Below are 42,692 nucleotides of genomic sequence, written 5' to 3'. Positions count from 1 at the left end.
TCAGTTAATATTAATGTAACATGGGTTAATGCTGCCCCTACTGCTAATGCAGGCCCTGATCAGACTAAAGCAGAAGGTCTTGTTGTTACACTTAATGGTTCAGGTTCTTCTGACCCGGATGGTAGCATCCTTACATACCTCTGGACACAGACCGGCGGTACGGCTGTTACACTTAGCAGCGCTACAACAGTTCAGCCCTCCTTTACGGCCCCCAATGTCGGTGAGGCAGGCGCAACACTTACATTCAGCCTTAAGGTGACAGACCCCCAGGGTCTAAATAGCACCGATACAATTGCTATCAATGTAACAAATATAAATGCTGCTCCGACTGCTAATGCAGGCGCTGACCAGACAAAGGCTGAAGGAGAGACGGTTACCCTTAACGGCTCAGGTTCATCTGATCCGGATGGCAGCACTCTTAGATACCTCTGGACACAGACCGGCGGCGCTGCGGTAGGACTTAGCAGCTCTACAGCAATTCAGCCCACTTTTGTTGTCCCTGATGTAGCACAAGCCAGTGCAACACTTACATTCAGCCTTACAGTAACCGATCCGCAGGGTTTACAGGGTACAGATACGGTTGTTATTAATGTAAAATATACAAATGCTGCCCCTATTGCCAATGCCGGCCCGGATCAGAATATGGAGGAAGGCGAGGTAGTTATCCTTAACGGTTTAAACTCTATTGATCCGGATGGCACAATAGCCTCATATGAATGGAAACAGACAAGCGGAACCATAGTTACACTGAGTGGATCTACTGTGGCGCAGCCCACCTTTACGGCCCCATATGTCAATCCCGAAGGTGAAACATTAATCTTTGAATTGACAGTAACCGATTCTCAGGGTCTCAAAAGCACAGACTCATGTATAATCAATATAGTATGGGTAAATGATCCACCAACAGCAGATGCAGGTGATGATCAGAATATTAATGAAGGTCAGCAGGTAACCCTTCAAGGCATAGATTCCATTGACCCGGATGGTACAATAGCATCTTATCAGTGGAAACAGACAAGCGGACCTATAGTTACTCTGAGCAACTCTGCAGCGGCACAGCCGACCTTTATGGCACCATATGTTAACCCTGAAGGTGAATCTCTTACATTTGAATTGACAGTAACCGATTCAGAAGGTTTAAAGAGCTCTGATTCAGTTATTATCAATGTATTATGGGTAAATGACCCACCTGTGGCCAACGCAGGAAAAGATCAAAATGTCACCTCAGGGAAATTAGTAACCCTTAACGGCTCAGGCTCTGTTGATCATGACGGGTATATAGTATCCTATATATGGACCCAGTTAAGTGGTACGCCTGTAACACTTAAAAACCCGGCAACAGTAAAACCGACCTTTACAGCAAAAACAAACCTGATAAGCGAGACACTGGTATTTCAGCTCGTAGTAACTGATAATGGCGGCTTGAAATCCTCAAGTGAATGCACTGTAAAGGTAACCAGATCAACCCGCACTATAAGAAGCATGTGGAACCTTGTCACTCTCTGGAAATCCACACAAACGACAACGGTTCACAGCACCCTTTCATCAATAATGGATAATATTATCAGTATATGGTCATACGACAATGGATCATGGAAGGTGTATGACCCATCAAAACCAGAGACCATCAGTACACTCAATGAGCTTGCCCCTGGAAAGGCTGTATGGATGAATATGAGTCAGGATGCTGAGCTGACCATCTCCTATGATGTAGCTGCTGACCCGGTTAGTCTGACACCCGGATGGAACCTTGTAGGATATAATTCACCAGTATCAAGGAATGTATCTGATGCTATATCCACCATCTCAAGGAATGTAAAGAGCGTGTGGACATATGAAGATGGAAAATGGAGGGTTTTTGACCCCCAGAATCCTGGGCTCAGCGATCTTAATGTCATGGAGCCGGGATTTGGTTACTGGGTTAAGGTAGATAAACAATGTTCATGGACATACTGATATAAAAAAACACTGATTATTCTGTCCATCCAATCATATAGCGGGGGTTTAAAATGCCCCCGCATTCTTTTTTAGTAATCAATAAACATAAATAAACCCTGCACCAATACGGATATCCGGTAGAGTTTGATACAATTAAAATCACCAATTTTTCCAGAAAGGTTAATAAGTTAAGAGTTATTATCACCACAATTTTCTTGACACATAATGCTATCCCAAATATATTCCAATCATATTGATTAACATAAATATTTTCAGGAGGTTTTCAGATATGAATAAAAAAGAGCAATTTCTGTCCGTGTTAAATAATGAGCAGCCCATGAAATGGATGGGTTATGGGTTTGATGCATTTCCTCAGATTATGTTTCACTGTGTAATAGATCCTATTTCTATCTGGGATATTCTCCAGTTTTCAGGCGAAGCGGCTATTGATAACTGGGGTGGTACACTTCGATTTCTGCCCGGTGACCCTGGAATCATTCCCATTGTCAATAAAAACAACCAGGTAATCAAAGACATTACAAAATGGAAAGATTATGTCAAATTTCCAAAAATCCCAAAACTGGACTGGAGTGATGCCAAAAGAACAATCGATGGAATTGACAGGGATACTACAATGGTCATGGTTCCTACCTTCCGCGGGCTGTTTGAACGCACTCACTGCCTGATGGTATTTGAAGACGCGCTGATGAACATGTATGGTGAGCCTGAATCCATGTACGAATTTTTTGAAGCCTATACGGACTGGAAGCTTGAGGTAGTAAAACAGCTAATTGACAACCTTGAGCCGGATGTTATCCACTCCCATGATGACTGGGGCTCAAAGGACAACCTGTTTTTTTCACCGGATACATTTCGTGAAGTGCTTAAACCTCATTACGCCCGTCTATACAGCTATATAAAAAGCCGCGGTGTCCTTGTACAGCATCACTCAGACACCTACTGCATGGGACTCGAAAAAGATATGGTAGATATAGGCATTGATATGTGGCAGGGAGCTATGTCCACAAATGATATACAGCTAGTCAAGAAAAACACTAACAATAAAATGCTCATTATGGGCGGTATCAGGCAGCATGTAATCGACCAGGCGGATGCTACAGAAGAATTAATTCGCTCAGAAGTTCGCTGGGCGATAGATAAATTTGCCCCGGGTGGTTCATACCTCCCATGTATCCCGAGCCTTGAGACTATTAACAAGCATGTAACACCTATCGTTATAGACGAATGTAACCGTTACGGCGCCGAATGGCTTAAGAAACAGGGCTAATCCAATTAGTTTATTATTATAAAACGCCCCTCTTTACTATTTGAAAGAGGGGCGTTTTAATTTTTAAACTCTCTTCCATGCCTGTACTGATTTTTATCTCACTTTTTGCGAAGGTGAATATCTCCTTTTGGTTAGCCTTTTTAAAATGCATCCCAGGTAATAAAAAACTTTTTTGACAGGGCTCTTTATGATAGAGCTAGAATAAATTATAACCTTATTCAAACCGGAAAATCAGGTGATGCAAAACATACTCTTATTATCAAAAAACCCGGATGTATACCGGCAGCTTATGCCCTGTTTTGGGCAAGAGATTCAGATCGGCAAGGCTGAAAATGATACCCAGGCCATCTCAATGCTTCAGACAAGGCGTTATGAGTATCTGTTTATGGATATCTCCCTGTTTAGTATGTCTGAAAAGAATGGCGTCAGTTACAAGAACTATTTACAGTCATTCATGAGCCTGTACCCTGCCCTTGACATTATTATTATCACTTCAGTTGAAAGGATAAGAGAAGCGGTAAATGCGGTTAAGGAGGGTGCAAGCGATTACATACTGTTTCCGATCAAACCCGATGAAGTTAATTCTGTTTTAAAGAATATTAAAGATTCTCTTATTGCCCGGTCAGAGCCTGATTTTTTAAAAGACAGGCTGAAAGATACTGATATACAGCAGACCATGAGGACCGCAAATGCAAAGATGAAAGCGGTCTATGAAAAACTCAAGTCTGTATCCCCAACGAACAGCACAGTGCTTATTACAGGCGAGACCGGGACAGGAAAAGGGGTTATTGCAACGCTGATACACCGCTACAGCAGCAGAAAGGATGCCCAGTTTATCAGCGTCCACTGCGGGGCCATACCTGACACACTATTAGAAAGCGAACTCTTCGGCCATGAGAGGGGGGCATTCACAAGCGCAATAAAGCGTAAACTGGGCAAATTTGAGATTGCCGATAAGGGAACGATCTTTCTTGACGAGATAGGCACAATAACCCCTGCTGCACAGATCAAACTGTTACAGATCCTTCAAGACGGTATATTCCAGCGTGTTGGAGGAGAGGTTACAATCCATACGGATGCCAGGATCATTGCCGCCACAAATATGGATCTTAAAAAAATGTGCGAGGATGGCGAGTTCAGAAAGGATCTCTATTACAGGCTTAATGTCTTTCCCATAGAGGTACCCCTTTTAAAAGATCGGTCTGAAGACATACCCCATCTTGCCATGATGTTTCTTAACAAGATGAATAAGCATAACACAAAGGCTATTAAAGGCTTTTCACCTGATGTGATAGAGGCATTTATGCATTACCCCTGGCCAGGAAATATCAGGGAGCTTGAAAACCTAATAGAGAGAGCATATATACTTGAGACCGGTTCAATCCTGCAACCTGACAGTTTTCCAGTGGAAATATTTCAGTACAACCATCTGGATGTCGATAACACAAGAAAACGTACCGGAAACCTTGCAAATATCCGGAAAAAGGGCATTGAAGAGATTGAAAAAAATTACCTCATGGATCTTCTTAATGAGACTATGGGGCGTATAAATCAAGCGGCAGAAACAGCAGGGATAACGACAAGACAAATACATAAGCTGCTTACAAAATACAATATACACAAGGAAGATTATAAAGGCAGAAAATAGAATAGGGGAAGGATATTGTCAGGGCAATGCCATTGTTGGCTTTATATAATCAGTTACAAGATTTTGGCATAAATTCTGCATTTATGTCCCTAAAAAAAATAATAATATAATGCATTTTTTTCTTGATTCATGATTGATTTTACTTTATTTGATGCCTTTTTTAATAGAACACTATATCTCTCATGCATAGACGGGAAGGAGATTTCATGAAAAAAAATTCAAAAGGGGTTGATTCTTCAAAGCAGAAGAAAAAAATTATACCCCCTATACTTAATAATAAACCTGAAAAAAAGATAAGAATAAAGGAAAGAACTGACCATTTCAGGGCAAGATTCGATTCCCATCTTCTGGCAAAAAAGAGGGAACTGGAAGGGGTAATTGACTCTCTGATAAAGGAAAACGCCGAAGATTTCAGTAAGATATCCTTTGATGGAATGATAGATGAACTGGACCGCACAGACAGGGAGATGGCGGCACAGAATTATTACAGGTTTCTGGACCGCAAGAAATTTGAGCTAAAGAGGATTGAGGCACTGATTTACCGGTTAAAACATGACCAGGACTTCGGGATATGTGAAGAGTGCGAGAGACCGATCCCGGAAGCGAGATTAATGATTGTCCCTGAAGCTGTCCTTTGTGTTGCATGTCAGGAGGAGCTTGAAAAGATAGAATCAAGGGCAAATCTTGCTGCGAGTTCTAGCAAGGGTCTTCCATACAGAGACGATTATGAACCTGATGAGGAGACTGAGAACATAGATGATGCCGGTCTAGTTACAAAGGCCGGTTCCGAATCAATGTCTCTAATGGATATGGAAGAGATAGATCTGCTGGATATACCAGAGGCCCCTGAAGAGGAGAATGAAACAACTCCGTAATGTGACGACTGCATCTCATAGGACTTTTAAACCTTAACGCTCCCCATCACAGAATACGGCCCGACATAGCTTTAATGACGCATGGATCAGGATTCAACCTGTAAACCTTTTGTCAGGATTTTACGTATCTCTTCATATGGCTTATTCTGGACATGGATTACCTTGACATATTAAACCTACCCTGAGAATATAACGTCTGATAAAACAAACTCAAAACGATAATTAGAACAATAAGGAGATACCCCCTATGACGGACCTAAAATCAAAATCAGAGTATGAAAAGTACGCTATCAGGCAGCCTGATATGGCCCTTTTTCCAAAAGTAAAGGGACGTGAACCCATAATGACCTACCTGAACAACATACTTTTTCCGGGCGTGCCATATCATATAGACATGAGCTTTATTACCTCTGTACCTGAACCGCATATATTTGAACACGCAATCGATTATGACCGCATATATATCTTCTGGAGCACAGATCATAAAAATCCACAAGCGCTTGGTGCAACAATCGAGTGCTATATTGGCGGATACAGAACCGAATTCAGCAATACTACAAGCCTGTTTATTCCGAAGGGGGTAAGGCTTGGCCCTGTCAACTGGCTCAAGGTAAATCGCCCCCATATCATGATGGAGTTTATACTCGGGACTGGCGATAGCTCTGTTTTAAAAACAAGCGGTATGTTTGAACCTAAAGATGCACTCCCCCAAAAAAGAGATGATATCAACTATGAGCAGTATGTAATAAGAAGCCCGTTGAGAGAGGCCGGAGATCCCAGGCAGGGGCCATACAGGATGTATCCAACCATGACCTACATGAGTTCAAGGCAGTGTAAGGCCAACAATAACTATATAGAATTCGGATATGTCTGGGATATAGTGGAACCGCCGCTTCCAAGGATGACCCATCATAATTTTGATGAGATCGTACTCCATTTCGGGAGTGACCCTGACAACCCGACCTCACTTGGCGGGCACATGAGGTTTGATGTTGGCAGGGATAAACTTGAGTTTGATACAAACTACTGTATATGGCTTCCAAAGGGGCTGTCGCATGGCCCGCTAATATGGTATGATATAAAAAAACCATTTATTGAGATGGCCATCATGCTAAATGCCGGCACGGTTGAAGAATATGCAAAGGATGCCAATTTTGAGTTTGATGTAAAATAATTACATGGCATTAGCCACTGACCTGGTATAGTTATCGAGAAAATAGCCCAGAGATTCATACTGGGTTGAAGTAAGATCCTTGAACTGTATTCCACGCCTTCTAACTGTAACATCGGTCAGGTCCCTTGAATGATTCAGAACAATATCTGAAACAGTCCTGCAGTGTATATCATCCATCACAAATCTTCTGTCAGAGGTCATGATGGAGTATTTACCATTTTCCACAATCTGGTTTTTGATACTGTAATATTTGAATGCCATGCCCGACCTGCTTATGTCGACCATACTGTGCTTCTTTTCAGGTCTTGAAGCAGAGACAACAAAGATATCCTCTTTCATGGCAAACCTGTCATCGACCCTCCTCTCCTTTTTCTTTGCACTTAGTACCTTTTTTATGGCCTTTGCGAGGGTGGTTGTCCTGACAGGCTTTGACAGAATTTCAAATATCCCCCTGTTTTTAAGATTTTCCGGTTCAACCCTGTTATTGAAGCCAGTGCATATAATAACAGGCATATTTTCTCTTAGTTCCTGTATTCTTGCGGCCAGCATATCACCTGTTATCTTAGGCATGGTCATATCGGTTATAACGAGATCAAAGGCATCTGGGTTATCTTGAAATACCTCAATGGCCCTGCTGCTTTCAGTAAAGGCGCTCACCCTGTAACCGAGCTGCTCCATCATGATCTTCATTGTATCTGCGATCATGAATTCATCATCAACAAGAAGTATGTTCTCCTTGCCACCCTGGATGAACTCAGGATCATGTGCGGTTTCACAATCCAATATGGCGTCAATAACCGGGATATGGATGGTGAAAACAGTTCCTTTGCCAACACTGCTTTGAACCCTGATTGACCCACCGTGATTTTTGATTATACCGTGCACCACAGCTAGCCCCATGCCTGTACCCTTTCCCGGCTCCTTTGTAGTAAAATAGGGATCAAATACCCTTTTTATTATCTCCTCTGGTATACCCTGACCTGTATCTGATACTGTTATCTCTACATAACGGCCCTGCGGGAGGTCGCCTAAATCTGCACATACATCAGAGTCAAAATCCTTTAATTTAATGCCAACCTCTATTATCCCCCCAACCCCATTCATTGCATGGGATGCGTTTGTGCACAGGTTAACCATGACCTGATTGAGCTGGGTCTGATCTCCCATTACAGCAACCTTTAAAACGGCAAAGTCTCTTTTTATCTCTATATTTGATGGCAGGCTCGATCTCATCAGCCTTAGTGATTCTTCTATGCTTGAAATCAGATCAACAGGTTTTTTCACGGCGTCAGAAACCCTTGAAAAGCTTAAGAGCCTGCTGACCATCTCTTCAGCCCTTGAGCTTGCTGTAATAATATTGTTCAGAAACTGCCTGACCTGGCTCTCTTTAGGTGTTGTCCTTAGCGCCAGCTCTGTATTGCCTATAATTATACCAAGGGTATTATTGAAGTCATGCGCCATCCCACCTGCAAGCGTGCCTATAGCCTCCATTTTTTGTGACTGCCTGAGCTGAAGCTCAAGCTGATTTTTTTCTGACTGTATCAGCCTTTTCTCATCTTTTGATCTCTTGTGCCTGATTGCATTTTCAACCCTTATCATCATTTCTTCTGCATCAAAGGGTTTTCTTATATAGTCTGATGCCCCTTTCCTTATGGCCTTTATGGCTGAATCCATTGTAATGTCACCGGTCATGATGATAAAAATGGTGTCAAGATCAAGATCAGTTACTGACTCCATGATCTGGAAACCGTTCATGACAGGCATCATAACATCAAGTATTGCAAGATCAAATCTTCTCTGATGCAGGAATTCCACCGCCTCAAGGGCATCGTTGGTTACAGTAATGTCATATGCCCTTCTGCCTAAGACAGCCTTTACACTGGCAGCCACCACCGTATCATCATCTACGATCAATATCTTTGCGTCCGTATCCATAAAAATCCTCTTGAAGCATTATTAAATAAGTACTCTGTTTTTCATGCCGTCAAATCTCAATCTCTGATAAATATATAACTAGGTTACCGGCATTGTTATATTAAAGCGTGCTCCCCTTTCGTTGTTATTATCAAAGGTAATTGTCCCGCCCATCCTTTTAACTAGTTCATAGACTATCAGTAATCCCAGGCCGTCATGATCAGCCTTTGTGGTAGACTGCTTTTTAAATACACCGGCCTTAAGGTTATCCGGAATACCAGGGCCATCATCGGATACAGATATCTCTATCCTTTCTCTGCCAGCCTCTATACTGCTCGGCCTTGAATCAACGCTCTTACTTTCTGGCTTATATTGCACAGCCACGGTAATATTTCCGCCACCAGGCATGGCCTCTATAGCGTTATTAACAAGGTTGATCAAAACCTGCCTGAAGGCATCCCTGTCTATCATTATTTCAGGGATATTTTCTTCAGCCTGGACTGTTATGTTTATTTCAGGCCCGTTAACCCTGCTGTTTTTTATGAGCATGATTGTATCTGAAACGATATTCTTTATGTTCGATGTAGATTTTTCTTTTGTTTCACCAGGGGAGGAGGATGACTTGAAATCCTTTAAAAGCTTTGCGATACGGTTAAGTTCATCATCAATTATCTTTATCTCATTGCTCTCAACATTTATATCATCAAGCTTCATGTTTAGAACCTTGAGAAAATTCTTTATAGCACTGAGCGGATTATTTATTTCATGGATCAGCTTTCTAGTTTGTATAGAATCAGAGCTGTTTTTATTTCCGGATGCACCTGTCTCATTTTGGACATCATCTTCTGTTAAACAGGGCAAAATAGATTCAATAAGCCCCCTTATTCTGTGACCTTCTGCACCCTTAAAAAGACCCGGGGAATTAACCCCTGCAACAAGCACCCCTGAACAACTGCCATTTCTGATAAGAGGTACACAGTATAACCCCGCTACGTTCATGTAATTTGATACCTGGAGATCAAAAAGGCCTGGCGCTGTATTATCCACCCGGTCAAGGGAGTTGATCTCCATGCCCATGAGAAATGAGGTAACTATTATACTCTCTTTTTCATCCAGAGAAATTATAAGGTCATTTTTGAGAGAGGTATTATCAGGCACTTTCAGGTTAATGCCATAAAGTAATTTTCTATCTATATTTTGCCTGAAATATAGGATTTCATCTAGCCCTGAAAGGGTATGTATTGCCTGTCCGATAACCCTTAAACGGTCATTTTTATTTACAGTCTTCTGTATCCTCTCAGCCATGACGGCAACCAGGGAGTGAGCACCTGCATCACCTGTAGATCTCATTTCTATTGCTGAATCAGGCTGGTACACAGGCTCGCCTTTATTAAACCTGGGCTCAATACCGAGCTTCATCAGCCTGCCCTGGGCCTTAAGGTCAGCGATTGAGATAAATTCATCTATCTGATTCGGTGAAAAGCCGAACAATTCCTTTCCGGTTTCAAGATATCTCATGCGATCTCCACCATCTTTACCTTCAACCATACTGGAAAGATAGACCAGCTTTACCAGCATGTTTGCCTGTCTGACCTTATTGAGTGGATGGTGATGATAAAAAATAGCATCAGCAAGAAATGGAAACGCGCCCCAACCTTCAACCATGCGGGCGCCCACAAAACAGTGATTAATGCCAAGCGCATTCTCTTCAGACAGCACATGACCACTGAAATCAATACTGCCTGATGTAATTATCCTGCTGTAAACTACCGGAAACCTTGCTGTAAGAACATAAGCACCAAGATTATGCAGAAGCGCAGCTATATAGGCGCAATAATGGGATGGATAGCCTGTTTCATCGGCTAACAGGAGAGCGAGGTTTGCGGCCTTGATGGCTGCATACAAATTCTGATCTGTATATGGGTGAATGCCTTGAGATTTCCGGATGTTATGGCTTCGTTCTATATAGTCTTTTAACAGGCTCACAACAATGTCGCTGCCAATTAACTTTATTACACCATTAATACCGGTAATGTTACTGCCTTCTTTTAAAAATGATGAATGCGCAACATTAAGGAGGTTGTATGTGATGGCAGGACTTACTGCGATAAAGTCCCTGATCTCGTCACGAAAAACTTTGCCTGCTATTTTTTCACTGATAAGGCCGTCCAGCACCGGGGGTTCAATAGGCATGAATGATATATCGCCTGTAATGGATTCAACAGCGCCTTTTGTCTCACTGTTAAATGCTTTCCTGCGATAATATGTTGAGTTCCATTGAGTCATCCGGTGCTTCTTTATTCTATAACGAGTTAATCGATATATTTATATGAACAAATAGTTCTTTTTCGAAAAATTGCATCCGATCATGCATGGAAACAGGGCTCATTGGGCACCTGTTGTTTTTTTGTGCTATATATCAATACACCTGTCTTGTCAACAAAATATGGGGTATTTCCCTGTTTTTTATAACTATATGTAGTAGTTAGACAATAGCAATCATATAATTATGCTCTTTTATTGCATTATAATTGCATTATCTTGACATTATTTTGATATGGAAAAATAAATAAAAATTCCCTTAAACATGCGAGACAAGGGAATTTTTATTTAAACAAGTAAGAATCCGTCTGATATCTATTCGTATTTTAAGGTCGGCCCCGCAGTAAAGTGCATAATAGGCCTCTTCACATTTTTGATAATCAGGGGGCCATGCTCAATGCCCGCAGGAATGTATGAGGCAAAGCTTTCAGTAATGTTATAGGTCTTTCCGTCTATAGTAAACTCTATCTCGGCACCAAGATCATAGATATTGTCATAATTATACCCGTAGAACCCGATCATCTCACCCCAGGAATGTTTATGTGCCTCTATCTTTGTGATGCCTTTTTTAAATTCTTCACCAGGCATAATCCACATTGCCTCACTGTAGAAATCTGTTTCAGGAATAACATCAGCATCAAGGTGGACAATCCGTCTGAAAAGTTTAGTATCCATCTGCGGACGAAACGACGGGAATGTAACATTTGGTTTATCTGCCATTATAAAGTATTTAGCATGTTTTTGTTCGGACATCATGACTCCTTAATATTTATATAGCCTGAAAACAGTAACACTGCATGGCTGACATTATGAATAACTCTGACCAGGGCCAACCGTATAATGAAATACAGGTGACTCAATGGCGCTCAATACCTTTAAAGGGCAATGGACCATACCGGCAGGGATATAGACCATAAAGCTCTTATCAAGTATAAATTTTTCATTCTCCATCCAGAATTCTATTGTTACACCCAGATAGGTCGGATCATCAGGATTGCATCCAAACATTGTGAGCACCTCGGAAAATTCATGGGCATGGGCAGCAACCCCTGCGGCCTTTTCAAGCTCTTCCCTTGTCAGCGCAGGTTTCGGCCTCTGATCCTTGAATGTAGAGGGCCATATCCATGTACTCTCCGCATAAAAGGCGCCTGGAATAACTTCACCGTCCATCCAGTTAATATGCTCAAGCTCAAGACGAAACCCGTCTTTATCGTATCCTCTGCCTATTACCTGATCACCCTTGTAGTCGGGCATCTTTTCAATATGCTTCAGATCGGTGCTGATGTAGGGGCCATATTTTGAATTTGCCATCTGGATCATCTCCTTCTGGAAATACCTGACAGGCATCTCCGGTTGTATTTACATCTCCGCTTAAAGCGAAAGGGAGCGATTATATTTATCAGGGCATACCATGTCAAGTAATTTTGTACATTTTTTCTATTCTTTTCAGTACGTTATAGCGAACTATAAATATACGAACTGGTTCAGCCAGAAGAACTTTCTGTCCACCATTTTAAGGTGGACAGGGAGTAATAAGGAAGGTTAACCCAGGATTGCCTTCAGGTCATTATCAGGCGTTGTAATGGGCATGATGTTGAAGTTTTTCACCAGGACATCAAGTACATTCGGTGTGATAAAGGCCGGAAGTGATGGCCCGAGCCTGATATTCTTGATGCCAAGGTAGAGAAGGGTTAAAAGTATTGCGCATGCCTTTTGTTCATACCATGAGAGGATCATGGAAAGAGGAAGGTCATTAACCCCGCAGTTAAATGCCTTTGAAAGGGCGACTGCTATCTGTATGGCAGAGTACGCATCATTGCACTGGCCAACATCAAGCAGCCTTGGTATGCCGCCTATATCTCCAAGTTTTTTATCAAAAAACCTGAACTTACCACAGGCAAGCGTAAGCACAACACAGTCTGCAGGCACCTTCTCGACAAATTCTGTGTAATAGTTTCTACCTGGCTTTGCACCGTCACAACCGGCAACCAGGAAGAAATGTTTTATTGCCCCGCCCTTTACAGCCTCAATCACCTTGCCGGCAACACCCATAACTGCATTGTGTGCAAATCCGCACATGACAGTGCCTTTATCCTCATCCTGGGTAAAACCAGGCATCTCAAGGGCCTTTTGAACAACTGCGGAAAAATCGGAATTATTAACATGTTTTACACCGGGCCATCCCACAAGCCCTGTTGTAAAGATATTATCGCTATAGCTTTCCTGCGGTTTCTGGATGCAGTTTGTTGTCATAAGAATAGCACCCGGGAATGCGGCGAATTCCTTTGCCTGATTCTGCCATGCAGTGCCGTAATGACCGTAAAAATGGCTGTATTTCTTGAGATTAGGGTATGCATGGACAGGGAGCATCTCACCGTGGGTGTAGACATAGATACCCTTGCCTTCTGTCTGTTTCAGGATCGTCTCCATATCTATAAGGTCATGGCCTGAAACAAGGATTGCCTTGCCCTTTTTATGTCCCAGGGGAACAGTGGTTGGCACCGGATGACCAAATCTGGTTGTATGACCTCTGTCCAACAGCTCCATAGCCTTAAGGTTTACCTCCCCGCATTTAAGGGCAATGCCTACCCAGTCATTAAGTGTAAGATCTTTATTAAGCATTGCCGCAAGCCCCTCATGCACATATGCGTAGACCGCATCATCTTCCTCTCCCAATAGATGTGCATGATCCGCATAGGCGCATAATCCCTTTATTCCATAAAGGGTGGTATGCTGAAGAGAAAGTATATCCGGGTTGATGAATGTGTCAGACTTTGGCCCAACAGTCTCACCCTTTGCTACAAGCTCTATTATGGATTCAGGAGGATTATAGGTTGCAGCACCTTCTGTAAAGGAGGTCTTGCCGCCTGCCCCTGCGATCCGCTTTTTCAACTGTTCTCTCAGCTCAGCGCATCTTTTTATTAACTTTACAAACCTGGCGCTGTCAAAATCCACATTAGTCAGGGTGGAAAATACCGCTTCACAGGTAAACACATTGACATCACGATCACTGATCCCCAGCTTTCTTCCCTCTACCGCATAGAGTGACAAACCTTCCACCATGTAGATCAACAGGTCCTGCAATGCAGCAACATCTGGCTGCTTACCGCAAACACCTATCTTTGTACATCCCTCACCCTTTGCCGTCTGTTCACATTGATAACAAAACATAATAAATATCCTCCTTGATAAAAGTTAATTGGCATTCCTTATTTTTGCCTGATAATAACCACAAACAGGAAACAGGACATTGACCTATGTCAATTAATTTAATTATATATTTTTCTTTTGAAATTTTCATCATTTTGTTATCTTCTTCCATCATAATGGATTCAAAACAGAGGGATTAAAAGTAGAAGATGACACAAAAAATATGGATTGATGAAGAGGAAAGGGAAATGGCTGAAGAGCTGGCTATCCACACAAATAAGATGGATGCGCTGGCTACCCTTGCAAATGGCATAGCCCATGATTTCAACAATATCCTGTCAGGTATAGTGGGATACTCTGAAGTGGCATTGAGTATGGCTGAAAAGGAAAAGCCGGTAGCAAATATCCTTGAAAGGATACTGGATGCATGTGAACGCGCTAAAACGCTTATAGACCCGATCCTCGCATTCAGCAGGCAGAACTGGCAGGCAGGCGATGAAGAGCCTATGCAAATAGCGCCTGTTATCAGGGAGGTCATTGAACTTCTGAAGGCTTCACTCCCCGCAAATATCAAGATAAAGGAAAACATCATTTGTGATAAAGGTATAATATTTGCTTCAAAGGCCATGATCCATAAGGCTGTCATGAATCTCTGTACAAACGCCATCCAGGCAATGAAGGATAAGGGTGGAACCCTTGCCATAGAACTGAAAAATGTAGAGGTTGATCAGGCATCTGCCATATCTGACAATATCACGACAGGCAGTTATATCATGCTTTCAGTCAGTGACACAGGCCCTGGTATTCCTCAAAATATCATGAAAAGGATATTTGACCCCTACTTCACCACTAAAGGAAATGGTGAAGGCACAGGACTGGGGCTTTCGGTTGTGTACGGTGTAATAAAAAACAATAAAGGCTCTGTAAAGGTAAAGAGCATCCCTGGCACAAAGACCACCTTTGAAATACTCCTGCCGCAGATTGAGATTACAGGGCTCAGTTAGTCATTATAAAAAGCGGTTTCATTTCAAAGCTTTTATACTGGGGCCTGAGTCTTTTTGTGTCATAGTGTTTTTCAACATCCACAACCTTTTTTGAGCTCGTAATCACCTCAATGGGCATATTGTCATACCTGCCGTTTTTGAGCACAACAATCCGGCCATGAATCTTGTCCATTATAAGATCAAGGGCAAGATTCCCGTATGCCATGGGGACAATCGAGTCAATTGCATCAGGATCACCACCCCTCACCAGATAACCCAGCTTCTGGTTTATTGTATCTATGGGTCGCCCGTTATTAAATTTGGCAGATCGTTCCCTTAACTCAGAAGAGACAAGATCGCCTATACCACCCAGCTTCTTATGGCCGTATGCATCTGTCCGCGCCTCCTGAAAAATCATCTCCCCTCCCTCAAACATGGCGCCTTCAGATACAAGCACAACAGAGTAGCGGCTCGGATTGAGTTTACGGTCTTCAGTCAGAAGCTGGGTTAACAGCTCCATATCAAACTTATATTCAGGAATTACACAGCGGTTAGCTGCACCTGCCATGGCAGGAAGCATTGCAGTAAAGCCAGCATACCGGCCAAATACCTCCAGCACAAGAAACCTTTCATGTGACCCGGCTGATGTGCGCAGGCTGTTTGTAATGGAAATGGTGCGGGTAACACAGGTGCTGAAACCTATGCAGTAGTCTGTACCAGGCACATCATTATCCATTGTCTTTGGTATGGCGACTATTTTTACCCCTTCCTTAAATAATCTAACACCGTAACTTAAGGTATCATCACCGCCAATAGGTATAAGGTAGTCAACACCAAGAAAATCGAGATTTTTAAGGACATCAGGGGTAAGATCATTGACATCTCCTGTGTATTTATCTTTAAGGTGGTTCGGCACACGTTCTTTTCCTACATGGCTTGGCCTTGTCCTTGAGGTGTGAAGGAATGTCCCGCCAGTCCTTCCAGCCTTGTTTACAATCTCTTCTGTCAGAACCTGATAATGGTCGGAATTATCGGCATTCTTATCAGGGTTAATCTCTATTATTCCCTGCCACCCGTGACGGATACCGATCACCTGATACCCCTCCCTGATTGCCCTGATCGTTATGGCCCTGATTGCAGGATTAAGCCCAGGGACATCCCCTCCGCCAGTAAGTATTGCAATAACGCCTTTGGTATTCGGGTTTTTTGCCATTGTTCCCTCCTTAAAAAGCAAATATTGACTAAAATACTACTGCCCCTGAATTGTATCTTCTCGTCTTGAAACTATATATTCCATGGTAAACTTGCCATTGGAACCATTTTCAATTTTTATATTGTCATCAAGCTCAAGATTAACCGACATCATACCGCTTTCAGTGATGTTTTCAAGGGGTACCTTGTCTGAATAAACAGTAGATATATCATTCAGCAACAGGCTCGGGCCGCTTAAAATGGCAATAGCCGGTTTGAATGAGACACTGGTTATCTGTATACCCTTAGCCTTTTTTCCCTTCCACTCTGCCTGGATCGGGACGTTTTTCCTGGAGTATTTATCTAACACAATATTAATTGATGAAGGGGTTGTATTTCTTAAAAAAACACCTGGTGGAAGTGAGATATTATCATTTGTTATATAAAAAAGGTTTTTACCAATTTCAGCATTACTCAGATCAATGGTAACCTTTACATTCCCTGGGGTAAGGTTTTTTAAAAGTGTTGCTGAACCGTTCAGGTTTACTGAAACAGTTTTAACTGATGTGTCAAGCAGTATCATGTCCTGCTGGCTTCCTGTATACTCAACAGGCACCTCAAGGGTAATAATGGTATCAACACCCCTTGTAAAACTCAGCCAAATACCTGTAATCAGCAGTAGACATATGGCAGCGGCTGCCACAAATTTCAGCTTCTCTTTTCTGTAGTCGGTTCTCTTTCCATCCACTATACCGAGGTGCTTTTTGATGCGGTTTGAAAGCTCTTCCTCTGTATATATATTGAAAATTTCCCCTGACTTTGCAATGACAACATTCTTTCTCTCCTCGGATGACACTATAATCAGGGCATCCGTGTTTTCGGAAAGACCGGCTGCCGCCCGGTGACGCATGCCATAATAGGAAGGGAGATCCTTCCTATGGGACAAAGGTAAAACAGCGCCTACCTGCGTAATCCTGCTGCCCTGAATAATGGCGGCGCCATCATGAACAGGGTTTTCATGCCAGAAAACGCTAAGTATCATCTCCTTTGAAATCGAGCCATCCCATTTGATACCGCTGTGTACAGAGTCATTTATATCCTCCTTGCCAGGGATGACCATAATTGCCCCTGTACCTCTTTTTGCCATCTCAAATATGGCCTCGGAAATTATATTCACGGGGGTTTCCACTTCAAGGTGACGGGTTTCCCATAACAGTGCCCTGATATTTTTTGCCTGAAGGACAGTCCTTATCTCATTCCTGAAGATCACTATTATTATGATTGTAGCAACAGCTGTAAACCCCTGAACCGCCCAGCTCGTGACTATCAGCCCCACATAAAGGGCAATCTTCTGGAATATCCACAAAACTAATAATCCCATGATTACACGTAATACATTCGTGCCTTTGAACAAGACATAGAGTCTGAACAGTATGTAGCTCATAATCAGGATATCTAAAATATCCCGCCATCTGTAGATAAATTCATGTGCCATAATAATCAGTCTGTTATGCTGAACCTGATGATAGTGAGGACATTATCTTCAGCATCGGTAATCTCCACTCGCCACGGGCCTTTATCGCTTTCCCTCAAATCTATCCTGCTGTATGTTTTATAACTCGGAGGTTTTATAGAAAGCGGATATTTCTTTTCTAATTTATCATTAAAATAATACTTGTGAAAGATCTCTGACACGCCATAAACAGGGTCAAAATAGGTGAAACAGAAGAGTCTTTCTATGCCTGCTGAAAATACAACCCCCTCGTGAACCGGTTTACTTTTTTCTATCTTTTCACAGAGAACTGCCTGCTTTAATACAGGTGGTGCAAATTTTTCAGCAGCAGGCCCCTCTTCTGTAAAACCGGGCAAAGAGAATATTATTGCCAGAAATGAGGCGGTTATGACAAGCCTCACTATCCCGGTTTTATTAAATCTGAACCCCATCACCTTTTTTAAGGATGTATATATTTCAAACATTATTTCACCATCATCACAGGACAGGGAGCAAGGATACCGACCCTGTAACTGATAGTTGCCCAGCCGTCATTGCTCTCCATCTCATTCAGTTTATGTGAACTCAAGATGATCAGGTCTATACCTTTCACGGATGCATATTTTACTATTTCATGAACACGCCTGCCATAGATTATGTCCGTGTGGATTTTTATATTATCGGTTTCATACCTTCTTGCAATCTTTGCCATATTTTTTTCAGCACGGGCAGCAATTTTATCATAAAACTCCCTGAATTCATCTCCCTCATCGTCCTCAATTGTCTCAACCACATGCAGAAGGGTTATATGGCATGGTTTCCCCTTACCCATACCTGCTGCAATTTCAATGGCCTTAAGGCTCTTTTCTGTAAGGTCAGTTGGCACAAGGATATTCCTGAACATAATCTATTTCTCTCTAATGGTTAATCTTGGCAAAGTTATACCATATATACCTGCCCATAAACAATAATTTTTCCTTTGAAATCCTGTTATATAAGGTTTAAAAAGAGAATATGCAGCTATGAAAAGTAAGGATCGGCCTTTTAAAATATCATTTTCATCATTCGGCTGTTTTTTTTAATATGATAGAGGACAAATGGAATCTACTCTTAAAATACTCTTTGTTTCATCCGAGGCAGTCCCCTATGCAAAAAGCGGAGGTCTTGCAGATGTTGCAGGCTCTCTGCCCCAGGCGCTTACGGAGGCAGGCATGGATGTAAGGATTATTATGCCCCTCTACCCTTCTATCAGAAAGGTAATGCTTGACAAAACACCTGTAATTGAAAAATTAGCCATTCCATTAGGGGATACAGAGCTTCCAGCCAGCATATATATGACCAGATCCACTAAACGGGTCCCCGCCCTTTTTGTACACAGGGAAGACCTTTTCTTTAGACCAGGTCTTTATGGCAACAGCGCGGGTGACTATTATGACAATCTTGAGCGTTTCACCTTTTTCTGCCACGCTGTATTAAGAATAGCAAATGAACTTGACTTCAGGCCTGACATAATTCACTGTCATGACTGGCAGACAGGCCTTATACCGGCCCTATTAAGGGGGCCATATAATGAGCAATTTTTTAAGGGGACATCCACGCTCTTCACCATACACAACATGGGTTACCAGGGGGTCTTTCCGGGCCATAAACTTAATGTGACAGGGCTTAAGGGAGTAGATTTTTACCATCAGGAAGGGGTTGAATACTGGGGGAACATAAGCCTTCTGAAATCAGGTATAGTTTATGCGGATGCTGTAAATACCGTAAGTCCCACATATGCTGAAGAGATATGCATGAGGGAGTTCGGCCTGGGTATGGAGGGGATTCTTAACAATAGAAAGGATTCACTTTCAGGGATACTAAACGGTGTGGATTACGAGATATGGAACCCTGAAAAGGATACCCATATCCATAAAAACTATTCCCTGAAAAATTTAATAGGTAAGAACCTCTGCAAAAAGGAGCTTATAAAAGAGATGGGTCTTGATCCATCTCTTTTTGAAAAACCCATTGTCGGCATGGTGTCGCGCCTTGATAAACAGAAGGGGCTGGACCTGCTCCTTGAGATAATGGATAAACTAATGGCCCTTGATGCAGGCCTGGTGCTGCTTGGATCAGGAGACCCGCGTATTGAAACTGCCCTTGCTGAAGCTAAAAAAGGTCATCCCGGGAAAATAGGTATAGGCACAGGGTTCAATGACCCGCTTGCACACCGGATAATAGCGGGGAGCGACATCTTTCTTATACCATCAAGGTACGAACCCTGCGGCCTTACACAGATGTATGCCCTTAAATATGGCACTGTACCGGTTGTGAGGGCAACCGGGGGGCTGAATGATACTGTGTTTTCCTATGAAAAAGGCATTGGAAACGGCTTCAAATTTAAAGGCACAAACCCGGAGGAACTCCTTTCATGTATCAAACAGGCAATAGAGCTCTATAAAAACAAGACCGAATGGAAAAGGATTATTGCAAACGGTATGAAGGAAGATTTTTCATGGAAAAAATCAGGGAATAAATATATTGAGCTTTATAGAAAACTCAAAGAAAAGAAGGTGAGACCTGCATAAAATCAGTCTGAAAGGAGCCTCCCCGGTATAATACCCTTTTTCCCAAACCTTTTATTTACCGAGTCAATTGCCCGGTTGAGGTTTGTGGCCTTTTCCTTTTTTTCATCATGAGAAAACAATAGCATCTGCCCTCCGGTATCCCCGGACTTTAATCCGGATACGGAGACACCCAGTAGTCTTACCGGCCTTGTGCCGACCTCTGTTTTCTTAAGAAGTTCACGTACAGTAACATACAGGATCATACCGTCCTCTGTATAATCATCCAGGGTAAGGGCCCTTGTTACAAGAGTGAAATCACTGTATTTCACCTTTAGGTTAATTACCTTTGCCTTAAGGCCCGTATGCCTCATCCTTTCGGCTGTCTTCATGGAGAGTGCAAGCAGATATCTTTCAGCAGTCTCAATATCGTTTATATCATCAATAAAGGTCTCTTCGTGACCGATTGATTTTGTATCATGCCCTGTCTCTACCTCCCTGTCATCAATGCCTGATGCCATTAACTGCATCCTTACGCCGTTTTTACCGAAAATCCTTTCAAGGGTCTTAGCCGGAAAGAGCCTCAGATCTTTGAATGTCTTTATGTTATACCTCTCAAGCTTATCCTGAGTTACCTTTCCTGCGCCCCACATCCTTGATACAGGAAGTGGATCAAGAAAGGCGGTCAACCCTTCAGCAGTAACAACAGTGAGGCCATCTGGTTTATTTATGTCCGAGGCGATTTTTGCGACAAACTTTGATGGGGCCACACCCGCAGAGACAGTAAGGCATATTTCATCAAACACGGTCTTCTTTATACGTTTTGCAACAGCTACAGGCTCGCCCAGAAGTCTTTCAGTGCCAGTTATATCAAGAAATGCCTCATCAATGGAAAGGGGTTCGACAAGGGGCGTAAAACGGTGAAATATGGCAAATATCCTGCCAGAGAGCTCTTTATATCGGGCCATCCTTACCGGTAAAAAAATACCATGAGGGCAGAGCTTTATGGCCTGGGCTATTGGCTGTGCAGAATGGACCCCGAATTTTCTTGCCTCGTATGAGGCAGAAGAAACAACCCCCCTCTTGCTGTTTCCACCCACGATAACAGGCTTTCCTTTAAGGGCAGGGTTATCCAGTATCTCCACTGAGGGGTAGAATGCATCCATATCAAGATGGATTATTGTTTTTGATTTTCTCTGCTCTTTTTCCATATTTCCTGTTAAGGGGGATCTTTTCTCTCATCCTGTATTCTGAAACCGTTTACATTGTATTCAAAAATTATTTAAAGACCATATAACTGCATACATATTACTCATAAGACAACCAGGGCAAAAGTATCGATACCAGTTTTAAAAATGCATTTTAGCAAATCATATCAAGCTGTTAAGATGTTGATAATATTAATGGCATACCCCTTGCTTAATATAAAGTCAACCGACAACAAACAATTTAATGGAGGTATTAAAATGAATACAATAAAAAAAATTACAGGAATCACATTGATCATTATCGCCATGACCATCCCCGCATTTGCATGGGGGCCAGGGTTTGGCATGGGTTATGGATCAGGCCCATGTTTTAACTGTGACAACTGCTGCGGCCGTCTCACAGCAGAGGAGCTGGATAAACTTGATGATCTTTACACCACCTTTGAAGAGAAGACAAAGGATGCAAGAAATGAGATCATAAAGAAACAGATTGATCTTAACGCTGTTATAGAAGGTAAAGAACCTGACCTGAAAAAGGCAAAGGCCATCCAGAAGGAGATAAATGATCTACAGGCAACTATAAGTGATGCGCATCTGGAATTTATAATTGAGGCAAAAAAGATAAACCCTGATATGGGGTTTGGCAGGGGTGCAGGGATGGATAGGGGCATGAGGACAGGCAGAGGAATGGGTAGAGGCAGGTAGAATTATTAACAATCATCAGTTCCAGAATTGCTCTCCGGAACTGCCAGCGGCCGGTACATCTCCCACCACCAGATACCGGCCGCTTTTCATTCAATATTATTTCATTTCTACTTTTATCCAGCTCAACTGATATTTTGAGGTAAGGCCACTATTTCATTCACTCCCTTATTATTATCACGTTTCTGCCACATAGCTTCCCGACCAGTCCCAATCACCTCCAGTCTCCCTTCTTTTCTCAATGCCTCAAGAATTACCCTAATCATCGGGCGACTTACACCGGGACAGGCACGGCTAACCTCTAATATGCTAAATTTATCCGGCAAATGATCAACTGCATCCCTGATCCAGATTGTCTTTGAACCCCGGCTTGACCGAACCAATCCTACCCGGTCTTCAAATTCTTTATATGCTGCTATTAAAATTCCCAGACTATAGCGCCACCATGGAAGTAATTGATGTTGCCCTTTATGCCAGTTTCCAGAGGTGTCTTGCAACACTTCGTAATATGTTTCTTTGCTATCCTCAATAAGTCGTTCCAGACTGATATACCGCCCTACTTCATAACCAGCCTGATGAAGAAGCAAAACAGTCAATAAACGTGATACTCACCCATTTCCATCTGTGAAAGGATGAATGCATAGAAAATCCAGAACAAAGGCATGAATCAAGAGGAGGCGGTCAATGCGACCTTCCTCCCAGAGTCTATTAAAACGGACGCAAAGTTCGTTAACATAATATGGCGTCTCACGCGCTGACACAGGAACAAATCGGGTAACCCACCGGCCATCGGGCAATTGTTACTCAATAGTATTATCTCGTTTTTTCCAGTTACCTGCAGGAAGATCGGTATGACTAAGCATATCTCTATGGATTCCATTGCGCTGATTACCGCCTTTACCCTGTCTTCACTGTCAGGCAGGTTAACGAGATAGTCAAACTATGCTTTTGGCCGGAGGTATATTGCGCTCTTCTGTGAAAAGTGCTCTTTGGTAAGCTCCATAGTCTTTTCGCCACGCCGTGGAAGCGTGGCGGAAATTTCCGGTTTAACCATGAGATACCGGCTGTATGCATGTCTTAAAAAGACCAGGCCCAGCCGATAACCGCTCTTTTTATGGCGGGTTAATATGTGTTATGTTTAATTCATATTTAACTACTTGGATTGCTTATTTTTTTGACTGGTTTGTATTAGCAGAAAAGGAATCAATGGGCAAGAGAAGAAAAGGGGAAAGAAGAAAGCTCAAAGCCCAAAGGTCAAAGATGAAAGCAGGAAATCAGATATCAGGACGCAAAATATCAAGCAAATCCATGGGTTTTTCAAGCAGCATTTTTGCCCCATTATCAAGCAGCTCCTCCCTTGTCCTGAACCCCCATAATACACCAACCGGATACATCCCCGCGGCAACAGCGGTTTTCATGTCTATGCTGGTGTCACCAAGGTATAGGAACTTATCCGGAGAGATGCCAAGTTTATCAGATATCTCTATTGCCCCGTGAGGGTCAGGCTTGGGGTTTTCACCGGGCATATGGCCCAGCACAATATCAAACCTCTCATATGGCAGCATTTCCTTTACACATGTGAGCGTAGAATCATGAGGCTTATTTGATAGCACATTCAGCCTCAAACCCTGGGATGAGAGCGCATCAATCAAATCGATAATGCCATCATATGGCCTTGTACTATTTTTCCAGTTTTTATCATATTCATCACGGTATTCATCCATAAATCTTTTTATGGTTTCATCATTAACCATAGACTCAGGTAGGGCCCGTTTTACCAGGAATTCAACCCCGTCACCGATCATCTGTTTATATGACTCAACCCCATGTACCGGTAACCTGTGTCTAACAAGCACATTGTTCATCGAATTTGCAAGATCAAAAAGGGTATCAAGCAGTGTCCCGTCAAGATCAAAGATAACAGCCTTAAACATAAAAAATCCTCCTGTTGTTTTAAATCAATATTTATGATGAAAGGCAATAAAAATTATTCTCTTTTGCAGGGGCAACCCCCTATGGTTGCCCGCCAAATCGATTTCTTTGCATCACCCATCAAGGGCAGGCACAGGGGCCTGCCCCTACAAAGATAATATGATTTTGATGCACTTTACGCCCTGCGCCCTGCGCCTTGTGCTCTGCGCCTTCTACCCTGCGTCCTGCGCCCTGCACCTTGAGCCCTGAGCCTTGCGCCTTGAGCCCTATATTCATTTGACATGGCCCATCATGATATCTATATTAGTCGCTAAAAATGGCAATAAAAGGAGTTTTTACATGTTTGATTTTTCAGATGAAGGGATGCATTATGAGGGTTACTGCATCAGGCCCCCAAGTGAGGCACACAGTATCCTTTTACAGGTCACATTAGGCTGTTCACATAACAAATGCACCTTCTGCGGGACATTTACAGATAAACCCTTCAGGATAAAGGATGAAGAAACCATCCTCTCTGACATCAAATATGCATCAAGTTATATGCAGCATCAGGACAGGCTATTTCTAATGGATGGTGATGCCCTGATTATTCCACAGAAACGGCTTATGTGGATACTTGATCAAATAAAGGCACACCTTCCCTGGGTGAAAAGGGTCGGGGCCTATGCAAACACAAAGGGTATAAAACTTAAGAGCGTGGCAGAGCTGGCAGAACTAAGAGAAAATGGCCTTGGTATATTGTACCTGGGTGTTGAAACAGGCGATGATGAGGTGCGTAAAAAGATCATCAAGGGCTCTACATCAAAAGAGTGCATAGAGATGGGCAGAAAGGTAAAAGAGGCCGGGATAAAGCTCTCTGTTACTGTGCTTCTTGGAATAGCCGGAAAAGAAAAATCCCTTGAACATGCAAAATTAACAGGCGAGCTATTAAGTGAAATGGACCCGGACTATATTGGGGCATTAACAGTAATGTTTGTCCCGGGAACACCTCTTTATGATGAACATGAAAAGGGTGAGTTTGTACTCCCTGATGAACTGGGTCTCCTTAGAGAATTAAGGGAGATGATACTCCATACCAACATCACAAGGGGGCTTTTCTTTTCAAACCATGCATCCAATTACCTCCCTGTAAGGGCAAGGTTACCCAGGGGTAAACAGGAGGCAATAGAGCAGATAGATATTGCACTCACCGGGGGAGTGAGGTTAAAACCTGAATGGATGAGGGGTTTGTGATTAAATTACCTTCTTCTTTTTAAACCAGAGGAACATCAGTATACCTGCAACAGCCATCAATATCAGGATAGCAGGGTATCCCCATCGCCAGTGCAGCTCCGGCATATAATCAAAATTCATGCCGTAGATGCCTGCAATAAATGTAAGCGGAATAAATATCGTGGCTATCACTGTAAGCATCTTCATGACCTCGTTCATCCGGTTGCTTACTGATGAAAGGAAGAGGTCCATCATTCCTGATACAATATCCCTGCAGGTTTCAATAGTATCAATTACCTTAATTGTATGGTCATAGATATCCCTGAAATAGATCTTTGTTGTTTCATTAATGAGGTATGATTCGCCTTTTTCAAGTCTTCCTGTAATATCTCTTAAAGGCCATACAGTCCTTCTTAAAAAAATAAGCTCACGTTTCATGTTATGGATTTCCTGGAGCATTTCATGTTCAGGGTAACTTAACAGATCCTCCTCAATCTCCTCTAACTTTTCTCCGATCTTTTCAAGAACCGAATAATAGCTGTCAACAAGTGAATCCAATAGTGTGTACATCAGATAATCGGGGCCCATTTTCCGGATACGCCCCCTGTCTTTTCTGATTCTTTCCCTGACAGGATGAAAAACATCACCAATATCTTCCTGAAATGAAAGCACAAAATTGTGCCAGAGAATAAGACTGATCTGCTCAAATCTGATTTTGTCATCATCAGGTTCAAGGTAAAACATCTTTGCAACTATAAACAGGTAATCCTCCAGATCATCAAGTTTTGGTCTCTGTTCAGTATTGAGGATATCTTCAAGAACCAGGGGATGTATGTTAAATTGCTGCCCAATCCTGTTTATTATCTCAGTATCATGCAGGCCATCTATATTTAACCATGTTATGCCTGGTTTATCTCTGTACTGAATGCATTCATCTATGGATTCAAGCTCCTTTTCTTCCACCCCCTCTTCATCATATGAAATAAGGCTGATCCTGACAGAATCAAGCCTTTTCTCCCCTACATGAATCAGTGTGCCGGGCGGAAGGCCTGCCTTTTCAGAAACCCTTCTTTTAAGAAACGGCACCATCTTCAGCCCCCCTTTTGTTCATTATTGTTGACACCTATAGTTAAAGGCCTTGCCTTATCCCCTGCGAGGTAAACCGTCTGGGTCGGGAAGGCAAAATCTATACCCTCTTCATTAAAACGTCTGAACAACTCCTTATTAAACCTTTCACTAAAGTCCATATAGGCCCAGTAGTCTGGTGGATGGTACCAGTATATAACCAGTATATTTAATGAATCTGCATTGAATTCACTGAAGGATACCCTTGGGGGAAATGCCTCATCCATACCTTCATGGTTTGCAAGCAGCCCTTTTATTATTTCCAGGGCACTCTCTATCTTTTCAGGGGGAGTATCATATGTGATTGTAATATTTGCTGTTCTTTTTATATATGGCCGCTTACCTATATTCCTTATCATTTTATTGGCAAGTTCACCATTAGGGATAGTAATAAGGTGACCGTCAAGGTTTCTTATTTTTGTGGACCTAAACCCTATGGTCTCAACAACTCCATCATGCCCGTCAACAACCACACGGTTACCGATCTCAAAGGGTTTGTCAACAAACAGAACTATTGACCCGAAAAAATTTTTAATCGAATCCTGCGCAGCAAGTGCAACAGCCAGACCTCCAATACCAAGACCTGCAACAATGGAGGTTATTGGTTTATCACTAACGGTCTGTACAATCTGAACCAGTGCAAGGATTACAATTGTCCATCTCAGACTCTTCCTTATTATGGGTGACATCATATCATCAAGGGTACTATCTGTATTCCGGGCAAACTTGCTGAACCATATGGCAGGTATATCAGCAAGCCAGTATAAAAAATTACCTATTGCAACAGTAAGCAAAATACCACTGCTAACCCTTGATATGTGCTCAAACTTCGTGTGTAAATCCAGGAATGTCATCCCGATATAGATGCCGAAGGCAGCAAACAGCAGGACAGAACTTCTTGCCAGGGCATCAAGGGTTGTTGATGCAACAATGAGCCCCTGGGAGTCGAATTGTTCACTCGATCTGTTAAAAAGCATTTTTGCAATTTTGCCAATAAGCAGTGAAAACAGGATAACAATAAAAAATACCAGTATCTTCCTGATGCTGTTTCCTGCCAGTTGAAAAGTAAGAATAGTTTCCATAAAAAGCTCCTGAGAGTTTAAGATTTACCGGGCCTAGTTCGCGAAGAAATAGCCAAGTGTAAACATCAATGCCCTGTCAGACTTCTTTCTGCCTGGTGATGGGGTATTGTCCCAGTCAAAATTATATTGGAGGGATGCTTTTAAATTTTTTAATATTGGGATACGTATACCTGTACGGCTCTTTATAAACATATCATCAGCCCTTTCAAAGCTGCCAAAACCTTCATGAAAATGAAAGAACTGAAGGGTCTTGTTTATGATAAACCTGTCATAATTTAAGGCCCATCTTCCTGAAGTATAATCCTCATCAGGCACAGACATATAGTCTTCTGTAACATAGTTTATACCTGCCTCAATATAGAGGTTTTCCTGGGGCGTTTCAAGAAACTGATAACCGGAGCCAAGACCGTATACTGACCGAAGGTTAAGGTCCCTGAACCTGTCCTTTTCAAACTGTCCATTGGCATAGACAAAGAGCCTTTCTGAAAGGAAATAGTCGTACTTGATGTAACCCAGGGCATTGTTTTCAGTCCTTGTACCGCTGTCTTTTGTCCTGTTAAGCTTGCCTCCTGCCGTATACCTGTGGTCTATGGTCCTTGCGGAAAGTTCACCGTCAAAGTACCTTTGATCCTTATTTGTATTCCCCCTGATGTAGGTAAACCCGGCATTTGCCCTGGCCTTTATCTTTATTTTTGGCTCAACAGATGTCCTTATTGCCTTTATATCCTCTATGGATAATGAGGGGATTTCACGCCTGCCCTCAGAGCTGAGCTTTATCCGGCCCTCTCCTGCCTCCTGCAGGTTTCCGGTATATTCAATACCATTTTTCATCATAACCGCTAACTTCTGATCGGTTGTGAAGCTTCCTATTTCAGACCATTTTACAGTGATTTCGCCGGCGTAGGATGTTTTTATTATGACCTGACTATTACTCATACTGATGATGTTTCCAGAAATACGATCACCGTTTTTGATATGGATCTCATCCGCAATTAACGGGCTTACATGTAACAGGCTGATGGTTAAGAGTGTAAAAAAGACAAATACAAAAAGGCTCTTCATGTAAAACTTCCTCCAAAACAATAAGAAATACCCTGATTGGGCTTTAATTAACTGACTTTTATTAATGCTGACAATATCCATACCAAAGGTTTTTTGATAAAAAGTTATACTTTCTGGTTTTTTTAGAGTCAACCGGATTGTATTATCCTGCATATATAAGAAAGGCAATATAGATAATATAAAAAAACAGGAATAAGGCCCCCTGCCACCTGTCAAGGGTGTGTCTTTTGCCTGTAAACATGCAAAAAAAGAGCAGGAGACTGGCAAAGATCACAACCGCAATATCAACATTGCTTGACCCGGTAAAGGGAAGTGGTTTTATAAGGGAACTTATCCCTAGAACAAAAAGAATATTGAAGATATTTGATCCAACAACATTACCTACAGCAATATCCATATTCTTTTTATATGCAGCAGCCACTGATGTTGCAAGTTCAGGAAGGGATGTGCCAAATGCAACGATTGTCAACCCTATAAGGCTCTCGCTCATGCCAAAACCTGCTGCAATATGCACAGCGCCGTCTACTATCCATTTTCCGCCAACAGTAAGGCATATGAATCCAAGGATGATCATAAAACCGGAGCGTAAAAGCGGGTATTCGGTAACAGAGATCTTTCCGCTTACATCATCCATTTTACTCGCAATAGAAAAGGTATAATAGATAAAAATTATGAAGAAAAGGAGGAGCAGCAGGCCATCAGACCGCTCCAGTGCGTTTTGCCCTTTATTGTCAATAAGCTGCGTATTTACCATTACACCAAGGGCAATCACAGAAAGCAGGCTGAATGGGATCTCCTTCCATACAGTACCCCTGGTAACCCTGATCGGATAAAGCAGGGATGATGCACCGAGTATAAGCATAATATTTGCTATGTTGCTGCCAATAACATTACCGATAGCAATCCCGGTATTTCCATTGAGGCTGGCAATGATATTTACAAACAGTTCAGGAGCTGAGGTTCCAAAGGCAACAACAGTGAGCCCAATCACCAGATCAGAGATATTAAAGCGCCTGGCAAGGGATGATGAACCGTCAACCAGGATATCCGCACCCTTGATTAAAATTACAAACCCTGCAACAAAAAGAAAATAAACCAGCATCAGTTAAACCCACCGCTATTATCAGGAATATCCCGCTTTCAATGACTTCTTATAAATAGCGTTATTTTACATCTATAACGCTGTTCAATGTGCCATGCTCGTTATATGCCACATTCTGATTATTAGGATCATGTCGCCATTCCCCGCCCACAAGGTATTTATACTCATATGTACCAGGCGGTATGATCACTGTCTTTGTCCATAAACCATCACCGTTTGATTTCATGTGATGTTTACCTGTACTCCAGTTATTGAATGATCCCGCAAGGCATACATCCTTTGCCCCAGGGGCGGAAATGGAAAATGTAACCCTTCTTTTTTGTCCTCTCTTTGCAGGCATTTTGTTCTCCTGTCTCCAAGTAAAACCTGGTTAGCTGATAATCAGAGGAAAGAGATCCCCTGACAGGATGAACCATTATATATAATGCTACAGGATAGTCAATTCAACCTTCGGAACTATTTTTTCAACATCCTCACGATGACACAGTTCTGTGCCTGGAGTCATGGCGGTGGCAGTGCCAGATGCGCATGCAAGCCTGACACACTCAGGCAGGTTTTTTCCCAGTGAATGGGCAAGTATAAAGCCTGCAACAGCAGAGTCTCCTGCGCCAACAGTGCTTTCAGCATCCACAGGCGGGGCAACTGCCTTAATAATCATTTCATCACCTGAAAAGAGAAGCCCTTTCCTGCCCCTTGAGGCAAGGATATACTTTAATCCCTTTGAATGGAGCGACCTGCATGCGTCGATTATCTCATCTTCGGTTTCAAGCTGCCTGCCAGTAAGCCTTGAGAGTTCATGGATATTGGGCTTTATACCGGTCGGAAGAAAACCTATTGATTGCTCAAGCGCCCTGTTATCCGCATCCAGAAATATAAATGAGCCTTTATTTCTTCCTGCAAGTATCAGTTGCCCGTAAATATCAGGAGAGACACCAGGTGGCAGGCTGCCGCTTAAGATAAGGTAACTCATGTCTGTTATTGAAAGGATATGGTTATAGAACTGGCCTATCTCGACAGGACTCACATCAGGCCCCTTTGCGCTGATTACATACTGCTTTCCGGTGGCTTTTTCCTTTAAAATAATATTGGTCCTTGTCTCACAGGATATCTTGGTAAGCTGGGTCATGACACCCGCATTAATGAGAAGGCCCTCAAGATAAAGCCCGTCGTACCCTCCTATCATCCCCAGAGCAACACTCTGCCCGCCCAATTCCTTAATTACCCTTGAGACATCAATGCCCTTTCCTGCAGCATAGTGTTTTTCTGATATGACCCTTATGGTATCGTCATCCATGAGCCTTTCCACATTGACAGCCCTGTCAAGGGCAGGATTGAGTGTTACTGTATATATCATTACTGTTCTCCTTCTGAATTTGCGCCGTTCTTCAGATCAGGATCAAGCGCTCTTAATAGCGCCCATGCCTCTTCAGCAGATTCAACATACTTGAAAAGATGAAGGTCTTCAGGTGAGATGGTGCCCTCTTCAACAAACATCTCAAAGTCAATCAGCCTCTTCCAGTAATCCCTTCCAAAGAGGAGGATCGGTATGGGTTTTATCTTTTTTGTCTGAACAAGTGTGAGTGTCTCAAAGAGTTCATCCATTGTGCCAAAACCACCCGGAAAGACGATCAATGCCTTTGCCCTCATAAGAAAGTGCATCTTTCTTATTGCAAAATAGTGGAACTGGAAGCAGAGTTCAGGGGTGATATACTCATTTGGCCGCTGTTCAAATGGGAGAATAATATTGAGCCCGATGCTCTTTGCGCCTGTTTCATATGCGCCCCTGTTGGCCGCCTCCATTATGCCCCTGCCTCCCCCGGTTGTAATAACATAGGTTCGTTTTTCTGCATCCTGGCAGGTGCATGAAATCATCCTGGCGAGCTTTCTGGCCTCCTCATAGTAAAAGCTGTTTTTAACCCTCCTGTGTGCTGCCTTATGTTTTTCAAGCAGCTTTATATCTTCAGGGTTTGATTTCAGCTCCTCTTCTACCTCTTCAAGCGCCTTTGATGCAGATTCATGATCAGGGGTCCTTGCGCTCCCGAACATAACTACAGTTGACTCTACACCCAATTCCTGTTGTATCAACTCAGGCTTTAACAGCTCAAGCTGGAGCCTGACCGGCCTTAATTCATCACGCAGTATGAATTCTTCATCAAGGTATGACAGTTTATATGACGCAGAGCTGGTCTGGGGTGTATCAGCGACATTTCTTGCAGCCTTCACTTCTTCATGTGCATTGGGGTAAGGGCTGACCCTTTTGTTATCCTTAGACATAAATTTCTCCATTCGCATTTCCTTTTTTGTAACAGATAACAGCATATATTTCTAACAAAAATGATTCAAGGTTAAATATTAATTAGTGTCCATTCAGAAAGAAGCAAATTCCGGATGAAGCTTTCAGCAGTCAGCGATCAGCTGTCAGCTAACTCTTTAATTTGAAAGCCTTTTGCTGAAAGCTGAACGCTGATGGCTGACCGCTTGAATCCAAAAACGACAGTTTTTGGATGGACACTAATTAATATCCATGCAAAATTTGCCTTTTCAGGATGCGCACCATGCAAAATTATTTGCCTGCAACAACCTGTTCATGGTAGAAATGACCGCTAAAAAAGATGGCGGAAGATCCTGTTGTGTTTCCGGCATCATATCACAATCTTTAACCTGTTATCGAGTCTTAAATGATGGAACCTCTAAACAGAAAAAGGAAAAGGCCAGTTACATATAAGAAGGGGCATACTTTTTTTTATTTTATTATAATTGCAATCCTTGTAATAGCAGGCTTTACAGGTTACAGGATGGTTGAGTCAAGACATAAAAAGGACCTTGACTCGCTTGAAAAGAAAAATTTGGAGTGGTCCGGAAAAAATGACAAGCTCAGGAACAGGATTAACTCACTTGAAAAAACCATTTCAAGGCTCTCAGGGGAGACAGAAATCCCCCCTGAAGAAGAGATACATGAATCGGTTGAACAGTCCGATTATTTACCAGATGAAGGCTCTGAAGCAACAATCTCTGTTTCAGAGGTGGAGCGTCGTATTGCCGCCTTTTTTGTACACCTTGATAAACAGGAATATATAAAGGAGTACAGGCTTGGCAGGGGCACATATGAGGTATACGAGGAAACAATAGTAAAGATTTCTGAAATGCCTCCCCTGCTTGTTAACGAGACAGAGTCACTAAACAGCATGTTCATGAACATAGCCCATTTTTACAGGCTTCTTGGTGTTGAAGGCATCTCCCTTATCAGGGATGTTCTTTCATATGAAAATAAAGATATGGAATCCACCATGAGAGATTTTTTCCTCTGGTACATGCACAGTAATAATTCAGGGTTAAAAGGGCGTCCTTCTCAACAGGCATTATATGAATATGCAGGCTTTTTCCTTAATACTATCGGCGGTAGAACCTACCTTATGCGAAGGGATTCAAAGATAAGGATACTCACGAGTTACTACAGCCTCCTTATCCTGGACAGGGCAAATGACACAAAACAAAACCCATATGGCATAGATATAAGGCCATATATAAGGCTTGTGCATGGTGATATCTCAGGAAAAACCGGTTTCATGTTTTATCCCGAATATATAAAAAGGCTTGCAAGGCTTAAAGACAAATACAATATCTATTAACCGCGGATTTAATTTATTTTGATATGCCTTTGATCAATGACCCGTAGACAGCATCTACTGCCAGGTCAATCGCCCTGTTTGCCTCAACCCATTTATTGAAATCTGCACGGGGCATATTAGTAGCGATCTTTTTTAATTCCTTGATAAGTTCCGCATCAATTGTCTTCTGAAAACTGTTTACCTGCCTTGTCACAGTAATCAAAACACGCCTCCTGTTATCAGGGTCCTGCTTTCTCTCAAGCACACCCTTTACCACCATCCTTTCAACCAGGGTTGAGGCCGAAGATTTGGAGATCCTCAGGGTCTTTGCCACATCAGACAGGGTGCATGGCTGGATTTTGCCTATCTTGAAAACTGCCTGCATCTGGGTATTTGTAAGCTCACTGAAAGGGTCCTTCATGCTGAGGCGCTTTCCGATGCGCTGGAACCTGGAGAATAATATCCCATCCAGTTTTTCCATTACAGTTATAATATCCTTTATCTCTTTATCCATCCTGATCCTTTTATGATGTGAGGTGCAAGTATTTGAAGAAATTCGACGATAGGCTGATACCCTTTTTGTGTCAAGTTAATAGTTGACTCCCATGAAAAATAATTCCCTTTTTAACAGGTATTTTATATTTGACAGCACCAATAATCTGCATTATCAGTATTGTTCGTAATCGAAACTGTTTCTTCTGCGAATTGACCATTCAAACAGGAGGGTGTTCATATGCATTTCAAATCATTTTTTTTAAATAACAGCTTGATAAAGGCCTTTGCAGTAAAGGCATTCATTTATCTGTTGCCTGCAGCTCTTCTCCCGGTAAGTTCAGTATTAGGGGAGGATATAAATGCAAACACATCACGCTGTGCAACTATATCAGCTCTTGCCACTCCTGATTTCGTTATCGAAAAGGCAGAGATAGTCCCGGCTGGCCCTGCGCCTGCCGCTGATGGAAGCGGTATTGTGGATGATAAGGGTGAACTGCTTCCTGAACACTGTCTTGTTCAGGGGATGATCAACCCCAGGATCGGTCAGGGCGGTCGCAGGTTCGGGATCGGGTTTGATCTCAGAATGCCAGTAAAGTGGAATGGCCGGTTTGTCTTTCATGGAGGCGGAGGGCTTGACGGCAGGCTTGCCCCTGCCCTGGGTGATATCTTTGGCTCGGTAAGGCCCTCTGCCCTGGCACGCGGTTTTGCAGTTGTTTCAACAGACGGCGGCCATCGCAGTGACTGGATGGATGGCTCCTTTGGCCTTGACCAGCAGGCCCGCATAGACTACGCATATAATGCACTGGGAACAGTTACCCCAAAAGCCAAAGAGGTGGTGGAAAAATATTACAATAAGGCGCCCTCATACTCATACCTGCTGGGATGTTCAAACGGCGGACGCCAGGGCCTGATGGCCTCACAGCGTTTCCCCCTCTATTTTGACGGTATTGTGGCAGGTGATCCTTCCATTAGATTTTCCAGGATAGCGGTTGATCAGATGTGGAACCTTCAGGTTGCGGCCCGCATCTCACCAAAGGATGAAAAGGGTCGCCCGATTATATCGCGTGCATTTTCAGATGATGATCTGCGTCTGGTAGCTGACAGTGTGCTTAAACATTGTGATGCCCTGGATGGCCTTGCTGACGGTATAATTAATGACTGGCAGGCCTGTGATTATGACCTCGGTGTCTTGACCTGTAAAGTAGATAAAACAGACAAATGTCTTTCCAGTGCGCAGGTAGAGGCCCTGCGTGATATTTATTCCGGCCCTCGAACAGGCAAAGGGGAACAGCTATATGGTGCTTATAATTATGATACCGGTATTGCCGACCCCATCTGGCGTGCCATGCACTTTGGCTCATCCGGAACAGGAGAATGGGATGCGGCCGATGCAACACTGGGATTAGAGAATATGAAATATTATCAACTGACGCCTCCTGAACCTGACCTTGATCCGCTTGATTTTGATTTTGACAGGGATGTGGCGCGTACACGCCATACAGGGGCAATGAGTGATGCAGATTCAACATTTTTGTCGACCTTTGCGCGTCATGGAAAAATGATCGTCTATAACGGGCTTTCAGATCAGGGTATGGCCTCAAGCGTGCTTGCAAACTGGTATGATGAGGCAATCATGGTTAATGGCGATGCTATCATGGATTCTGTTCGCCTCTTTTTTATACCCGGCATGTGTCACTGTGACGGCGGAAAGGCGACTGACAGGTTTGATATGCTCGATGCAATCATGGCATGGGTGGAAGATGGCCGCGCACCTGATAGAATCATTGCAACAGGCAAGACATTTCCGGGTGTCACAAGACCCCTGTGCCCCTATCCTCTTGTTGCGCGTTACAGGGGAGGAGATACAAACAATGCAGACAGTTTTGTGTGCACAAAATAAACAACTAAAAGGAGGAATAGTATGCGAGTCAGAGTTTTTATTATTATGTTAATTTTATTTTTGGTTCCGGTTGTATACGCACAGGGGGCCGGCAGTTCATGCGACCGTAAATGTCTTGAGGGTTATATAGAGAGGTACATGGATGCAATGAATGACAACAATCCAACCCTCGATCTTTTTTCAAGGGACTGTAAATTTACAGAGAACGGGGTCAGGCTCCCATTAGGTAACGAAGGGCTCTGGGTAACCATGTCAAAAAAGGGTAATTATAAATTCTATGTCCCTGATATAGAGACCCAGCAGGTAGCCTTTCTGGGCACGGCATATGAAGGCGGGGGTAATGCAAATGGAGAAGATCAGCCTGTTGGGCTGGCAATAAGGCTCAAGATAGTCAATAAACTGATAACAGAGGCAGAACAGATTGTTGTTCGCCCTGCCAGTGACACCATGGGTCTTACTGGAAAGGCCACAGTCGGCGAACTGGTAGAAAAGATGGGTGCGCCCCATAAGATATTTACTGACCCTATACCTGTGAAGGAGCGCGCATCCAGGGAAGATCTGATTATAACCGCCAACTATTATTTTTCAGGGCTTCAGAAGAATGATCACGGCAAAGGCTATTATCCCTTTACAGATGACTGCCACCGAATTGAAAACGGCGTGGCTGCCACCAATGTACCTGTGCCTGAGGGCCAGACACGACCTGACCCAAAGACAGCCACCGTGTACTCAACGAACTGGGGTTGCAAAGAGCAGTTTGAGGCAGGGAAAATGGGTTTCATTACACGTGTCAGGGACCGCAGATTTGTAGCAGTGGATCAGGAGAGGGGCATAGCATTTGCCTTTGCCTTTTTTGACCATGACAATATTAACTGGACATGGCAGCTTGCAGAACTGTTCAAGATAGAAAAAGGCAATATCCGAAGGATTGAGGCGATCTTTCACAGGTGCCCCTATGGTATGAATGCAGGTTGGAGTACATATGAACAGGGTATATCTGATAGTATACAGAGTGTGAGATAGGAGGTCATTGAAATGAAAATAGTCAAAATTGGAATATTCGCAGCAATTGTTTTTTTATTTTCCACTACATCCTTTGCCTATACTTCCGGGCATTGCGATCGTGAGTGCCTTGTAAAAATGATGAAGGACTATCTGGCTGCCCTGGTTGCCCATAATCCTTCGGCAGTCCCATTTGACCAGTATGTAAAGTATACCCAGAATACCGCTGAAATACCCGTGGGGTATGGACTGTGGGAAACAGCATCCGGAGGCCCTTCTGAATTCCAGGTATATGCAGCGGACCCGGTAAACCAGCAGGTGGTTGCCCTTGTCATGATGAAGGAAAATAAAAATGAGGATATCCTGCTTGGCGTGCGTCTGGCCATTCGCCGCGGTAAGATCTCAGAGGCTGAACACCATGTGGTAAAAAGCAATGAAATCACCATTAATAATTTGCAAAAACCACGGCCCGGACTTGTGGAAGACATTAAACCTGAAGATAGAACACCACGTAATCTGATGTTCGATATAGGGCTTGCCTATTATGATTCACTTACTGGCGAAGATGGTACCCTTGCCCCATATGCCCTTGAATGTCAGCGCCGCGAAAACGGGGGTATATCCGTAGGTGGCCCAAAAGAGGCGCCAAGGGATTTTGCCCCACCCGAGGGTGTTGACCCCGAGATGATGAAACTGGGCAAGGCCCTTTCACTTGCACCCAATACATGTGAAGGGCAGATCACAGCAGGCGTGTGGGGTTATATAAGTGAAATCAGAAACCGCCGCCTCCTTGTTATTGACGAGCAGAAGGGTCTGGCTGTCGGTTTTTCAAACCTCTACCATGACAGCAAGCTTAAGGAGATGAAGCTAAAGGGAATACCAGGCGTGGATACAGTGCCTGCATTTCAGGGCACATTTAATATGCCTGCTATCCACTTCTTCAAGATCAAAAAAGGAAAGATCTACGATATAGAGGCAACAGGGCTTGTACTGCCATATGGCACAAAGACAGGGTGGGAGTAATTAAAAGCAGGGTTCAAGGGTTCAAGGGGTCCAGGGTTCTAGTGTAAAGAACAAAAAGCCTTCCCTTGAACCCTTCTCATTATTATCAAAGGAGATTAATAAAATGAAAAAATTTAATTTACTGATAATCACAGCTATTGCCCTTTCACTGATGTTCATCATTGCATGCAATCAGAAAGATACTAAAACCGTGAGCTATGCTGAAGACCGTGCACAGATAGAAGACCTTCAGGCGCGTTATCTCTTTGCTTTGGATTTTTTTGACCTTGACACATATGTATCGACCTTCACTGAAGATGGGGAGCTGGATATTGTAGAGTACAAGGTCAAGGGACGTGACGCTATTCGTAAGGCTATTGAAGAGTCCAGGGCTGTTTTCGATCATTCGGCCAGTACTGCTACAGGGCGTCATAACATCACCAATATTGTGATCAAGGTTGAAGGCGAAAAGGCGTATGGAAGGTCTTACTGGTTCCATTACAGCAATGACAACCCTGAAAAGAAGGCCGTATTTGATGGTTATGGCCATTATGAGGATGAAATGGTAAAGGTGAATGGCCAGTGGCTTTTCAGTAAACGAGTCATATATAACGAGGGTGTTGAGAAATGGATGGGGCCGACTAAAAATCCGGCATGGTAGGATATTAATAGGAGCCATGAACATGAACACACCAATGCATCGTTTCAGATATTCCAAACTTACCAGAGAACAGATTGCAAATAAACTTGAACAATCTGTCTCAGGCCCAAAATGTGTATCAGACCTTTCAGATACCCTTGCAGGAAAATCTCTTAAGATAATAACCGACAATGGTCCTGCACTGAGTTATAGCTTTAAAGATAACAGCACACTTATCTTCTCTGAAAATGGCGGGTCATCAATTAGCGCTCATTATGGTTTACTTGATTTGAAGCATATGGTCTTCTTATCTTACATGGTTCCTGACACCTTAAAGGGCTACAATCTCTTTCTTGATCTAAAAACCAATCTGGTCACTCTGTTTGAGGTGTGGTTCTGCGGCGGGAAGGAGAGCCAGGGGCAGGAGCTGGATAACAGGGAGCTCCAGCGTGAGATATACTTCGGTTATATTGATGTGCCCGGGCAGACCCCTCCTGAAAAGCGCCATCACACCACAAACAGGATACAGGGGAAAGGCATGTACTGGAGGCAGGACACAGGTATTGAGACCCTTGATTTTTATCCTTCTGTTGTCTCATCCACCTTTGTGGAATTGACCCGGCACAGTGATAACCTTGGATTCAGCAGCCCTTCGGATTATATACTCGTTGATGACAATATATTTATCTATGATCGTACAGAATGTGAATTTTCAGGGATCATGACCCTCTACATGGTTGATCAGCTTACAGAAGAACAGATCGGCGTGAGGCTCGGGTTTAATGAAAAGGACGAGCTGGAATATTACTTGTTCAGAGGAAAAGGAAAAACAGTTGGGCATCTTTCAAGACTTGAGCCTTTTGATGAAGACGGTAGGGTAATCAAACTGGGTATGGGGCTTGATCAGGAGAAAAAGACAAAAGGTCAGAGATTAGTATATCGCCCGGGAAGAGATATTGTTTCTATAAGCGAGGAAGAGATGCACCTGGCTGCTGAAAAACGGACAGAGTCATTTAAATGGGACCCTGACATGCCAAAGGAAAAGGCAGCCGGATCAATGTCCGAGAATGCCCTGCCTCTTACTGATATACTTGCAGGTAAGAATTTAATCCTGCGATATGATAACAACGGCCCGGTTTGGGAATACAGGGTTACAGACAGGAAGACACTCTCCTGGCGCATACTTAACGAAACAGAGTGGCACACAGAATCATACAGGGCATTTGAGATAGATGAAGGCCTGGTTTTTTTCGCCCACATACAAAGTGGAAGCAGACCAAGGAAAAATGTCAAGATAGCAGTTGACCTGATTAACGGTCTTACAACATGTATTGAATCGAGGATGGGAAACGAATACAGTGCAAATGAAATCTCTTATAAAACCTTTTTTGGTATTGCTGAAATGGAGGGTGTAGAAGCCCCCCGATACAAAAGGCATGATTTTACAGATGAACTTGTCGGTAAAGCGTACAGCAGGACATGGGGCGCCATGACCTCCATGCATCTTTATACAACGCCTCATTCAGCAACCTGGACAATATACACTGATGACCAGACACTTGGCATGCAGTGGAGCGCCCCCTGCATATATGTAAAACTTCGTGAAGGTGTGTATATATTTGATCTGCATGAAGAGGCAGGGACTACATACGAGACCTGCATAGCTATCAATAACAGAACCATGCGTGTGAGCGGATTTGAATATCACGGTGACAGTACCGGGGTGGACCTTTCTGTTATCGGGGCCATAGGCCGCCCCATTGGATGCTATGATGTAAAAGAGTATTTCGGTTAAAATAGAAGAGACATAACATAACCATTCACTAAGCCAACGTGTCAGAAGTCGACTTAGTGGTTTATTCAATTAGCTTAGGTTTGTCTAAAAATGGCAGAGACTATCTTATAAGGCTCTTGACCAATCTTGATTAATATTTGAAATATTTCATCTTAATGAAAATGAATTTCATAGGATAATAAAAATGAAAATAATAGATTCCACCATATTGTTAATCGGCCTTCTTTGTGCCACAAATGCCTATTGTGTTGACAATAAAGATATTCAATGCACATTTCATCGCAATGCTAGACTTAATAAAGCAACAGAGAGCAAATTAGAAGCGTTTATTGATAATCTTGTAGAAAAAACAGCAAATTATTATGAACTCGATCCTTTATATAAATTTACAAATACTGAGTGTTCTGAATACTTCCTTGATCCTTTAGGTAAAAAATATGCAATATTTTCCGATTCCAAATTTGTGGGAATATATACAATAAACGGCTACAGTATTACAGTAAATGTCTCTAACTCTAAATATATTTATGAAATTAATTCAGATTATAAATTCAATTTTGATTCCAATACAATTAATCTGTTCAATATTGATTTCAAAAATATTCCTCAAGCAGCCAAATTAATTAGAAAAGAAAATAAAGATATTTTTAAAAAATATTTATCAGAAGCAAAAGTACATAACAGTAATGATACTATTAAAGAGGTTTATGGAATAGATATTGATAAAAATAGGATAGAAGATATTGTAATCCTCTCAGAATGCATAGAAGAACAGATTTCTGCAGCGGGATTAACAATAATTATGAATTATGTGTCAAACCCAACAATTTTTAAGATTGGGGATAAGTCTTTCCCGTTTGAAGTTAATGGATTCAATAGTGCTTTTGATATATCATTTATTGATTATGACAACAAACAACCAGTTCTCTTATCAATCAATGAAGGTGTATCCGGCTCTGGTTTTGTTGGTACTGTTTTATATTCTTTTGAGAAAGATCAATTTAAACCCCTTTTTTCTGATTTTTCCTATGAAGATTGATTGTTTTATTATTAAAATTATACGATTTAACCTGACAATGGGTTGCAATCCGTCAATAAGGGGTCTCAATAAGGGGTCTCCTAATAGCTTATGCTAATTGTATAAAAGAGCTAAACGGTGACCCCTTTTTTGACCTTGATGCCTTCCTTTGTAAAGGCAGTCTTTCAGAGACCTGAAGAAGTTGTGGAGATAGCTGCCCAAGAAACTGCCCAGAAGACTGCCCAGAAGACTACCCAGAAGACTACCCAGAAAAAGACCCAGAAACGCACCCAGAAACAACAGGCAATTCTTGATTTCCTTAAAGCTCATCCTGAAGCAGGCAGAAAAGATATTGCCGACAACATTGATGGCGTTACTGAGGAGCGGCAGGATTTTCTAATCGTTACATTTAAGGCGGCGATTGCCGAATCTGGCGAAAGTATCATTAAGGCACCAGTCACGGCACCAGTCACGGCACCAGTACTCAGGCTTTTAGAAATTTTATATTCAAAGGGGCCTCTTGGAAACACCGAAATACTTATGGAATTGGGACTTAAAAACAGAAGGCGGATGCGAGAGAACTATATCACTCCTGCCTTACGATTAGAATTGATTGAATATACAATACCGGATAAACCAAACAGCCGACTGCAGAAATACCGGCTAACTGAAAAAGGTAGTTTGTTCCTTAGCAGTATGCAGGGAGACAAAAAGAAATAAACAGGGTGTCTTAATCGGATGAAAGGTTGGATGAAAGGTTGGGAGAAAGGTTGGGAGAAAAATAATATCTGATAATTGATTACTGATCATTGTTTATTGATCCCTGATAACTGATAATTGATCATTGATAATTGATTCCTTTTCTGCTAATACAAACATTCATTAAATAAAATAATTCTAATTAGTTAGCTCTAATCAGAAATAGATATTTACATGATGGAGCGTACAGCGATTTACCTAGTCTTTGTTTTAAAGCCTTAAGCTGATCCGCCTTCGCGCGAGGCTTCCGTCGTCGCATAAAGCTATGATTGGACAAGATGGCGGGACAGGCGGCTGATCGCTGAATGCTGAAAGTCCCATCCAGAATTTGTCTCTTTCTGGATGGACATCAGTTAAACATGAATTAAACGTAACACATAATAATCGGCCACAAAAAGACCGGTTATCGGTTGGACCCGAATATAATATTTCCAAATTTGAATTTGTTACATGGCTGATAATAAAATGAGAAAAGGGTTCTAAATGGCTATGAACAGACAGGAACTTAAACTAATCCTTGAAGAGGG

Annotated in this window: 40 protein-coding genes and 1 pseudogene; 17 read left to right on the top strand and 24 right to left on the bottom strand. The window is 42.6% G+C overall.

Annotated elements, in window-relative coordinates; all coding sequences use genetic code 11:
- The 5 genes from GX654_09805 to GX654_09785 all read left to right on the top strand — a co-directional run.
- On the top strand, positions 1-1,956 hold a 1,956-nt coding region (locus GX654_09805), incomplete at its 5' end, for a hypothetical protein (GenBank protein NLD37150.1).
- A gap of 271 nt (positions 1,957-2,227) precedes the next feature.
- Positions 2,228-3,226 carry a uroporphyrinogen decarboxylase (URO-D) gene (locus GX654_09800; protein NLD37149.1) on the top strand — a complete coding sequence of 333 codons (999 nt, stop codon included), beginning with the start codon at positions 2,228-2,230 and terminating at the stop codon, positions 3,224-3,226.
- Positions 3,227-3,464: 238 nt separating this feature from the next.
- Positions 3,465-4,874, top strand: a complete 1,410-nt coding sequence (locus GX654_09795) for a sigma-54-dependent Fis family transcriptional regulator (GenBank protein NLD37148.1) — start codon at positions 3,465-3,467, stop codon at positions 4,872-4,874.
- 206 nt (positions 4,875-5,080) lie between these two features.
- Positions 5,081-5,749, top strand: a complete 669-nt coding sequence (locus GX654_09790; GenBank protein ID NLD37147.1) for a TraR/DksA family transcriptional regulator — start codon at positions 5,081-5,083, stop codon at positions 5,747-5,749.
- Positions 5,750-5,996: 247 nt separating this feature from the next.
- A complete protein-coding gene (locus GX654_09785) occupies positions 5,997-6,923 on the top strand; it encodes a hypothetical protein (GenBank protein ID NLD37146.1) in 927 nt (308 codons plus the stop codon).
- On the opposite strand, the gene GX654_09780 is transcribed toward GX654_09785, so the two are convergent.
- From GX654_09780 to GX654_09755, 6 genes are all read right to left on the bottom strand, one after another.
- Positions 6,924-8,858: a response regulator gene (locus GX654_09780; GenBank protein NLD37145.1), complete on the bottom strand. Its 1,935-nt coding sequence runs from the start codon at positions 8,856-8,858 to the stop codon at positions 6,924-6,926.
- A 78-nt stretch (positions 8,859-8,936) separates the two neighbouring features.
- The gene (locus GX654_09775) at positions 8,937-11,123 is read right to left on the bottom strand and encodes an HDOD domain-containing protein (GenBank protein NLD37144.1); all 2,187 of its coding nucleotides are present in this window, start codon (positions 11,121-11,123) and stop codon (positions 8,937-8,939) included.
- Between the two features lie 351 nt (positions 11,124-11,474).
- On the bottom strand, positions 11,475-11,915 hold the full coding sequence (locus tag GX654_09770) for a hypothetical protein (protein NLD37143.1): 441 nt from the start codon (positions 11,913-11,915) through the stop codon (positions 11,475-11,477).
- A gap of 51 nt (positions 11,916-11,966) precedes the next feature.
- Positions 11,967-12,470, bottom strand: coding sequence for a hypothetical protein (locus GX654_09765; GenBank protein ID NLD37142.1), 504 nt, complete (start codon positions 12,468-12,470; stop codon positions 11,967-11,969).
- 231 nt (positions 12,471-12,701) lie between these two features.
- The gene (gene hcp, locus GX654_09760; protein ID NLD37141.1) at positions 12,702-14,330 is read right to left on the bottom strand and encodes a hydroxylamine reductase; all 1,629 of its coding nucleotides are present in this window, start codon (positions 14,328-14,330) and stop codon (positions 12,702-12,704) included.
- Positions 14,311-14,484 carry a hypothetical protein gene (locus GX654_09755; GenBank protein ID NLD37140.1) on the bottom strand — a complete coding sequence of 58 codons (174 nt, stop codon included), beginning with the start codon at positions 14,482-14,484 and terminating at the stop codon, positions 14,311-14,313. Before GX654_09755 ends, hcp begins: the two co-directional genes overlap by 20 nt.
- A 34-nt stretch (positions 14,485-14,518) precedes the next feature.
- On the opposite strand from GX654_09755, the gene GX654_09750 reads away from it, so the two are divergent.
- Positions 14,519-15,313 carry a hypothetical protein gene (locus tag GX654_09750; protein NLD37139.1) on the top strand — a complete coding sequence of 265 codons (795 nt, stop codon included), beginning with the start codon at positions 14,519-14,521 and terminating at the stop codon, positions 15,311-15,313.
- On the opposite strand, the gene GX654_09745 is transcribed toward GX654_09750, so the two are convergent.
- Genes GX654_09745 through GX654_09730 form a run of 4 tightly spaced genes read right to left on the bottom strand, consistent with a single transcriptional unit; the run spans position 15,306 to position 18,879 of the window.
- Entirely contained in the window at positions 15,306-16,505 is a 1,200-nt protein-coding gene (locus GX654_09745) for a phosphofructokinase (GenBank protein NLD37138.1), read from the bottom strand. The two genes, GX654_09750 and GX654_09745, sit on opposite strands and share 8 nt — an antisense overlap.
- A 36-nt stretch (positions 16,506-16,541) precedes the next feature.
- Positions 16,542-17,978 carry a DisA protein gene (locus GX654_09740; GenBank protein NLD37137.1) on the bottom strand — a complete coding sequence of 479 codons (1,437 nt, stop codon included), beginning with the start codon at positions 17,976-17,978 and terminating at the stop codon, positions 16,542-16,544.
- A 5-nt stretch (positions 17,979-17,983) separates the two neighbouring features.
- Positions 17,984-18,460 (bottom strand): DUF2914 domain-containing protein, encoded by a 477-nt coding sequence (locus tag GX654_09735; protein ID NLD37136.1) that lies wholly within the window; start codon positions 18,458-18,460, stop codon positions 17,984-17,986.
- Positions 18,460-18,879: a universal stress protein gene (locus GX654_09730; protein NLD37135.1), complete on the bottom strand. Its 420-nt coding sequence runs from the start codon at positions 18,877-18,879 to the stop codon at positions 18,460-18,462. Before GX654_09730 ends, GX654_09735 begins: the two co-directional genes overlap by 1 nt.
- Before the next feature lie 193 nt (positions 18,880-19,072).
- Between GX654_09730 and glgA the strand changes: the two genes are divergently transcribed.
- Entirely contained in the window at positions 19,073-20,545 is a 1,473-nt protein-coding gene (glgA, locus tag GX654_09725; protein NLD37134.1) for a glycogen synthase GlgA, read from the top strand.
- A gap of 2 nt (positions 20,546-20,547) precedes the next feature.
- On the opposite strand, the gene dinB is transcribed toward glgA, so the two are convergent.
- A complete protein-coding gene (dinB, locus tag GX654_09720) occupies positions 20,548-21,732 on the bottom strand; it encodes a DNA polymerase IV (GenBank protein ID NLD37133.1) in 1,185 nt (394 codons plus the stop codon).
- A 255-nt stretch (positions 21,733-21,987) separates the two neighbouring features.
- On the opposite strand from dinB, the gene GX654_09715 reads away from it, so the two are divergent.
- The gene (locus GX654_09715; GenBank protein ID NLD37132.1) at positions 21,988-22,434 is read left to right on the top strand and encodes a hypothetical protein; all 447 of its coding nucleotides are present in this window, start codon (positions 21,988-21,990) and stop codon (positions 22,432-22,434) included.
- Between the two features lie 122 nt (positions 22,435-22,556).
- Here the strand turns inward: GX654_09715 and GX654_09710 are convergent, their stop codons facing one another.
- The 5 genes and pseudogenes from GX654_09710 to GX654_09690 all read right to left on the bottom strand — a co-directional run bounded on the left by GX654_09710 (position 22,557) and on the right by GX654_09690 (position 24,639).
- The gene (locus GX654_09710; GenBank protein NLD37131.1) at positions 22,557-23,027 is read right to left on the bottom strand and encodes a hypothetical protein; all 471 of its coding nucleotides are present in this window, start codon (positions 23,025-23,027) and stop codon (positions 22,557-22,559) included.
- Positions 23,028-23,039: 12 nt separating this feature from the next.
- Positions 23,040-23,228 (bottom strand): Fic family protein, encoded by a 189-nt coding sequence (locus tag GX654_09705; GenBank protein NLD37130.1) that lies wholly within the window; start codon positions 23,226-23,228, stop codon positions 23,040-23,042.
- Between the two features lie 68 nt (positions 23,229-23,296).
- Positions 23,297-23,527: pseudogene (locus tag GX654_09700) on the bottom strand (SAM-dependent DNA methyltransferase).
- Between the two features lie 178 nt (positions 23,528-23,705).
- Positions 23,706-24,365 carry an HAD family hydrolase gene (locus GX654_09695; protein ID NLD37129.1) on the bottom strand — a complete coding sequence of 220 codons (660 nt, stop codon included), beginning with the start codon at positions 24,363-24,365 and terminating at the stop codon, positions 23,706-23,708.
- Positions 24,366-24,483: 118 nt separating this feature from the next.
- Positions 24,484-24,639 carry a hypothetical protein gene (locus tag GX654_09690; protein NLD37128.1) on the bottom strand — a complete coding sequence of 52 codons (156 nt, stop codon included), beginning with the start codon at positions 24,637-24,639 and terminating at the stop codon, positions 24,484-24,486.
- Positions 24,640-24,726: 87 nt separating this feature from the next.
- Here GX654_09690 and GX654_09685 point away from each other — a divergent pair, with 87 nt between their 5' ends.
- The gene (locus GX654_09685) at positions 24,727-25,596 is read left to right on the top strand and encodes a B12-binding domain-containing radical SAM protein (protein NLD37127.1); all 870 of its coding nucleotides are present in this window, start codon (positions 24,727-24,729) and stop codon (positions 25,594-25,596) included.
- Here the strand turns inward: GX654_09685 and corA are convergent, their stop codons facing one another.
- From corA to GX654_09650, 7 genes are all read right to left on the bottom strand, one after another.
- Positions 25,597-26,664, bottom strand: coding sequence for a magnesium/cobalt transporter CorA (gene corA / locus GX654_09680; GenBank protein ID NLD37126.1), 1,068 nt, complete (start codon positions 26,662-26,664; stop codon positions 25,597-25,599).
- 2 nt (positions 26,665-26,666) lie between these two features.
- Complete coding sequence (locus GX654_09675) at positions 26,667-27,782, bottom strand: mechanosensitive ion channel family protein (GenBank protein ID NLD37125.1); 1,116 nt, start codon at positions 27,780-27,782, stop codon at positions 26,667-26,669.
- Between the two features lie 33 nt (positions 27,783-27,815).
- The gene (locus tag GX654_09670; GenBank protein ID NLD37124.1) at positions 27,816-28,844 is read right to left on the bottom strand and encodes a DUF481 domain-containing protein; all 1,029 of its coding nucleotides are present in this window, start codon (positions 28,842-28,844) and stop codon (positions 27,816-27,818) included.
- 142 nt (positions 28,845-28,986) lie between these two features.
- The gene (locus tag GX654_09665) at positions 28,987-29,946 is read right to left on the bottom strand and encodes a calcium/sodium antiporter (protein NLD37123.1); all 960 of its coding nucleotides are present in this window, start codon (positions 29,944-29,946) and stop codon (positions 28,987-28,989) included.
- A gap of 61 nt (positions 29,947-30,007) precedes the next feature.
- The gene (locus tag GX654_09660; GenBank protein ID NLD37122.1) at positions 30,008-30,286 is read right to left on the bottom strand and encodes a glycoside hydrolase; all 279 of its coding nucleotides are present in this window, start codon (positions 30,284-30,286) and stop codon (positions 30,008-30,010) included.
- A gap of 87 nt (positions 30,287-30,373) precedes the next feature.
- Positions 30,374-31,300 (bottom strand): 1-phosphofructokinase, encoded by a 927-nt coding sequence (gene pfkB / locus GX654_09655; protein ID NLD37121.1) that lies wholly within the window; start codon positions 31,298-31,300, stop codon positions 30,374-30,376.
- On the bottom strand, positions 31,300-32,220 hold the full coding sequence (locus GX654_09650) for a TIGR00730 family Rossman fold protein (GenBank protein ID NLD37120.1): 921 nt from the start codon (positions 32,218-32,220) through the stop codon (positions 31,300-31,302). The genes pfkB and GX654_09650 overlap by 1 nt, the downstream gene beginning before the upstream one ends.
- A 404-nt stretch (positions 32,221-32,624) precedes the next feature.
- Between GX654_09650 and GX654_09645 the strand changes: the two genes are divergently transcribed.
- Positions 32,625-33,575, top strand: coding sequence for a hypothetical protein (locus tag GX654_09645; GenBank protein NLD37119.1), 951 nt, complete (start codon positions 32,625-32,627; stop codon positions 33,573-33,575).
- Positions 33,576-33,588: 13 nt separating this feature from the next.
- On the opposite strand, the gene GX654_09640 is transcribed toward GX654_09645, so the two are convergent.
- Positions 33,589-34,068: a winged helix-turn-helix transcriptional regulator gene (locus GX654_09640; protein ID NLD37118.1), complete on the bottom strand. Its 480-nt coding sequence runs from the start codon at positions 34,066-34,068 to the stop codon at positions 33,589-33,591.
- Positions 34,069-34,287: 219 nt separating this feature from the next.
- Here GX654_09640 and GX654_09635 point away from each other — a divergent pair, with 219 nt between their 5' ends.
- From GX654_09635 to GX654_09605, 7 genes are all read left to right on the top strand, one after another.
- Positions 34,288-35,949, top strand: coding sequence for a tannase/feruloyl esterase family alpha/beta hydrolase (locus GX654_09635; protein NLD37117.1), 1,662 nt, complete (start codon positions 34,288-34,290; stop codon positions 35,947-35,949).
- Between the two features lie 21 nt (positions 35,950-35,970).
- Positions 35,971-36,972 (top strand): hypothetical protein, encoded by a 1,002-nt coding sequence (locus GX654_09630; GenBank protein NLD37116.1) that lies wholly within the window; start codon positions 35,971-35,973, stop codon positions 36,970-36,972.
- A 12-nt stretch (positions 36,973-36,984) separates the two neighbouring features.
- Positions 36,985-37,974 carry a hypothetical protein gene (locus GX654_09625; protein NLD37115.1) on the top strand — a complete coding sequence of 330 codons (990 nt, stop codon included), beginning with the start codon at positions 36,985-36,987 and terminating at the stop codon, positions 37,972-37,974.
- Between the two features lie 103 nt (positions 37,975-38,077).
- Positions 38,078-38,614: a nuclear transport factor 2 family protein gene (locus GX654_09620; GenBank protein ID NLD37114.1), complete on the top strand. Its 537-nt coding sequence runs from the start codon at positions 38,078-38,080 to the stop codon at positions 38,612-38,614.
- 22 nt (positions 38,615-38,636) lie between these two features.
- Entirely contained in the window at positions 38,637-40,388 is a 1,752-nt protein-coding gene (locus tag GX654_09615) for a hypothetical protein (protein NLD37113.1), read from the top strand.
- Positions 40,389-40,572: 184 nt separating this feature from the next.
- Positions 40,573-41,427, top strand: coding sequence for a hypothetical protein (locus GX654_09610; protein NLD37112.1), 855 nt, complete (start codon positions 40,573-40,575; stop codon positions 41,425-41,427).
- 129 nt (positions 41,428-41,556) lie between these two features.
- Positions 41,557-42,126, top strand: coding sequence for a hypothetical protein (locus GX654_09605; protein NLD37111.1), 570 nt, complete (start codon positions 41,557-41,559; stop codon positions 42,124-42,126).
- Positions 42,127-42,692 lie beyond the last annotated feature (566 nt).

Origin of the sequence: Desulfatiglans sp., from assembly GCA_012513605.1 — a bacterium.
Classification (GTDB): domain Bacteria; phylum Desulfobacterota; class DSM-4660; order Desulfatiglandales; family HGW-15; genus JAAZBV01.
This window is presented reverse-complemented; position numbering and strand designations above follow the sequence as displayed.

What these genes read in the sequence shown, in the direction of transcription:
- GX654_09800 (NLD37149.1), top strand. Translation starts at nt 2,228, where the DNA reads ATGAATAAAAAAGAGCAATTTCTGTCCGTGTTAAATAATGAGCAGCCC.
- GX654_09795 (NLD37148.1), top strand. Translation starts at nt 3,465, where the DNA reads ATGCAAAACATACTCTTATTATCAAAAAACCCGGATGTATACCGGCAG.
- GX654_09790 (NLD37147.1), top strand. Translation starts at nt 5,081, where the DNA reads ATGAAAAAAAATTCAAAAGGGGTTGATTCTTCAAAGCAGAAGAAAAAA.
- GX654_09785 (NLD37146.1), top strand. Translation starts at nt 5,997, where the DNA reads ATGACGGACCTAAAATCAAAATCAGAGTATGAAAAGTACGCTATCAGG.
- GX654_09780 (NLD37145.1), bottom strand. Translation starts at nt 8,858, where the DNA reads ATGGATACGGACGCAAAGATATTGATCGTAGATGATGATACGGTGGTG.
- GX654_09775 (NLD37144.1), bottom strand. Translation starts at nt 11,123, where the DNA reads ATGACTCAATGGAACTCAACATATTATCGCAGGAAAGCATTTAACAGT.
- GX654_09770 (NLD37143.1), bottom strand. Translation starts at nt 11,915, where the DNA reads ATGATGTCCGAACAAAAACATGCTAAATACTTTATAATGGCAGATAAA.
- GX654_09765 (NLD37142.1), bottom strand. Translation starts at nt 12,470, where the DNA reads ATGGCAAATTCAAAATATGGCCCCTACATCAGCACCGATCTGAAGCAT.
- hcp (NLD37141.1), bottom strand. Translation starts at nt 14,330, where the DNA reads ATGTTTTGTTATCAATGTGAACAGACGGCAAAGGGTGAGGGATGTACA.
- GX654_09755 (NLD37140.1), bottom strand. Translation starts at nt 14,484, where the DNA reads ATGATGGAAGAAGATAACAAAATGATGAAAATTTCAAAAGAAAAATAT.
- GX654_09750 (NLD37139.1), top strand. Translation starts at nt 14,519, where the DNA reads ATGACACAAAAAATATGGATTGATGAAGAGGAAAGGGAAATGGCTGAA.
- GX654_09745 (NLD37138.1), bottom strand. Translation starts at nt 16,505, where the DNA reads ATGGCAAAAAACCCGAATACCAAAGGCGTTATTGCAATACTTACTGGC.
- GX654_09740 (NLD37137.1), bottom strand. Translation starts at nt 17,978, where the DNA reads ATGGCACATGAATTTATCTACAGATGGCGGGATATTTTAGATATCCTG.
- GX654_09735 (NLD37136.1), bottom strand. Translation starts at nt 18,460, where the DNA reads ATGTTTGAAATATATACATCCTTAAAAAAGGTGATGGGGTTCAGATTT.
- GX654_09730 (NLD37135.1), bottom strand. Translation starts at nt 18,879, where the DNA reads ATGTTCAGGAATATCCTTGTGCCAACTGACCTTACAGAAAAGAGCCTT.
- glgA (NLD37134.1), top strand. Translation starts at nt 19,073, where the DNA reads ATGGAATCTACTCTTAAAATACTCTTTGTTTCATCCGAGGCAGTCCCC.
- dinB (NLD37133.1), bottom strand. Translation starts at nt 21,732, where the DNA reads ATGGAAAAAGAGCAGAGAAAATCAAAAACAATAATCCATCTTGATATG.
- GX654_09715 (NLD37132.1), top strand. Translation starts at nt 21,988, where the DNA reads ATGAATACAATAAAAAAAATTACAGGAATCACATTGATCATTATCGCC.
- GX654_09695 (NLD37129.1), bottom strand. Translation starts at nt 24,365, where the DNA reads ATGTTTAAGGCTGTTATCTTTGATCTTGACGGGACACTGCTTGATACC.
- GX654_09690 (NLD37128.1), bottom strand. Translation starts at nt 24,639, where the DNA reads ATGAATATAGGGCTCAAGGCGCAAGGCTCAGGGCTCAAGGTGCAGGGC.
- GX654_09685 (NLD37127.1), top strand. Translation starts at nt 24,727, where the DNA reads ATGCATTATGAGGGTTACTGCATCAGGCCCCCAAGTGAGGCACACAGT.
- corA (NLD37126.1), bottom strand. Translation starts at nt 26,664, where the DNA reads ATGGTGCCGTTTCTTAAAAGAAGGGTTTCTGAAAAGGCAGGCCTTCCG.
- GX654_09675 (NLD37125.1), bottom strand. Translation starts at nt 27,782, where the DNA reads ATGGAAACTATTCTTACTTTTCAACTGGCAGGAAACAGCATCAGGAAG.
- GX654_09670 (NLD37124.1), bottom strand. Translation starts at nt 28,844, where the DNA reads ATGAAGAGCCTTTTTGTATTTGTCTTTTTTACACTCTTAACCATCAGC.
- GX654_09665 (NLD37123.1), bottom strand. Translation starts at nt 29,946, where the DNA reads ATGCTGGTTTATTTTCTTTTTGTTGCAGGGTTTGTAATTTTAATCAAG.
- GX654_09660 (NLD37122.1), bottom strand. Translation starts at nt 30,286, where the DNA reads ATGCCTGCAAAGAGAGGACAAAAAAGAAGGGTTACATTTTCCATTTCC.
- pfkB (NLD37121.1), bottom strand. Translation starts at nt 31,300, where the DNA reads ATGATATATACAGTAACACTCAATCCTGCCCTTGACAGGGCTGTCAAT.
- GX654_09650 (NLD37120.1), bottom strand. Translation starts at nt 32,220, where the DNA reads ATGTCTAAGGATAACAAAAGGGTCAGCCCTTACCCCAATGCACATGAA.
- GX654_09645 (NLD37119.1), top strand. Translation starts at nt 32,625, where the DNA reads ATGATGGAACCTCTAAACAGAAAAAGGAAAAGGCCAGTTACATATAAG.
- GX654_09640 (NLD37118.1), bottom strand. Translation starts at nt 34,068, where the DNA reads ATGGATAAAGAGATAAAGGATATTATAACTGTAATGGAAAAACTGGAT.
- GX654_09635 (NLD37117.1), top strand. Translation starts at nt 34,288, where the DNA reads ATGCATTTCAAATCATTTTTTTTAAATAACAGCTTGATAAAGGCCTTT.
- GX654_09630 (NLD37116.1), top strand. Translation starts at nt 35,971, where the DNA reads ATGCGAGTCAGAGTTTTTATTATTATGTTAATTTTATTTTTGGTTCCG.
- GX654_09625 (NLD37115.1), top strand. Translation starts at nt 36,985, where the DNA reads ATGAAAATAGTCAAAATTGGAATATTCGCAGCAATTGTTTTTTTATTT.
- GX654_09620 (NLD37114.1), top strand. Translation starts at nt 38,078, where the DNA reads ATGAAAAAATTTAATTTACTGATAATCACAGCTATTGCCCTTTCACTG.
- GX654_09615 (NLD37113.1), top strand. Translation starts at nt 38,637, where the DNA reads ATGAACACACCAATGCATCGTTTCAGATATTCCAAACTTACCAGAGAA.
- GX654_09610 (NLD37112.1), top strand. Translation starts at nt 40,573, where the DNA reads ATGAAAATAATAGATTCCACCATATTGTTAATCGGCCTTCTTTGTGCC.